The 56792-nt window shown below is 72.2% G+C and carries 51 protein-coding genes (1 of these 51 running past the window's edge); 20 read left to right on the forward strand and 31 right to left on the reverse strand.

Features of this window, described 5'->3' with window-relative positions; translation table 11 throughout:
• Window positions 1-122 precede the first annotated feature (122 nt).
• The 3 genes from ABZ939_RS32020 (at window position 123) to pulA (ending at window position 8404) form a co-directional block, all read left to right on the forward strand.
• Window positions 123-1142, forward strand: a complete 1020-nt coding sequence (locus ABZ939_RS32020) for a LacI family DNA-binding transcriptional regulator (RefSeq protein ID WP_361863229.1) — start codon at window positions 123-125, stop codon at window positions 1140-1142.
• A gap of 123 nt (window positions 1143-1265) precedes the next feature.
• The gene (locus ABZ939_RS32025; RefSeq protein ID WP_361863034.1) at window positions 1266-2963 is read left to right on the forward strand and encodes a carbohydrate-binding module family 20 domain-containing protein; all 1698 of its coding nucleotides are present in this window, start codon (window positions 1266-1268) and stop codon (window positions 2961-2963) included.
• Window positions 2964-3034: 71 nt separating this feature from the next.
• Window positions 3035-8404, forward strand: coding sequence for a pullulanase-type alpha-1,6-glucosidase (gene pulA, locus ABZ939_RS32030; protein WP_361863037.1), 5370 nt, complete (start codon window positions 3035-3037; stop codon window positions 8402-8404).
• Here pulA and ABZ939_RS32035 read toward each other — a convergent pair.
• Entirely contained in the window at window positions 8391-8909 is a 519-nt protein-coding gene (locus tag ABZ939_RS32035) for a GNAT family N-acetyltransferase (protein ID WP_361863040.1), read from the reverse strand. The two genes, pulA and ABZ939_RS32035, sit on opposite strands and share 14 nt — an antisense overlap.
• A gap of 52 nt (window positions 8910-8961) precedes the next feature.
• Here ABZ939_RS32035 and ABZ939_RS32040 point away from each other — a divergent pair, with 52 nt between their 5' ends.
• Window positions 8962-9294 carry an isomerase gene (locus ABZ939_RS32040; RefSeq protein WP_361863232.1) on the forward strand — a complete coding sequence of 111 codons (333 nt, stop codon included), beginning with the start codon at window positions 8962-8964 and terminating at the stop codon, window positions 9292-9294.
• Window positions 9295-9301: 7 nt separating this feature from the next.
• Here ABZ939_RS32040 and ABZ939_RS32045 read toward each other — a convergent pair whose 3' ends face one another.
• Window positions 9302-10015 (reverse strand): TetR/AcrR family transcriptional regulator, encoded by a 714-nt coding sequence (locus ABZ939_RS32045; RefSeq protein ID WP_361863043.1) that lies wholly within the window; start codon window positions 10013-10015, stop codon window positions 9302-9304.
• A gap of 38 nt (window positions 10016-10053) precedes the next feature.
• Between ABZ939_RS32045 and ABZ939_RS32050 the strand changes: the two genes are divergently transcribed.
• On the forward strand, window positions 10054-10320 hold the full coding sequence (locus tag ABZ939_RS32050) for a hypothetical protein (protein WP_137989687.1): 267 nt from the start codon (window positions 10054-10056) through the stop codon (window positions 10318-10320).
• 57 nt (window positions 10321-10377) lie between these two features.
• On the opposite strand, the gene ABZ939_RS32055 is transcribed toward ABZ939_RS32050, so the two are convergent.
• The 4 genes from ABZ939_RS32055 to ABZ939_RS32070 all read right to left on the reverse strand — a co-directional run bounded on the left by ABZ939_RS32055 (window position 10378) and on the right by ABZ939_RS32070 (window position 15372).
• Window positions 10378-11445, reverse strand: a complete 1068-nt coding sequence (locus tag ABZ939_RS32055) for a PDR/VanB family oxidoreductase (RefSeq protein ID WP_361863235.1) — start codon at window positions 11443-11445, stop codon at window positions 10378-10380.
• The gene (locus ABZ939_RS32060; protein WP_361863046.1) at window positions 11442-12326 is read right to left on the reverse strand and encodes a metal-dependent hydrolase; all 885 of its coding nucleotides are present in this window, start codon (window positions 12324-12326) and stop codon (window positions 11442-11444) included. Before ABZ939_RS32060 ends, ABZ939_RS32055 begins: the two co-directional genes overlap by 4 nt.
• 121 nt (window positions 12327-12447) lie before the next feature.
• The gene (locus tag ABZ939_RS32065) at window positions 12448-14436 is read right to left on the reverse strand and encodes a hypothetical protein (protein ID WP_361863237.1); all 1989 of its coding nucleotides are present in this window, start codon (window positions 14434-14436) and stop codon (window positions 12448-12450) included.
• A 135-nt stretch (window positions 14437-14571) separates the two neighbouring features.
• Window positions 14572-15372 carry a tyrosine-protein phosphatase gene (locus ABZ939_RS32070; protein WP_361863049.1) on the reverse strand — a complete coding sequence of 267 codons (801 nt, stop codon included), beginning with the start codon at window positions 15370-15372 and terminating at the stop codon, window positions 14572-14574.
• A 121-nt stretch (window positions 15373-15493) separates the two neighbouring features.
• Between ABZ939_RS32070 and ABZ939_RS32075 the strand changes: the two genes are divergently transcribed.
• Complete coding sequence (locus tag ABZ939_RS32075) at window positions 15494-15868, forward strand: hypothetical protein (RefSeq protein ID WP_361863240.1); 375 nt, start codon at window positions 15494-15496, stop codon at window positions 15866-15868.
• 31 nt (window positions 15869-15899) lie between these two features.
• Here the strand turns inward: ABZ939_RS32075 and ABZ939_RS32080 are convergent, their stop codons facing one another.
• Both ABZ939_RS32080 and ABZ939_RS32085 read right to left on the reverse strand, forming a co-directional pair.
• Window positions 15900-17273, reverse strand: coding sequence for a DUF1996 domain-containing protein (locus ABZ939_RS32080; protein ID WP_361863052.1), 1374 nt, complete (start codon window positions 17271-17273; stop codon window positions 15900-15902).
• Window positions 17274-17326: 53 nt separating this feature from the next.
• Window positions 17327-18322, reverse strand: a complete 996-nt coding sequence (locus ABZ939_RS32085; protein WP_361863055.1) for an NAD-dependent epimerase/dehydratase family protein — start codon at window positions 18320-18322, stop codon at window positions 17327-17329.
• Window positions 18323-18539: 217 nt separating this feature from the next.
• Between ABZ939_RS32085 and ABZ939_RS32090 the strand changes: the two genes are divergently transcribed.
• Window positions 18540-19091, forward strand: coding sequence for a hypothetical protein (locus ABZ939_RS32090; RefSeq protein WP_361863059.1), 552 nt, complete (start codon window positions 18540-18542; stop codon window positions 19089-19091).
• 45 nt (window positions 19092-19136) lie between these two features.
• Window positions 19137-20561 (forward strand): PepSY domain-containing protein, encoded by a 1425-nt coding sequence (locus ABZ939_RS32095; protein WP_361863062.1) that lies wholly within the window; start codon window positions 19137-19139, stop codon window positions 20559-20561.
• On the opposite strand, the gene ABZ939_RS32100 is transcribed toward ABZ939_RS32095, so the two are convergent.
• The 5 genes from ABZ939_RS32100 to ABZ939_RS32120 form a co-directional block, all read right to left on the reverse strand.
• Window positions 20562-21101, reverse strand: a complete 540-nt coding sequence (locus ABZ939_RS32100) for a winged helix-turn-helix domain-containing protein (protein WP_361863065.1) — start codon at window positions 21099-21101, stop codon at window positions 20562-20564.
• 314 nt (window positions 21102-21415) lie between these two features.
• Entirely contained in the window at window positions 21416-22582 is a 1167-nt protein-coding gene (locus ABZ939_RS32105) for a transposase (RefSeq protein ID WP_361863068.1), read from the reverse strand.
• A 154-nt stretch (window positions 22583-22736) separates the two neighbouring features.
• Entirely contained in the window at window positions 22737-23768 is a 1032-nt protein-coding gene (glnII, locus tag ABZ939_RS32110) for a glutamine synthetase (protein ID WP_361863071.1), read from the reverse strand.
• 134 nt (window positions 23769-23902) lie between these two features.
• Entirely contained in the window at window positions 23903-25054 is a 1152-nt protein-coding gene (locus ABZ939_RS32115; protein ID WP_361863074.1) for a hypothetical protein, read from the reverse strand.
• Window positions 25051-26466, reverse strand: coding sequence for a hypothetical protein (locus ABZ939_RS32120; protein WP_361863077.1), 1416 nt, complete (start codon window positions 26464-26466; stop codon window positions 25051-25053). The genes ABZ939_RS32115 and ABZ939_RS32120 overlap by 4 nt, the downstream gene beginning before the upstream one ends.
• A gap of 202 nt (window positions 26467-26668) precedes the next feature.
• Here ABZ939_RS32120 and ABZ939_RS32125 point away from each other — a divergent pair, with 202 nt between their 5' ends.
• Together ABZ939_RS32125 and ABZ939_RS32130 are read left to right on the forward strand one after the other, a co-directional pair.
• Window positions 26669-27586 carry a Gfo/Idh/MocA family oxidoreductase gene (locus ABZ939_RS32125; protein WP_361863080.1) on the forward strand — a complete coding sequence of 306 codons (918 nt, stop codon included), beginning with the start codon at window positions 26669-26671 and terminating at the stop codon, window positions 27584-27586.
• 10 nt (window positions 27587-27596) lie between these two features.
• Window positions 27597-27830 (forward strand): DUF2283 domain-containing protein, encoded by a 234-nt coding sequence (locus ABZ939_RS32130; RefSeq protein WP_361863083.1) that lies wholly within the window; start codon window positions 27597-27599, stop codon window positions 27828-27830.
• Window positions 27831-27862: 32 nt separating this feature from the next.
• Here the strand turns inward: ABZ939_RS32130 and ABZ939_RS32135 are convergent, their stop codons facing one another.
• From ABZ939_RS32135 to ABZ939_RS32150, 4 genes are all read right to left on the reverse strand, one after another.
• Complete coding sequence (locus tag ABZ939_RS32135; RefSeq protein WP_361863086.1) at window positions 27863-28606, reverse strand: hypothetical protein; 744 nt, start codon at window positions 28604-28606, stop codon at window positions 27863-27865.
• A gap of 77 nt (window positions 28607-28683) precedes the next feature.
• Window positions 28684-30087, reverse strand: a complete 1404-nt coding sequence (locus tag ABZ939_RS32140) for a PLP-dependent aminotransferase family protein (protein WP_361863089.1) — start codon at window positions 30085-30087, stop codon at window positions 28684-28686.
• Window positions 30084-31451 (reverse strand): Mucin-2, encoded by a 1368-nt coding sequence (locus tag ABZ939_RS32145; protein WP_361863092.1) that lies wholly within the window; start codon window positions 31449-31451, stop codon window positions 30084-30086. The genes ABZ939_RS32140 and ABZ939_RS32145 overlap by 4 nt, the downstream gene beginning before the upstream one ends.
• 32 nt (window positions 31452-31483) lie before the next feature.
• Window positions 31484-31948 (reverse strand): MarR family transcriptional regulator, encoded by a 465-nt coding sequence (locus ABZ939_RS32150; RefSeq protein ID WP_361863095.1) that lies wholly within the window; start codon window positions 31946-31948, stop codon window positions 31484-31486.
• 65 nt (window positions 31949-32013) lie between these two features.
• Here ABZ939_RS32150 and ABZ939_RS32155 point away from each other — a divergent pair, with 65 nt between their 5' ends.
• Window positions 32014-32892, forward strand: coding sequence for an alpha/beta fold hydrolase (locus ABZ939_RS32155; protein ID WP_361863098.1), 879 nt, complete (start codon window positions 32014-32016; stop codon window positions 32890-32892).
• Here the strand turns inward: ABZ939_RS32155 and ABZ939_RS32160 are convergent.
• A complete protein-coding gene (locus tag ABZ939_RS32160) occupies window positions 32884-33243 on the reverse strand; it encodes an arsenate reductase family protein (protein WP_361863101.1) in 360 nt (119 codons plus the stop codon). The genes ABZ939_RS32155 and ABZ939_RS32160 overlap by 9 nt on opposite strands.
• A gap of 148 nt (window positions 33244-33391) precedes the next feature.
• Between ABZ939_RS32160 and ABZ939_RS32165 the strand changes: the two genes are divergently transcribed.
• From ABZ939_RS32165 to ABZ939_RS32175, 3 genes are all read left to right on the forward strand, one after another.
• Complete coding sequence (locus ABZ939_RS32165; protein ID WP_361863104.1) at window positions 33392-33667, forward strand: hypothetical protein; 276 nt, start codon at window positions 33392-33394, stop codon at window positions 33665-33667.
• Window positions 33668-33879: 212 nt separating this feature from the next.
• Window positions 33880-34191: a trypco2 family protein gene (locus tag ABZ939_RS32170; protein WP_361863107.1), complete on the forward strand. Its 312-nt coding sequence runs from the start codon at window positions 33880-33882 to the stop codon at window positions 34189-34191.
• A 7-nt stretch (window positions 34192-34198) separates the two neighbouring features.
• Window positions 34199-37198: a trypsin-like peptidase domain-containing protein gene (locus ABZ939_RS32175; protein WP_361863110.1), complete on the forward strand. Its 3000-nt coding sequence runs from the start codon at window positions 34199-34201 to the stop codon at window positions 37196-37198.
• Between the two features lie 171 nt (window positions 37199-37369).
• Here the strand turns inward: ABZ939_RS32175 and ABZ939_RS32180 are convergent, their stop codons facing one another.
• Both ABZ939_RS32180 and glnA read right to left on the reverse strand, forming a co-directional pair.
• Window positions 37370-38026, reverse strand: a complete 657-nt coding sequence (locus ABZ939_RS32180) for a hypothetical protein (RefSeq protein WP_361863113.1) — start codon at window positions 38024-38026, stop codon at window positions 37370-37372.
• Window positions 38027-38246: 220 nt separating this feature from the next.
• Entirely contained in the window at window positions 38247-39656 is a 1410-nt protein-coding gene (gene glnA, locus ABZ939_RS32185) for a type I glutamate--ammonia ligase (protein WP_361863116.1), read from the reverse strand.
• Window positions 39657-39888: 232 nt separating this feature from the next.
• Between glnA and ABZ939_RS32190 the strand changes: the two genes are divergently transcribed.
• Entirely contained in the window at window positions 39889-40356 is a 468-nt protein-coding gene (locus tag ABZ939_RS32190) for an RDD family protein (protein WP_361863119.1), read from the forward strand.
• Window positions 40357-40432: 76 nt separating this feature from the next.
• Here ABZ939_RS32190 and ABZ939_RS32195 read toward each other — a convergent pair whose 3' ends face one another.
• The 4 genes from ABZ939_RS32195 to lipB all read right to left on the reverse strand — a co-directional run bounded on the left by ABZ939_RS32195 (window position 40433) and on the right by lipB (window position 43508).
• The gene (locus tag ABZ939_RS32195; protein ID WP_361863122.1) at window positions 40433-41137 is read right to left on the reverse strand and encodes a DUF4191 domain-containing protein; all 705 of its coding nucleotides are present in this window, start codon (window positions 41135-41137) and stop codon (window positions 40433-40435) included.
• A gap of 10 nt (window positions 41138-41147) precedes the next feature.
• The gene (locus tag ABZ939_RS32200) at window positions 41148-41360 is read right to left on the reverse strand and encodes a hypothetical protein (protein WP_361863124.1); all 213 of its coding nucleotides are present in this window, start codon (window positions 41358-41360) and stop codon (window positions 41148-41150) included.
• 267 nt (window positions 41361-41627) lie between these two features.
• On the reverse strand, window positions 41628-42596 hold the full coding sequence (gene lipA, locus ABZ939_RS32205; RefSeq protein ID WP_361863127.1) for a lipoyl synthase: 969 nt from the start codon (window positions 42594-42596) through the stop codon (window positions 41628-41630).
• Window positions 42597-42698: 102 nt separating this feature from the next.
• Window positions 42699-43508 carry a lipoyl(octanoyl) transferase LipB gene (lipB, locus tag ABZ939_RS32210; RefSeq protein WP_361863129.1) on the reverse strand — a complete coding sequence of 270 codons (810 nt, stop codon included), beginning with the start codon at window positions 43506-43508 and terminating at the stop codon, window positions 42699-42701.
• A 301-nt stretch (window positions 43509-43809) separates the two neighbouring features.
• On the opposite strand from lipB, the gene ABZ939_RS32215 reads away from it, so the two are divergent.
• Window positions 43810-45447: a regulator gene (locus ABZ939_RS32215; RefSeq protein WP_361863132.1), complete on the forward strand. Its 1638-nt coding sequence runs from the start codon at window positions 43810-43812 to the stop codon at window positions 45445-45447.
• Between the two features lie 107 nt (window positions 45448-45554).
• Here the strand turns inward: ABZ939_RS32215 and ABZ939_RS32220 are convergent, their stop codons facing one another.
• Both ABZ939_RS32220 and ABZ939_RS32225 read right to left on the reverse strand, forming a co-directional pair.
• Complete coding sequence (locus ABZ939_RS32220; protein ID WP_361863135.1) at window positions 45555-46994, reverse strand: NAD(P)/FAD-dependent oxidoreductase; 1440 nt, start codon at window positions 46992-46994, stop codon at window positions 45555-45557.
• Window positions 46995-47169: 175 nt separating this feature from the next.
• Window positions 47170-48066 carry a TIGR01777 family oxidoreductase gene (locus ABZ939_RS32225; RefSeq protein WP_361863137.1) on the reverse strand — a complete coding sequence of 299 codons (897 nt, stop codon included), beginning with the start codon at window positions 48064-48066 and terminating at the stop codon, window positions 47170-47172.
• A gap of 46 nt (window positions 48067-48112) precedes the next feature.
• Between ABZ939_RS32225 and ABZ939_RS32230 the strand changes: the two genes are divergently transcribed.
• Window positions 48113-48613: a GNAT family N-acetyltransferase gene (locus ABZ939_RS32230; RefSeq protein WP_361863139.1), complete on the forward strand. Its 501-nt coding sequence runs from the start codon at window positions 48113-48115 to the stop codon at window positions 48611-48613.
• Here ABZ939_RS32230 and ABZ939_RS32235 read toward each other — a convergent pair.
• The gene (locus tag ABZ939_RS32235; RefSeq protein ID WP_361863141.1) at window positions 48603-49238 is read right to left on the reverse strand and encodes a TetR family transcriptional regulator; all 636 of its coding nucleotides are present in this window, start codon (window positions 49236-49238) and stop codon (window positions 48603-48605) included. The genes ABZ939_RS32230 and ABZ939_RS32235 overlap by 11 nt on opposite strands.
• A 138-nt stretch (window positions 49239-49376) precedes the next feature.
• On the opposite strand from ABZ939_RS32235, the gene ABZ939_RS32240 reads away from it, so the two are divergent.
• Window positions 49377-50162: an SDR family oxidoreductase gene (locus ABZ939_RS32240; RefSeq protein ID WP_361863144.1), complete on the forward strand. Its 786-nt coding sequence runs from the start codon at window positions 49377-49379 to the stop codon at window positions 50160-50162.
• 91 nt (window positions 50163-50253) lie between these two features.
• Here ABZ939_RS32240 and ABZ939_RS32245 read toward each other — a convergent pair whose 3' ends face one another.
• The gene (locus tag ABZ939_RS32245; protein WP_361863243.1) at window positions 50254-50772 is read right to left on the reverse strand and encodes a DUF4240 domain-containing protein; all 519 of its coding nucleotides are present in this window, start codon (window positions 50770-50772) and stop codon (window positions 50254-50256) included.
• A gap of 99 nt (window positions 50773-50871) precedes the next feature.
• Here ABZ939_RS32245 and ABZ939_RS32250 point away from each other — a divergent pair, with 99 nt between their 5' ends.
• Window positions 50872-51792, forward strand: coding sequence for an SDR family oxidoreductase (locus tag ABZ939_RS32250; protein ID WP_361863147.1), 921 nt, complete (start codon window positions 50872-50874; stop codon window positions 51790-51792).
• Window positions 51793-51835: 43 nt separating this feature from the next.
• On the opposite strand, the gene ABZ939_RS32255 is transcribed toward ABZ939_RS32250, so the two are convergent.
• Window positions 51836-52810 carry a DJ-1/PfpI family protein gene (locus ABZ939_RS32255; protein ID WP_361863150.1) on the reverse strand — a complete coding sequence of 325 codons (975 nt, stop codon included), beginning with the start codon at window positions 52808-52810 and terminating at the stop codon, window positions 51836-51838.
• 141 nt (window positions 52811-52951) lie between these two features.
• On the opposite strand from ABZ939_RS32255, the gene ABZ939_RS32260 reads away from it, so the two are divergent.
• Window positions 52952-53503, forward strand: a complete 552-nt coding sequence (locus ABZ939_RS32260; RefSeq protein WP_361863153.1) for a hypothetical protein — start codon at window positions 52952-52954, stop codon at window positions 53501-53503.
• A 20-nt stretch (window positions 53504-53523) separates the two neighbouring features.
• Here the strand turns inward: ABZ939_RS32260 and ABZ939_RS32265 are convergent, their stop codons facing one another.
• On the reverse strand, window positions 53524-54486 hold the full coding sequence (locus tag ABZ939_RS32265) for a WYL domain-containing protein (RefSeq protein ID WP_361863156.1): 963 nt from the start codon (window positions 54484-54486) through the stop codon (window positions 53524-53526).
• Window positions 54487-54517: 31 nt separating this feature from the next.
• Window positions 54518-56792, reverse strand: partial view of a pyruvate dehydrogenase (acetyl-transferring), homodimeric type gene (aceE, locus tag ABZ939_RS32270; protein WP_361863159.1) — the 3' portion only. It continues 422 nt past the right edge of the window; the window shows 2275 of its 2697 coding nt (coding positions 423-2697); the start codon falls outside the window, past its right edge — the gene reads right to left on this strand; the stop codon is at window positions 54518-54520.

Here is a 56792-nt window from a genome sequence, read left to right on the forward strand (position 1 = left end):
ACCCCACTGTCGACTCCCCTTACAACAACGGGAGTTGAGTCCGGAGAGCGCCGGGGGGGGGGGGGGGGGGCCCCCCCCCCCCCGGGGGGGGGGGGGCCCCCCCCCCCCCGCGGCTCGCGGACATCGCGGCCCAGTCGGGGGTCAGCGAGGCCACCGTCAGCCGCGTCCTCAACGGCAAGGCGGGCGTGGCCGGCGCGACCCGGCACCGGGTCCTCGCCGCGCTCGACGTGCTCGGCTACGAGCGTCCCGTACGGCTCAAACGCCGTAGCGCGGGCCTGGTGGGCCTGGTCGTGCCCGAGCTGACCAACCCGATCTTCCCGGCCTTCGCCCAGGTCATCGAGCAGGTCCTGGCCGGGTACGGCTACACCCCGGTGCTCTGCACCCAGATGCCCGGCGGCGCCACCGAGGACGAGCTGGTCGAGCAGCTGGAGGAGCGCGGGGTCACCGGCATCATCTTCCTCTCCGGGCTGCACGCGGACGCCGCAGCCGACCCGGAGCGGTACGTCCGGCTGGCCGCGCGAGGCGTCCCGTTCGTCCTCATCAACGGTTTCAACGAGCGCATCGACGCCAACTTCGTCTCGCCCGACGACCGGGCGGCGGCGCGGATGGCCGTACGGCACCTCGTCGAGCTGGGCCACGAGCGGATCGGCCTGGCGATCGGTCCGACGCGCTACGTGCCCTCGCGCCGCAAGGCGGAGGGCTTCGCGGCCGAACTGCACCACCTGCTCGGGATCGAGCGGGCGGAGGCCGAACGGTACGTCCGCCCCACGCTGTTCGGCGTCGAGGGCGGGCACGCGGCGGCCGACATCCTGCTCGACCAGGGCTGCACCGGGATCGTCTGCGGCTCCGACCTGATGGCGCTCGGCGCGATCCGCGCGGTGCGGGCCCGGGGCCTCGACGTGCCCCGCGACGTGTCGGTCGTCGGCTTCGACGACTCGCCGCTGATCGCCTTCACGGACCCGCCGCTCACCACCGTGCGCCAGCCCGTGCAGGCGATGGCGACGGCGGCGGTGGGTGCGCTCCTGGAGGAGGTCGAGGGAAACCCCGTGCAGCGCACGGAGTTCGTCTTCCAGCCGGAGCTGGTGGTGCGGGGGTCCACGGCGCAGCCGCCGGCCGGCCCCTCGCTGCAACTCCTTGCGTAACTCCCTTCATAGAGGGGTCCCAAGGGTTGACCGGGGCCCGGGGCGCTCGTACGGTCACGGCTGAAAACAGTTGCTGACATTTTCGGCAACATCTTGCGACAGTGAAGTCAGCAGGAGGACAACATGGCCAGAAAGACCGTGGCCGCTGCACTCGCCTTCGTGGCGGGAGCCGCTGTGGCCGTCACGGCGCCCGCCCCCGCGCAGGCCGCCCCACCCGGTGAGAAGGACGTCACCGCGGTGATGTTCGAGTGGAAGTTCGCCTCCGTGGCGAAGGCCTGCACCGAGCAGCTCGGCCCCGCCGGCTACGGCTACGTCCAGGTCTCGCCGCCCCAGGAACGCATCCAGGGCTCGACCTGGTGGACCGCGTACCAGCCGGTCAGCTACAAGATCGCCGGCCCGCTCGGCGACCGCACCGCCTTCAAGAGCATGGTCGACACCTGTCACGCGGCGGGCGTGAAGGTCGTCGCCGACACCGTCATCAACCACATGGCCAACGCGTCGGGCACGGGAACGGGCGGGACCTCGTTCTCCAAGTACGACTACCCGGGCCTGTACTCGGGCGGCGACATGGACGACTGCCGCGCCACCATCTCGAACTACCAGGACCGGGCCAACGTCCAGAACTGCGAACTGGTCGGACTGCCGGACCTCGACACCGGCGAGGACTGGGTCCGTGGCCGGATCGCCGCCTACATGAACGACCTGCTCACGCTCGGCGTCGACGGCTTCCGGGTCGACGCCGCCAAGCACATGCCGGCCGCCGACCTCGCGAACATCAAGTCGCGGCTGAGCAACCCCGGCGTGTACTGGAAGCAGGAGGCGATATACGGCGCCGGCGAGGCGGTCTCGCCCAGCGAGTACCTGGGCAACGGAGACGTCCAGGAGTTCCGCTACGCACGGGACCTCAAGCGGATCTTCGGCTCGGAGAAGCTCGCGTACCTGAGCAACTTCGGCGAGTCCTGGGGCTACATGTCCTCCGGGAAGTCCGGCGTCTTCGTCGACAACCACGACACCGAGCGCGGCGGCGACACCCTCAACTACAAGAACGGCTCCACCTACACGCTCGCCTCCGTCTTCACATTGGCCTGGCCCTACGGCTCCCCGGACGTCCACTCCGGCTACGAGTGGTCCGACAAGGACGCCGGCGCCCCCAACGGCGGCCAGGTCAACGCCTGTTACAGCGACGGCTGGAAGTGCCAGCACGCCTGGCGCGAGATCGCCTCGATGGTCGGCTTCCGCAACGCGGCCCGCGGAACGGCGGTCGGCAACTGGTGGGACAACGGCAACAACGCGATCGCGTTCGGCCGGGGCGACAAGGCGTACGTGGCGATCAACCACGAAGGCTCCTCGCTGACCCGCACGTTCCAGACGGGGCTGGCCGCCGGCACGTACTGCGACGTGCAGAACAACACGGCCGTGACGGTGAACGCCTCCGGCCAGTTCACGGCGACGCTCGGCGCCCACACGGCGGTCGCCCTGCACGTCGGCGCCAAGGACTGCGGAAGCGGCACCACCCCGCCGCCCGCCAGCAGCGGCGCGTCCTTCAACGTCAACGCGACGACGTCCGTCGGCCAGAACATCTACGTGACCGGCAACCGCGCCGAGCTGGGCAACTGGTCCACGTCGGCGGCCCTGAAGCTGGACCCGGCGTCCTACCCGGTCTGGAAGCTGACGGTCTCCCTGCCCGCGGGCACGTCCTTCGAGTACAAGTACATCCGCAAGGACGCGGCGGGCAACGTCACCTGGGAATCGGGCGCCAACCGCGTCGCCACGGTCCCCTCCTCGGGCCAGCTCGTCCTGAACGACACCTTCCGCAGCTGACCTCCCCTCCCACCAGGGCCGCCCCACGCAGGGGCGGCCCTCCTTCCCGTACCTTCAGGGAGAGAACCCCCGTGATACCCAAGAGAACGGCGGCCGCCGTGGCCGTCGCGCTGTGTGCCGCCCTGGTGCCGGCCCTGCCGGCCTCCGCCGCGCCCCCGCCCCCACCGCCGCCCTCCGACCGGGCGCTCGCCGCGCAGCCCGCGCGGCACGACCTCACCCGCGAGCAGTTCTACTTCGTCCTGCCCGACCGGTTCGCCAACGGCGACACCGCCAACGACCGCGGCGGGCTCACCGGCAGCCGGCTCGAGACCGGGTTCGACCCCGCGGACAAGGGCTTCTACCAGGGTGGCGACCTCAAGGGGCTCACGAAGAAGCTCGACTACATCAAGGGCCTCGGCACCACCGCCATCTGGCTCGCGCCGATCTTCAAGAACCAGCCCGTGCAGGGCACCGGCAAGGACGCCTCCGCCGGCTACCACGGGTACTGGATCACCGACTTCACCCAGGTCGACCCGCACTTCGGCACCAACGCCGACCTGGAGAAACTGATCGACCAGGCCCACGCCAAGGGCATGAAGGTCTTCTTCGACGTCATCACCAACCACACCGCCGACGTCGTGGACTACAAGGAACAGTCCTACGGCTACCTCTCCAAGGGCGCCTTCCCGTACCTCACCAAGGACGGCGTCCCCTTCGACGACAGCACCGCCGAGCCGTTCCCGGCCGTCGACAAGGACTCCTTCCCCCGCACCCCGGTCGTCGCCGCCGACAAGAAGAACCTCAAGGTCCCCTCCTGGCTCAACGACCCGACGATGTACCACAACCGGGGCGACTCGACCTTCGCCGGAGAGTCCTCCCAGTACGGCGACTTCGTCGGCCTGGACGACCTGTGGACCGAGCGTCCCGAGGTCGTCGAGGGCATGGAGAAGATCTACCAGCGCTGGGTGCGCGACTTCGACATCGACGGCTTCCGCATCGACACCGTCAAGCACGTCGACACCGCGTTCTGGACCCAGTGGGCCACCGCCCTCGACGAGTACGCCGCCCGCCGCGGCCGCGACGACTTCTTCATGTTCGGCGAGGTCTACTCCGCCGACCCGGCGATCACCGCCCCGTACGTCACCGAGGGCCGCCTGGACGCCACCCTCGACTTCCCCTTCCAGGACGCCGCCCGCACCTTCGCCTCCCAGGGCGGCTCCGCGGACAAGCTGGCGAACCTCTTCGGGCAGGACTACCGCTACACCACGGACAAGGCCAACGCCTACGAGTCCGTGCCCTTCCTCGGCAACCACGACATGGGCCGCTTCGGCACCTTCCTCAAGCAGGACAACCCGAACGCCGGCGACGCCGAACTCCTCCAGCGCTACCGGCTCGCCAACGAGCTGATGTTCCTCACCCGCGGCAACCCCGTCGTCTACTACGGCGACGAGCAGGGCTTCACGGGCCCCGGCGGCGACAAGGACGCCCGCCAGACCCTCTTCGCCTCGAAGACCGCCGACTACCTGGACGACGACCAGCTCGGCACCGACCGCACCCACGCCGCGGACGCGTACGACCCCACGCACCCCCTGTACCGGCAGATCGCCGCCCTCTCCGAGCTCACGCGGAAGCACCCCGCGCTGCGCGACGGCGTCCAGGAGCAGCGGCACGCCGAGGGCTCCGTCTACGCCTTCTCCCGCACCGACGCTCGCGCCAAGAACGGACCCGCCGAGTACGTCGTCGCGGTCAACAGCGCCACCGAGGCGAAGACCGTCGAGATCCCGACCGGCTCCGCGGGCATGGACTTCACCGCGATCCACGGCGGCGACCTCCGTGTCACCAGCGCCGGCGACACGAAGATCAAGGTGACCGTCCCGGCGCTCGGCTCCCTCGTGCTCAAGGCGGACCGGCCGCTCGGCGCCCCCGCCGCTGCGCCGGCGATCACCCTCAAGACCCCCGAGGCCGGAGCCACCGGCACCGTCGAGCTCTCCGCCGACGTCACGGGCGGGCAGCTCAACCGCGTCGTCTTCGCCGCCCAGACCGGCAACGGCACGTGGCAGGTCCTCGGCTCCGCCGACCACGCCCCGTACAAGGTCACCCAGAAGGTCACCGCGCCCGCCGGCACCGCCCTGCGCTACAAGGCCGTCGTCGTCGACAGCGCGGGCCGCACCGCGAGCGCCACCGGCGCGACCACCAGCGGCGCCCCCGCCGTCGAGCAGCCGCCGACCGCCACCCAGCGCGACTACGCCATCGTCCACTACAAGCGCACCGACGGGGACTACGCCGACTGGGGCCTGTACACCTGGGGCGACATCGCCGACGGCGAAGGCACCACCTGGCCCGCCGGAAAGCCCTTCACCGGCCGCGACGCGTACGGCGCCTTCGCCTACGTCAAGCTCAAGCCCGGAGCCTCCTCGGTCGGCTTCATCGCCGTGAACAAGGACGGCGTCAAGGACACCGACGCCGACCGCGCCATCGACCTCTCCAAGACCGGCGAGGTCTGGATCGAGCAGGGCAAGCCGACCGTCCTGAACGCCGCGCCCGAGGGCGCCTACCCGCCCCAGGACACCACCAAGGCCGTCCTGCACTACAAGCGGGCCGACGGCCAGTACACCGGCTGGGGTCTGCACACCTGGACCGGCGCCGCGAACCCCACCGACTGGAGCAAGCCGCTGGAGCCGGTGCGCACCGACGCCTACGGAGCGGTCTACGAGGTCCCGCTCGCGGCGGGCGCCACCTCCCTCTCGTACATCCTGCACAAGGGCGACGAGAAGGACCTGCCCAGCGACCAGTCCCTCGACCTCAAGGCCAACGGCCACGAGGTCTGGCTGCTCGGCGGCCAGGAGAAGTACCTGCTCCCGCAGCCCAAGGGCAGCGGCGCGGCCCTGGACCTCACCAAGTCCCAGGCCGTCTGGATCGACGGGACGACCGTCGCCTGGAACGGCAGCGACGCCGCCGCCTCCAGCGTCCTCCTCTCCTCCCGCGACGGATCGATCGCGATCAAGGACGGGGCGCTGACCGGCAACCGCCAGGCGCTGCGCCTCAACCCGACGCAGCTGACCGACGCGCAGAAGGCCGCGTTCCCGCACCTGAAGTCGTACGGAGCCTTCACGGTCGACCCGCGCGACCGCGACCGCGTCCGCGAGGCGCTCAAGGGACAGCTCGTCGCCGCCCAGTACGCCGCGAACGGCGCCGTCCTGACCGCCACGGGCGTCCAGCTCGCCGGAGTCCTCGACGACCTCTACGCGACGAAGGCCACCGGGGCCGCGCTCGGCCCGGTCTTCCGGAACGGCCGCCCCACGCTGTCCCTCTGGGCGCCCACCGCCCAGTCCGTCGCCCTCGAACTCGACGGCAAGGCCGTGCCCATGCGCCGCGACGACGCCTCCGGCGTCTGGTCGGTCACCGGCACGCGCGCGTGGACGGGCAAGCCGTACCGGTACGTGGTGAAGGTCTGGGCGCCCGCCGCCAAGGAGGTCGTCACCAACAAGGTCACCGACCCCTACTCCACCGCCCTGACCACCGACTCGGCCCGCAGCCTGGTCGTCGACCTCGCCGACCCGAAGCTCGCCCCCAAGGGGTGGAAGAGCCTGGCCAAGCCCGCGGCGGTACCGCTGCGTGACGCCCAGATCCAGGAGCTCCACATCCGTGACTTCTCGATCGCGGACTCCACGGCCGTCCCGGCCCACAAGGGCACCTACCTCGCCTTCACCGACACCGGCAGCAAGGGCTCCCAGCACCTGAAGGCGCTCGCCGCCTCCGGCACCTCCTACGTCCACCTCCTGCCCGCCTTCGACATCGGCACCATCCCCGAGAAGAAGTCCGAGCAGACCGAGCCGGCCTGCGACCTGAAGGTCTACGCCCCCGACTCCGAGGAGCAGCAGGCCTGCGTGGCCGCCGCCGCGGCCAAGGACGCCTACAACTGGGGCTACGACCCGCTGCACTACACCGTCCCCGAGGGCTCCTACGCCACCGACCCCGAAGGCACCCGCCGCACGGTCGAGTTCCGGCAGATGGTCCAGTCCCTCAACGGCGCCGGACTGCGCACCGTGATGGACGTCGTCTACAACCACACCGTCGCGAGCGGCCAGGCCGACAAGTCCGTCCTCGACAAGATCGTGCCCGGCTACTACCAGCGCCTCCAGGCCGACGGCTCGGTGGCCACCTCCACCTGCTGCGCCAACACCGCGCCCGAGAACGCCATGATGGGCAAGCTCGTCGTCGACTCGGTCGTCACCTGGGCCAAGGAGTACAAGGTCGACGGCTTCCGCTTCGACCTCATGGGTCACCACCCGAAGGAGAACATCCTCGCCGTCCGCAAGGCACTGGACGCGCTGACCGTCGAGAAGGACGGCGTCGACGGAAAGGCGATCGTCCTCTACGGCGAGGGCTGGAACTTCGGCGAGATCGCCGACGACTCCCGCTTCGTCCAGGCCACCCAGAAGAACATGGCAGGCACGGGCGTCGCGACCTTCTCCGACCGGGCCCGCGACGCCGTCCGCGGCGGCGGCCCCTTCGACGAGGACCCGGGCGTCCAGGGCTTCGCCTCCGGCCTCTTCACCGACCCCAACTCCTCGACCGCCAACGGCACTCCGGAGCAGCAGAAGGCCCGCCTGCTCCACTACCAGGACCTGATCAAGGTCGGCCTCTCCGGCAACCTCGCCGACTACACCTTCACCGACACCTCCGGCCGTACGGTCAAGGGCAGCCAGGTCGACTACAACGGCGCCCCGGCCGGCTACGCCGCCGTCCCCGGCGACGCGCTCGCATACGCCGACGCCCACGACAACGAGACCCTGTACGACGCGCTCGCCTTCAAGCTGCCCGCCACGACCTCGGCCGCCGACCGGGCGCGCATGCAGGTCCTGGCCATGGCGACGGCGGCGCTCTCCCAGGGCCCCGCGCTCTCCCAGGCCGGCTCGGACCTGCTGCGTTCCAAGTCGCTCGACCGCAACTCGTACGACAGCGGCGACTGGTTCAACGCGATCCACTGGGACTGCCGGGAGGGCAACGGCTTCGGCCGCGGGCTGCCGCCGGCCGCCGACAACAAGGCCAAGTGGGGGTACGGAAAGCCGCTGCTGACCGCACCGTCCCTGACGGTCGGCTGCGCGCAGATCGACGGCGCCTCCGCCGCCTACCGGGACCTGCAGAGGATCCGTACGACCGAGCCCGCCTTCTCCCTCGCCACCGCCGGGCAGGTCCAGGACACGCTGTCCTTCCCGCTCTCCGGCACCGGCGAGACCCCGGGCGTGATCACCATGCGCCTCGGCGAGCTGGTCGTGGTCTTCAACGCGACCCCGGAACGGCAGGCCCAGCGGGTCGGCGCCCTGGCCGGGAAGGGCTACGCCCTGCACCCGGTCCAGGCATCGGGTTCGGACACCGCAGTGAAGTCCGCCTCCTACGAGGCCGGTTCGGGAACCTTCACCGTCCCGGCCCGTACGGTCGCGGTGTTCAAGGCCGGGTGAGCGCCTTCTCGAGGAGCGTGACCCCGTAACGCGTGCCGTCGGCGGCGAGCTTCCCCGGCTCCTCGCCGACGACCCCGTAGCCCGCGGCTTCGTAGTACGTACGGAGCCGCGGGTTGCTCGTCACACAGTCCAGCCGGGACACCGCCCTCCCACCGGCCGCGATCCGCTCCTCGGCATGCGCGAGGAGCGCGCGGCCGGCGCCGGCGGGGGCGGCCTCCCGGTCGGTCATCAACCGGTGGACGTAGCCCGCGACCGGCGGCTGCGGGCCCCACGCCTGCTCGTCCTCCCACCACAGCTCGTACGCCCCGACGGCCCGGCCCCCGTGGGAGGCCAGCCACACCTCGCCCGCCGAGATCCGCGCCCGGAAGTGCTCCGCGCTCTTGTCGCCCGGCTTCCACTGGTCTATCCCGTTACGTACCATCCAGCGCGCCGCCCCGTCGAACAACCCCACCAGAAGGTCGAGATCACGGTCGTCCGCCTGCCGGAAGGTCACTTGTGCGCTCATGACGATCACCGTAATGGTGTGGCCAGACATCCTCACCACCAGGAGTGACCTCATGCCGCAGATCACCGTCGACTACTCCGCGCCCCTCGACCGGCGCGGCTTCGCGCTCGCGCTGCACCCGCTCGTGGTGGAGACGGTCGACACGCGGCTCGACGCCTGCAAGACCCGCTTCCGCGAGGTCGAGGAGATGGTCGTCGCCGACGGCGCCACGCACGACTCCGTCGTCCACGTCGAGATCGCCCTCCTCGCCGGCCGCACCGACGAGGTGAAGGCGCGGCTCGCCGAGGCCGTGCTCGAGCTGCTTCCGCACCACCTCAAGGAGACGGAGGGCGTCCGGCTCTCCGCCGAGGTGCGCGACCTCGACCCCTCCTACCGCAAGGTCTGAGGCCCGACTACGGCAGTCGCTGCGCGGGCACGGGCGGCGCCAGGTTCATGAGCCGGCCCACCAGGTCGCCGAACGGCCCGTCGACCGGCTCGTCGGCGAGCATCCGGATCAGGATGTCCGCCATCTCCTCGTCGTACGCCGCGCTCACCGCCGCCAGCGCCGCGAAGTCGTGCACCAGCTGCAACTCCAGCTCGGCGCGCGGCACGCGGCGCCCGTCCAGCCAGATCAGCGCCGTCGACTCGGCCAGCGACACCCAGGAGCGGACGACCAGTTCGAGCCGGGCGGAGGGGTTCTCGACCTCCAGATGGGCCAGGATCTGCTCGTAGGCGGCCTGTCGCACCTCGTCGATCATCGCGTTGGTGGTGGAGGAACCCACTGCCGGTCCGCCGCGCATCAGCGCCGCGAAACCCGGTCCGTGATCGTCCACGAAGTCGAAGAACCGGCCCATCACCCGCAGCAGCCGCGCGCCCAGCGGACCCTGCCGCGGCTCCACGAACCGGGCGGCCAACTCGTCGGCCGCCCGCCGCAGCGCCGCCTCGTACAGGCTCTGCTTGCCGGGGAAGTAGTGGTACACCAACGGCCGCGAGATTCCCGCGGCCGCGGCGATCTCGTCGATGGAGACCTCGTCGGGAGAGCGGTGGCTGAACAGCTCGAGTGCCACCCCGATCAGCTGCTGCTTGCGCTCCTCGACGCCCATCCTGCGGCGAACCCCGGTCGTCATGCGAACAGCCTAACCGCCGTCCGTTACGCTCCCACGACATGAGCACCTCCGGTTTGAGCCCGAAACAGGCCCGCCAACTGCGGATAGCGGCCGCGTCCGTGCTGCTGGTCGCCATGGCGGCGGTCCTGGTGATCCGGCTGGCGAGCCGTACGTCCGTCCTGGTCGTCGGCGTGTACGGGCTGGCCATGATCCTCTGCGGCGTGGTGATCGAGCTGTCCCGCAACGGCCGTACCCGTCTGGGCACCTGGCTCCTGGTGGGCGGTCTCGCCGCCGCGCTCGCCTTCGACTGGCTGATCCTTCCCTGAGGTTCCCCCGGACGCGAGCGCCCAGGTCGTGCCCGGCGGATCGGGGTCGGTCAGGCCCTAGAGGTCGAGGACCAGCCGTTCCCCGGCGCACCGCGAGACGCAGATCAGCATCGAATCGGTGCGCTCCGCGTCCGTGAGGAGCTCGTCCCGGTGGTCGATCTCGCCCTCCAGGACCCGCTGTTGGCAGGTCCCGCAGAAGCCCTGCTCGCAGGAGTAGGCGACCCCGGGCATCTCGTCCCGGACCGCGGCGAGTACCGACCGGTCGCCCGCCACCGCCACCGTACGCCCGGAGCGGCGCAGTTCGACCTCGAAGGCGCCTCCGCCGGCCGTCGCGGCGGGGGAGAAGCGCTCCAGGTGCGGGGCCCGGCCCGCGGGCATCGCGGCGGCCACCGCGTCCATCAGCCCGTCCGGGCCGCAGCAGTACACCGCCGTCTCCTCGGGCACCTCGGAGAGGAAGCCGAGCTCCGGCAGGCCGGACTCGTCCTCGGCGACGACCGTCACACGGGCACCGCCCAGCTTCTCGATCTCGTCGAGGTACGGCAGGGTGGCGCGGCTGCGCCCGCAGTACAGCAGCCGCCAGTCGGCGCCCGCCGCCTCCGCCGCGCGCAGCATCGGCAGCACGGGGGTGATGCCGATGCCTCCCGCCACGAAGACGTACGCGGGGGAGTCGACGAGCGGGAAGCGGTTGCGCGGCCCGCGGATCTCGATCTCCGTGCCCACGTGGAGCTGCTCGTGCACCTCGCGCGAGCCGCCCCGGCCGCCCTGCGCCGGTTCGATCAGCCGGGTCGCCACCGTGTACGTGTCGGTGTCGGACGGGTCCCCGCACAGCGAATACTGGCGCACCAGACCGGACGGCAGTACCAGGTCGACATGGGCGCCGGGCTGCCAGGCGGGCAGGCCGGTGCCTTCGAGCCGGAGCCGGACCACGCCCTCGGCGGGTTCGGTGCGCTCGGTGACCAGGACCTTCCGGGTGACGGTCGCGAGGCGGCCGCGGCCCGATGTCGGCTCGTCGAGGGCGGGCATGGGCCACAGCGGGGCGGCGTTGATCCGGCGGCGCATGGCGCGCTTGGCGAGGACCGCGGCCCCGGCGACCAGGACGACGGTACGCAGACGGGGCATGGTCAGCGGCCTCCGTTGGCGCCGGGGGAGTTGGCCAGATACGCGACGGCCTGGGCGGTGTTCCCCTCCTGGGAGGGGTGGTAGGCGCGGCTGAGGTAGCGGGGGACGGCACGCAGCAGGTCGGGCGTGGACGGCAGCACGCCCTCGCGGCCCTTGCGGACGAGCTGGCCCACCGACGCCCTGCCGTCGATGAGGGTGGGGTCGTTCGCCATGAAGAAGCGCGTGCCGCGCTGCCAGAGGAAGACCAGCGCGGTGAAGGCCGTGGCCCAGGTGCGGGCGCGCCGCCGGTAGCCGCCGTCGAGGTGCATGAACAGCTCGAAGGCGACGGAGCGGTGCTCGACCTCCTCGGCGCCGTGCCAGCGCAGCAGGTCCAGCATCGTCGGGTCGGCGCCCCTGCTGTCGAGCTCCTCGGCGTTGAGGACCCAGTTGCCCAGGAAGGCGGTGTAGTGCTCGATGGCGGCGATGAGCGCGACCCGCTCCATCAGCCACCAGCGGCGCGCCCGGCCCGGCGGCAGGGTCCGGTCGCCGAGCAGCTTCTCGAAGAACCAGTCGACCTGGGCGGTGTAGGGCGTGGGGTCCAGGCCGAGCTTCTTGAGGTGCGGGAGCACGTCGTCGTGGGCCTGGGAGTGGACGGCCTCCTGGCCGATGAAGCCGATGACGTCCGCACGCAGCCGGTCGTCGGTGATGAACGGGAGCACCTGCTTGTAGACGTGCACGAACCAGCGTTCGCCGGCCGGGAGCAGCAGGTGCAGCACGTTGATGGTGTGGGTGGTGAACGGGTCGCCGGGAACCCAGTGGAGCGGGGTCTCCTCCCAGTCGAAGGAGACCTTGCGGGCCTTGAGTTCGATGTGCTCCGACGCCACCGGTGCAGGCTGCGTATTAGACATGCCGTCAATGTACTGAGGAGTAAGCAGTTGGCAACAGACTCGTGCACGCGGAATCTTCGGGCGGGGACGGCGACTTGCCGCGCCACACCCGTCGTGTGAGCAGCGCGTCCACCGCCGTCGCCTACCGCAGCGCGCCCACCCGCGTGCCGTCCTTCAGCGTGCCGTGGAGGTCCGCCCGGGCGCCGGCCCGCGCCTTCACCGCGAGCAGCCGGCCCTCCGCCTCGCCCTTCACCCCGCCCGTGGTGCGCAGGGACACGAAGTCCTCGCTGCCGGCGGCCAGGACGTACCACTGCCCGCTCTTCGCCTGCCAGAGCACCCCCGCGAGCACCCGGGGCTCGCGCACCCCGCACGCCGGGGACTCCTCGGCCTTCGCCACGACAGCCGCGGAGGCCGCCGGGGCCGAGGCCGCCGCGTCCGAGGCCGGGGTCGCGGTCGCGCCGGGCGCCGGGACCTGGAACTGGGCGAGCACCCTGCTGCCCGTGCCCCGCCAGGTCTCCGCCCGGGTGCACAGCCAGGCCGCCCTGCCCCCGCCCTCCGGCAGGCGCTGCGTGGCGAACTGCCAGGCGTTGACCGACCGCACCCCGTGCGAGCGGACCGTCGCCAACTGGCAGGCCGTCCGCGCCCATGCCGCCCCGGCGGCCGCCCCCGTCCCGTCCACCGGCGCGGCCGCCGGCGGCCCCGAGGTCAGCCGGGCCGGCGCCAGCTCGCCCAGATCGGTCAGCAGCCGCACCCCCGTCGCGTCCCGCACCTGGAGCGTGTTCCACACCGCGCACTCCCGCGCCTGCGCCGGGCTGGGCATCGGAAGGGTCACCCCGTGCGGGTCCCGCTCCAGCCGCCAGGGCTCCTTCGCGGGCGCCAGCAGGTTCCGTACCGCCGTCTCCCGCACCCAAGGGGCCGTCAGATAGCGGACGTTGGCCGTGTTGCGCGAGACGACGAGGGCCGCGGAGCCGACCGCGTCCGCCCCGTCCGTTCGCGCGAAGTCCAGCGCCGCCCCGCCCGTGCCCCCGGCCGGCTCCGCGTACCGCACCGCCCGCAGCCCGTCGTGGAACAGCACCACGCGCGACCCGTCGACCTCGCCCGCGTACAGCAGCTGCGACGGTCCCATCGGCGGCCCCACCGGCGTCCCGGGCGTCGCCGACGACCGCACCGAACCGCCGGGCCGCGCCCACACCGCGAGCGCCCGCCGCAGCAGCGCCCGGTCGCCCGTCAGGCCGCCCCGCGCAGGCCACACCGAGAAGTCCGTACGTGCCGAGCTCTGCCAGAACCCCGCGGGGACCCGCTTCAGCGTCCCCGGGTCGAGCGCCGCCTCGGCCGCCGGATTGCGCGCGTACGAAGGCGCCGCGGCGCCGTTCCGCCCCCAGCCGTCCCCCGGCAGGCCGAGCAGCGTCCCGCACACCACCACGGCCGCCGCGGCGGCGAGCGCGGCCTTGCCGTGCTGACGGCGGCGCATCAGATCCGTCGGCCTGGCCTGCAGCGAGCACGGATCGAACTCGGGGGATTCGAGCAGCGCGGCCGTGCCCACCCCCGCCGCCGCCTCGACCCCGTCCGCCTCCTCCAGGGCCGCCCGCGCCTCCGCCTCCGGCACCCCGGCCGCCGCGAGCACCCGCAGCACCTCCGGGTCGCCCTGCCGCTCCAGGCCCCGCAGCACGTACACCGCCCGCGCCGGCCCGGACAGGGCGGAGAGCCGCTGGTCCAGGGCCAGTTCGTCGGCGCCGCCGGCCCGCGGGAACAGCCGCAGCCCCCACACATGCGGCAGCAGCGGCGGGAACTGCGCCCGGCGCGGCAGCGCCCGGCGCTTCAGCGGCAGCCCCGCGATCAGCGCCTGCCGCAGCACCTCGCCCCGTACGTACGCGTACCCGGGGTCGACGGCGTCCTCGGAACGGCGCGCTCCGGGGACCCCGGCCCCCGACGTCCTGCGGCGCGGCAGCGACCGCTGGACCAGCGCGTGGGCCGTCAGCACCCGGCGGTTGCGCCCCAGCGAGGGCGGCAGCACGAGGTACGCGATCCGGACCAGCCGCGGATAGTGCTCGACGAGCGCGGCCTCGGCCTGTTCGACATCGACCGGGCCGAGGGGGGAGGGGGCGAGTTCCTGGGTGCTCACATTCAGCAGAACGAGCGAATCATCCGATGGTCACCCCGGCCGACGAGCCCCTCGGAGCTCCCTCGGAGTCCTCCCCAAGTCCCCTCCGAGCGCCCTCGGAGTCCCCTCCGAGCCCTCCCCGAGCCCTCCGGAGGCCCTCGCGCCTCAGGCCTCGTACACCGTCAGCCGCTCCCGGATCACGGCCGTCACCTCGTCCGGGACGCCCAGCCCCTCCCGTACGTACTTCTCCATCGAGCCGTGCCGGACCGCCACCTCGTCGAGCCCCGCCTCCAGGTACGCCGGTACGACGCCGATCAGCGCCAGCGCCAGCTCGGGGTCGCCGCCCTGCGCCGTGAACCCCTCGATCATCGGCGCGAAGGCCTGCCGGACGCCCGGGTTGACCGACAGGAACTCCGCCATGACCGTCTTCTCGTCCGCACCCAGCAGCGACAGCACGATCGTCGCCGCCCAGCCGGTGCGGTCCTTGCCGGCCGTGCAGTGGAAGAGCAGCGGGCCGGCGTGCGGATCGCCCAGCTCCTCGAGGAAGGCCCGGTAGGAGGCGCGCGCGGAGTCGGTGCTCACGAAGGCCCGGTAGGTCCGGCGGAAGGCGTCCTGCGCCCGGCCCCCGCCGAGGTACTCCTCGGCCAGCGCCGGATCGGTCAGCAGCTTCTTCAGCATGGCAGCGGGCGGAAGGCCGCTGGTGGCCAGATGGTCGGCGAGCACGTCCGCGATGAGCAGCCGCCCGCCCGGCGGGAGGCGGTCGGGCCGGTCGACGCGTTCGTGCTCGGTGCGGAAATCGACGACCGTGCGGATGCCGAGCGCCGCCACCACGGGCTCGGCGGGGTCGAACCGGTCGAGCTGGGCGGAGCGGAACACCCGGCCCGCGCGGACGCTGCGCCCCTCGCCGAGGGGGAGGGTGCCGAGGTCACGGAGGTTGGCCACGCTCGTGGCGGGGATGGCGGGCATGGCATCGACTCCTCCATATCGGTACCTGTCGGACCAAACCGTAACCGATCGGATTCCGCTCCTCCCGGCGCGACCGGGCGGGCAGGATGGGCGGATGCTGATGCGTACGCGACGAACGGCGATGGTGGCGGTGGCGGTGCTGGTGATGCTGACGGGGTGCGAGTCGGCGCCCGAGGAGGCGACCGGCACCCTTGAGCAGCTCGCCGAGAAGGCGGAGTGCGCTCCGGACGTCCAGACGGACGCGGCCGAGCTGCGCCAGGCGAAGTGCGCGACGGACGACGGGGCGTACGTCCTGACGACCTTCGCGACCGACCGGGGCCAGCGCGAGTGGCTCAACCAGGCCAAGGACTACGGCGGTTCGTATCTGGTCGGCCGCAAGTGGACGGTGTCGGGCGACTCGGGGACCGTGGAGAAGGTACGCGAACGGCTCGGTGGTCAGGTCGAGACCACCGAGCCGCACGCGCCGCACGCGTCACATTCCGCCGGACACCACTAGGGCCTGCCCGGGAGGCTGCCCGCCGCTGCTCCTAGGAGCAGCGGCGCCCCTCGTTGATGCAGCTCACCACCCTCCGCATCAGCCGCGCGTCGAAGACGTTGATGAAGTCGCCGTGGTCCGTCACCGGTTTGTGCAGCTGCTCGGGGAACGAGTCGACGGCGAAGCCGGGGCCGGGCGGAACGTCGTAGACGATCCGCTGCACGAGCTGCGGGATGGCCCGGAAGCCGTTGCCGCAGCGCCCGCTCGCCGGGTCGGCGAAGGCCACATGGGTGCGATGGTTGGCGCTGTCGGTGTTCCGCCCGTCCCAGCAGCTCTGGAACCGGAACGTCCGCACCACCTTGCTGCCCTGAGGACAGATCGGGTACTTGTCCTTCAGCTGCCGGTCCTCGAAGCCGGTGCAGGACCACGAGGCGTTGGCATTGGCGTCGCCGTTGGTGAACGCCTTGGCGTCGCCCGTGATGATCCGCAGGAACCGCGGCATCGCGGTGACCTTGGAGACCGGACTGCCGACGAAGTTCAGCGTGACCTGCGCCGGCGTCTGGATCTCGCCGACGTTCTTGTCCTTGCCGCCGCCGTCGGCCTGGGCGTCGTTTTCCGCCTGCCCGTTCTGGAGCCGCAGGACGGGCCAGTAGTAGGTGGACCGGTCGCCCTGGTTGCGGCAGGTGGTCCGCCCACGGGCCAGGTCGTTGTCGCTCGCGAAGGCGTCGTTGGCCTGGTTGCCCACGTAGTCGTGCATATGGTGGGCGCCGTTGCTCACACCCGGCGCGACGATGACGTTGTCCGGGTTGAACTTGCCGTTCTGGTTGCGTCCGCAGTCGGTGGCGAACGTGCCGCGCGAGGCGCCCGAGCGCTGCCGGGGCTGCTTCACATTCGGCTGTACGGAGCGGATGTCGACGAAGTCGGAGGCCTCCGGCCCGTTCCCGGACTGCCCCTCCGGCTCCTCCTCCTGCCCCTCCCCGCCACCGTCGTCGTCCGCGCGCAGGGTGCAGGGCGCGAGATCGTCGAGCTGGCGGCCGGTCAACTGCCCTATCCGCTGCAGGATGTTCAGCCGCTCGTTCTTGAGCGGCGTCAGGATCTGCTGCTCGGCGAACTGGGGATCGCTCTCCACCCGTTCCTTGTTGTCGGCGAAGCGCTGGTACGCGACGGTGATCTGGCTGTCCAGCGTGGCGAGTTCCCGGTCCACCGCACCCCGTACGGACTCGGGGACGTCCGTCAGCTCCTCGGAGACATCGGGACAGTCGATCGTGGAGACCGCGTTTGTCCGGTCGGGCGGCGGATCACCCCAGCCCTCACCGGCCGAGGCATAGACATTGGCGGCGATCAGGCCGCCCCCGCCCAGAATCAGGGCGACGGAGGCGGCCACCGCTCGTTTCGCGCGTGTCGAACGTTTTCGTGTGCGTCGCATGGGCCTTCATACGTACGACAGGCCCCATGCGTTCAGCCGAATCGACACGGACATCAGTCCGAGAGGAGCGCGGCCTCCCGTTCCGGGGAGAGACCCACCTGCGGCCGGTCCGCGCGCTGCGGCGCCGACCCTCCGATCGACTCCAGCCAGGCCCAGGTGTCCGCGACCGTCTCGTCCACCGGGCGGCAGCGCAGCCCCGCCGCCACCGCCTTGGAGACATCGGCGGCGTGGATCGCGTCGTACAGCTCGCCCGGCGGAATCCACACCGGCAGGTCGGACCAGGGCTCGACACCGGCCGCGAGCAGCTTCTCCGGGTCGGTCCAGCGCAGTTCGGCGTCCGATCCGGTCTCCCGCACACAGGCGTCGAGCAGCTCGCCCATGGTCGCGTGCCCGGACGGCGAGATCAGGTTGTACGGCCCCGAGATCCCGGCCCCGGCCGCGTCGAGCGTCCACTCGGCCAGATCGCGGACGTCGATGTACTGCAGCGGCAGCGCGCGCGGGCCCGGCGCCAGGACAGGGCCGCCCCGGGCGATCCGCCCCAACCACCAGGGCAGCCGGCCCACGTTCTCGTACCGGCCGATGATCAGCCCCGCGCGGACGAGGAGGGTGCGGTCGGCGCCGAACGCCTCGAGGGCCGCCAGTTCGCCGCCCCGCTTGGCCTCGCCGTACGGCACGTCACCGGCGTCCGGCGAGCCCTCGACCAGCGGACCGTCCTCGGCCAGACCCGCCGCCGGCGGCCAGGCGTACACCGAACGGCTCGACACATAGACGAAGCGGTCCACCCGGTCCGCGAGCAGCCGGGCCGCGTCGCGGACCGCCGACGGCGCCGCCGACCAGGTGTCCACGACCACGTCCCAGGCCGGCTTCTCGCCGGACGTGAGGGCGGCGAGCCCGTCCGGGGCCAGACGGTCGCCGAGCAGCGAACGGGCCCCGGCCGGCGGCTCGTACCGGCCCCGGTGGAAGACCGTCACCTCCCAGCCCCGGGCGAGCGCCGCCTCGGCCACGGCACGCCCCACGAATTCGGTCCCGCCCAAGATCAGAAGTCTCATGCCTCGACTGTGCACGGTGCGAGGCATTGACGCCCAGTCGTTCCTCTACGGGAGAAACACGGGAACGGAAGGGAAATACGGAGTCGGTCTCCCGCCGAGGACAGCGGGATGTCACCATGGCCGAATCATGACGGAAGCCCGGTCGCCGATACGCGCCCTGCGAGCCGCACTTTTCGCGGCGGTGTGCGTGACATTGGCAGCCGTGGGCCATTCGTCCATGTCTGCGCATGACATCCCCACCGGGTCGCTGTACCTGGCCTTCGCCGTCACGGCCGGCCTGGCATGGCTGGCCGGTGGCCGCCGACGGGGCGCGTACGCGATCGCCGCAGGCGTGACCGCCGTACAGACGGCCCTGCACCTGATCTTCTCGGCGGGCCAGGCGCACGGCGCCGCGGACCACGCGGCCATGGGGCACATGGCCATGGAACCGGCGATGGACCCAGCGATGGTTCCGGCCATGGAGACGGCCACCGGCCACTCCTCCCTCGGCATGATCGCCGCCCACCTCCTCGCCGCCCTGATCTGCGGCCTCTGGCTGGCCAGAGGCGAGGCCGCGCTCTTCGCGCTCGCCAGGACCGTCGGGACGCTCGCCTTCACACCGCTCCGCCTGCTGCTCACCGTCGTCCGCGTACCCGAACTCCCGCACCCCGTACCCCCGCGCCCGCACACCCGCCGGCTGCACGGCGTCGTCCTCGCGCACACCCTGTCCCGGCGCGGCCCGCCCCGGCTGTCCGAACCCCGCGCCACAGCCCTCGGAGCACACGTCTGACCCGGGGGCCGATTCCCCCTGTCGACACCGACTCCTAGGACAGTCATGACCATTGACGATCCCGCGCGCCCGGACACCGCGGAAGCGCCCACCACCCCCGAGAGCGCCGCCGCGAACGGGAAGGGGACCTGGAGCGCCCTGCGCCCCCTCGTCCTGCGCCTGCACTTCTACGCGGGCGTCCTCATCGCCCCCTTCCTGCTCGTCGCCGCCACCAGCGGCCTGCTCTACGCGCTCTCCTTCCAGGCCGAGAAGGTCCTCTACGCGCACGAGCTGGAAGTCCCCGTCGGCGACAAGGTCCTGCCGCTCTCGCAGCAGGTCCACGCCGCCACCAAGGTCAACCCCAACGGCACCGTCACCGCCGTCTGGCCCTCCGCCGAGGACGGCGCCACCACCCGCGTCCTCATGGCCGACCCCGACGTCGAGGAGGGCAAGTCCCTCGCCGTCTTCGTCGACCCGTACACCGCGGAGATACGCGGACAGCTGCCCAGCTTCGGCAGCTCGGGCGCGCTGCCGCTGCGCACCTGGCTCGACGAACTCCACGCCGATCTGCACCTCGGTGAGCTCGGCCGCAACTACAGCGAACTCGCCGCCAGCTGGCTGTGGGTGATAGCCCTCGGCGGCCTGCTGCTCTGGATCGGCCGCAAGCGGAAGAACCGCCGCGCCCTGATCGTCCCCGAGCGCGGCCCGAAGTCCCGCCGCCGCACGCGCTCCTGGCACGGCTCGGTCGGCCTGTGGGCCGTGACCGGTCTTGTCCTGCTGTCCGCCACCGGTCTGACCTGGTCGCGGTACGCGGGCGAGAACATCGACATGGTCCGTGAACAGCTCGGCGGCGCCACCCCGTCCGTCTCCGCGACGCTCGAAGGCGCGACGGCCGGCGGCTCGGGCCACGAGGGCCACGGCAGCGGCCACGGCGGCGGGCACCAGACCCCGGCCGCCAAGGGCCCGGACGTCGGCATCGACCAGGTCGTCGAGGCGGCCCGCGCGAAGGGCATCGAGGGCAAGATGTCCGTCGTCCTGCCCTCCGAGGGCAAGGGCTATGTCGTCAAGGAGACCGACACCCAGTTCCCCGTCCACCTGGACTCGGTGGCCGTGAACCCGGCCGACGGCACGGTCATGGACGAGCTCCGGTTCGCCGACTACCCGGTGCTCGCCCAGCTGACCCGCTTCGGCATCGACGCCCACACGGGCGTCTTCCTGGGCCTGTTCAACCAGCTGGCGCTCGCCGCCCTGGCGCTCTCCCTCATCCTGCTCATCCTCTGGGGCTACCGGATGTGGTGGCTGCGCCGCCCCGGCCGGCCGGTCGCCCGCGGAGCCTGGCGGAAGGTCCCGCCGACGATGCTGCTGCCGCTGCTCGCGGTAACGGCCCTCGTCGGCTGGTTCGTCCCGATGCTGGGCCTCAGCCTGCTGGCGTTCCTGGTGGTCGACCTCGCCCTCGGCCTGCTGGCCCGGGCGAGGTCCAAGGCGGCCTGATCAGGGCGTGTACTTGTAGCCGACCCGCCGCACGGTCTGGATCGTGCGGCGGTGCTCGGCACCCAGCTTGCGGCGCAGCCGGGCGACATGGACGTCGACGGTCCGCCCGTCGCCCACATGCCCGTACCCCCAGACCGTCGTGACCAACTGGTCGCGGGTGTGCACCCGGTGGGGGTGGGCGACGAGGTGCGCGAGCAGCTCGAACTCGAGGTACGTGAGGTCCATCGGCTGCCCGTCCACCACGGCGATCCGCTGAACGCTGTCGATGGACACCGGCCCCTGCTCCTCGGCCACGGGGCCGGGTGCCGGCACGTGCGGCTGCTGGTCGGCGGGCAGCAGAACCAGATACCCGACCATCGGCGGCCGCCCGGGCAGCGTGGGCAGGGCGTTGGGAGGCGCGGGCAGCAGCGTGGCGCCCGGCGGCAGGAAGTCCGCGACGCGGGCGAGGTCGACGACCTCGTCGGGGTCGACGGCACGGAGTCGGGGCCGGTGGGGACGAACAGCGGTCAGGGACGCGGTGCCGGACTGGGTGTGGGCCATGGAAGCTCAGCTCTTTCGCGCGGAGAAACGGACGGACGGGTGTCGTACGTCATGCGCGTCGGCCGAAGGCCACGGAACCGGACGGTGGCCGGTCGGGCGTTAGGGGGTCGACGCGTTCCTCACGCGCCGACAGCACCGGTCGAAGTCATGGTGCTGCCGGGAAGGCCAGAACGGCTCGAGGTCGAGGCGACCTGTCGCGGTGTCGTTCTGGATGCTGGCCATATCCCTAGTCTACTACTCGGGAATAGAAAACAGACCCGGGTTTGCCGCTCGGATCGTCGATGGCTTCGAAGAGGTCCGGCTGCGTCCAGCCCTCACGTGGTGAGTGTGAGGGCAGGGGCCTGTGACTCGCCCCCGCGGACCCACATCCACCAGCCGCGGGCGGCGATGTTGTGGGACGAGTTCAGGTCCGCGTGCTCGACGAAGCCGCAGGACCTGCATGCGAACACGGCCTGCGAGGGCCTGTTGCGCCGGTCGATGTGGTGGCACTGAGAGCATTCCTGGCTGGTGTACGCCGGATCCACGTACACCACGCGCACTCCGGCGCGCTTCGCCTTGTAGGCGATGAACGTGCCGAGCTGGTCGAAGGACCAGGTGTGCAGGGTGGCGCGTTGGGGCTTCCTGAGCCGTACCCGCTCGCGGATGCCCGTCAGTTCTTCCAGGGCGATCCCGCGACCGGTGCGTTGAGCCTCCGCCACGATGCGCTTACTGATCTTGTGGTTGATGTCACGGGCACGGCGTGCTTCCTTGCCCGCATGTCTCTTTGCCCGCCTCCTGGCGGATTTGCTGTTCTTCCTCTGCAGCTTCGTGCGTAGGCGCCGGTCGGCCTCGCGACGGCGGTTCAGACGCCGTCCACTGTGCCGCGCGCCGGTGGAGGTCGTGGCGATGTTGACGATCCCCAGGTCCACGCCCACGAATCCGATCGGCTGGCTGGTCTCCGCTTCGGGGACCTCGCAGGTTGCGAGCAAGTACCACTGTCCGGCCTGACACAGAAGATCCGACTCACCCCTGCGGCGAGAGGCAAGCAGGGCCAGCTGCCCGGCCTGCCCTGTGAAGGCGATGCCCTTCATCCGCCCGGATGTCGTCCAGATCGACACCGTTCTCGCCTCCGGTTGCCAGGACAGGCACCGGTCATCGAACGGTTGGGCCGCATCAGGACGGAAGACGACCGCCTCCCCGGTGGCCTTGGCATACCGCTTGGATCCCGGCTTGCCGAGGTTTCCGACTCTCAGGTTCGCCTTCAGCGCGGCATACGCATCGGCGACCTTGCGCAGCACATGCAGTGAGGGCTGTGCCGACAACCCCCTGGCTTTCAACTCCATGTATGCCAGTGCCTGCAGAGCCGCCCGAGAGGTTCGCCCGTGTTGGAACGCCTGGAAGGACAGCCAGTTCGCCGCCTCATTGCAGGCGTGCAAGGTCGCCCTGAGCGCGGCTGCCTGCTCAGGCGTCGGAAGGAGCTTGACCCGCACGACCAGCTTCACGCCTTGGACGCTACCCGGCACCCCGTGACGCGGGGCCGGCTTCGCCCGATGCCAATGGAACGTGCGACATGTCGTACGGGCGTTCGTTTGTGGTGACAGCGAAGGGGCGCCCACCGTGACGGTGGGCGCCCCTTCGGAGTGCGGTGGGGGTGGATCAGACCTGGCCGGCCTTCTCCAGGGCCTCGCAGCAGGTGTCGACCAGCAGACGCGTCACCACGTAGGGGTCCACGTTCGCGTTCGGGCGACGGTCCTCGATGTAGCCCTTCTGGTCCTGCTCGACCTGCCACGGGATACGGACCGAGGCACCGCGGTCCGAGACGCCGTAGGAGTACTGATCCCACGGGGCGGTCTCGTGCAGACCCGTCAGGCGGTCGTCGATGCCCGCGCCGTAGTTCTTGACGTGGTCGAGCGGCTTGGAGCCCTCGCCCAGGGACTCGCACGCGGTGATGATCGCGTCGTAGCCCTCGCGCATCGCCTTCGTGGAGAAGTTGGTGTGCGCGCCCGCGCCGTTCCAGTCGCCCTTCACCGGCTTCGGGTCCAGGGTCGCGGAGACGTTGAAGTCCTCGGCCGTGCGGTAGAGCAGCCAGCGGGCCACCCACAGCTGGTCGGCGACCTCCAGCGGCGCCAGCGGGCCGACCTGGAACTCCCACTGACCGGGCATGACCTCGGCGTTGATGCCGGAGATGCCCAGACCCGCCTGCAGGCAGTTCTCCAGGTGCGCCTCGACGACGTCACGGCCGAAGATCTCGTCGGCGCCGACACCGCAGTAGTAGCCGCCCTGCGGGGCCGGGAAGCCGCCGACCGGGAAGCCGAGCGGGCGCTCGCCGTCGAAGAAGGTGTACTCCTGCTCGATGCCGAAGATCGGCTCCTGGGCGGCGTACTTCGCGTAGACCTCGGCCAGCGCGGCACGGGTGTTGGACTCGTGCGGCGTCATGTCCGTGTTGAGGACCTCGCACATCACCAGGATGTCGGCACCGCCACGGATCGGGTCCGGGCAGACGAAGACCGGCTTGAGGACACGGTCCGAGGCGTGGCCCTTGGCCTGGTTCGTGCTGGATCCGTCGAAGCCCCAGATCGGGAGCTCCTCGAGGGTGGCGCCCGTGCCCGGCAGTATCTTCGTCTTCGAGCGAAGCTTCGCGGTCGGCTCGGTGCCGTCGATCCAGATGTACTCAGCCTTGAAGGTCACGGGCCTCATCCTTTGGCGTGCTGCTGCGGGGTTTGCTGCGGCTCGCGACGCTGCGAGAGCTGCGTTGTGTGTCTGCGCGCAGCTTCGCAACACGGGATTTCCCGGTCGTTGCCCGTTTGTGAACCCCGTGTTACTCAGGCTTCCTCTGTTTCGCGGATTCGCTGTGCGACCACGTGCGCGTTGAGGAGCGAGCCGAGCCCGGCGCCCTCGACACGCCGTACGAGCTCGGCGTACGTCGTGCCGAGCGCCTCCGCCGTACGCCCCACATGCCAGTCGCAGTCCGCGAGACGGCGCAGCAGATGGCCCTTTCTGATCTGGTTCTCGGAGAGCCGGAAGGTCTTCAGGTACAGCGTCCGCCCCTTGTGGTCGGCGATCAGTTCGCCGATGTGCTGTTCCTCACCCCCTCGCCGGAACGGCGGGAGGAAACGGTACAGATCGTAGGAATCCATCCGATACACCCGCTCGAAGGCGTACGAGGTCTCCAGCAGGTCCCGAGCCATCAGGCCGTCGTGCGCCTCCGCCCAGGAGCGCACCTGGGCCCGGGCCGCCGCGCGCAGATCCGCGAGGGTGCGGACGGAGCCGCCCTCGTCCCGGATGCGTGCGGTGAACTCCGGGACCGGGGCGCCGTAGAAGGCGTACTGGTGCACCAGCTCTCCGTACAGGTCCTCGACCAGCGTCGGGTGCAGGACGCGGTAGTCCTCCGGGTGCGGGACGACGAAGGCGGCCGCCAGGGAGTCGGCGACGTACAGCATGAGCCCGCACTGCCCCGGGTGGATCTCGAAGATCCGCAGCGCTTCCGCGAGACCCGGCACACTCCACCCCGCGTACGCCGCCTCGGCACGCGGCGACAGACCCTGGCGTACCGCCTGCTGGGACCATTCGTCCCAGACGACGGACGGCCCGCCGAAGTGGAGCGCCAGATACCCCTCCAGGGCGAGGTGGAGGGGGAGGAAACGGAGCCTCTTCTCGCCGTGCCGCCGCTTGGCGAGACGGTGATGGCGGCGTACGGGAACGGCGCGCGGCTCGTGGGTCCCGAGCCGGGTGCCGTACGCCGCCGACTCACGCTCGTCCCCGGACGTCCCCGACCAGTTCGCGACGAGGCCGTGCGGGATGTACGAGGTGTAGGTCGTACGGTCCCCGAGGTCGACCGCGCCGCCGTCCCCGTACACCTCACGGTGGAGCCGCAGCCCCTCCACCGGCTCGGGACGGACGAGCGGCACCAGCCGGACGCCACCCCAGATCTGGGCGGGCCGGGCCTCCAGACCGGTCAGATCGATCCGGGTCATCGAGACGCCCCCTTCAGGAACAGCTCCACCCGCCGGTCGAGGTACGCCCGGAGCTCCGCGAGCCCGGTCCGTCCCTCGGCGAACTGGGCGATCTCCACCAGCGCGGCCAGGTCCTCCGCGTCCCTGATCCCGGCGGTCGGCACGCTCGGCGCGAGCCGGCGCACATCGAATCCGGCCGCGTCGTATACGGGGTTCACATGGACCGCGCTCGTCCGCCGCTCCGGGTCGAGCCGGGTCCGCCAGACGCGCAGCACCTCGCCCGCGAGTCCCGGCGGCGCGTTGTCCCAGCCGTCCGAGACGATCACCAGCCGCTCGGGGGCGACCGGGCCCTCCAGCGCGTCGAGGATCCTCGTCCCCAGCGGAGTCGGCCCCCAGGGCCGCACGAGCAGCGGATCGGTGGCGCCGGAGGTCCAGTGCGCGGAGTACGCCCCCGGTGCCGCGAGGGCTTCGAGGAGGAAGTGGCAGCCCAGGGCGACCGCCAGCGGGCGGCGCCGCTTCACGGCCGAACCGGAGGCCGAGTAGCTGTCGTCGAGGACCGCCACGACCCTGCCCCAGGTGCCGGCGTACGGCCCCGCCACCCGGCCGGCGGCCGCCCGCAGCGCGGCCGTCAGCTCGGCGCGGCGGGCGACCCGCTCCCCGAAGGGGAGGGAGAGGACGTAGAGCGCGAGCCGGGTCAGCGGCATGACGGTCAGATCGCTCGCCCGCTCCGTGCGCAGTCGCTCCAGGCGCGTCATCCGGGGCGCGATCCGCTCCAGGAAGACCTCGCGCGGGACGCCGTGCTTCGCGGCGAACCCCTCGGCGACGGTGAACGGCAGCTCGTACAGCGCGCCCTGTTCGTAGTGCGCGCGGCGATGGGCGTCCAGGAAGGCGTGCTCGTAGCGGACCCGGCGGCCGGGTGCGAAGAGGAAGTCCCCGCACTCGGCTTCGGGGAGGGGGAGGTGGGTGTGCCGGGCGACGGTCTTCAGGTCGGCGCGGTACTTGACGGCGTCGTGCCCGAGGTCGGCGCGACCGGCGAGCCACTCGCGGACGATCGCGCGGGTGCGGCGGTTGTTGACCTTGGCGGTGCGCAGGGCGCGGAAGAGGCGGTAGACCCGCTGCGGGGGCAGCAGCGCGAGCCGTGCGGCGATCAGCCGCCCCTCGGCCCGCTTCTCGGCCGGGCCGCCGGCCTCGTCGGAGGTGCGCAGCAGCTGCTCGACGATGGTGGCGGCGTTGTGGTCGTTGATGTCGAGCGCGAGCGCTGCGGCGTACACGGGGCGGTAGTTGACCCGGACGTACTCGTGAAGGAAGGCGAGGGACAACCTCTGCTCACCGGCGGAGGAGCGGAACTCCCGCTGTCCGGTGGCGGTGACGGCCGCGTTGACGAAGAGCAGGACGTCCTCGGCGGCGATGAGGTCGGAGAGCGTCTCCTTCATGGGGTCCCCTCGCAGTGGGCATGGGTGCCGGCCGGGGAATGGGGGCGCGAACAGCGAAAACGTTGCTTCAAAGGCAGGTCCCGGAAGTCGCACCGGAGTCCCGCGGCCGGCGCACGAAAAGTAACACCGGGGGAGGGTACGGCGGCTACCGGTTTACCCGGGGGGCCGTCCCCTCGTCCCGTCGGGGCGGCAGAATGGGGGTATGACCAGGCTTCCGGGCGTGACGCCCCGTATCGGACTGCTCGGCACCGGCCCCTGGGCCGCCCGTACCCACGCCCCCGCGCTCGCCGCGCACGACGGCGTCGAGTTCGTCGGGGTGTGGGGGCGGCGGGCCGAGGCCGCGGCCGAGCTCGCGGCCGCGTACGGCACGACCGCGTACGACGACGTGGACGCGCTCCTCGACGCATGCGACGCCGTCGCCTTCGCCCTTCCCCCGGACGTACAGGCCCCGCTCGCCGTCCGGGCCGCGGCCGCCGGCTGTCATCTGCTGCTGGACAAGCCGGTCGCCACGACGCCGGCCGCGGCCCGCGAGGTCGCCGAGGCGGCCGAGAAGGCCGGCGTCGCCTCGGTGGTCTTCTGCACGCTCCGGTTCGCGGAGCCGACGGCAGGGTGGATCGACGAACAGGCGGCGGCTGGTGGCTGGTTCCTGGGCGAGGCGCACTGGCTGGGCTCGCTGTACGGCCCCGGATCCACGAGCGCGTACGCGGACTCGCCCTGGCGGCGCGAGAAGGGCGGCCTCTGGGACGTCGGCCCGCACGTCCTCTCCGTGTACCTGCCGGTGCTCGGCGACGTCACCGAGGTGACGGCCGTACGGGGCCCGGCCGACACCCGGCACCTGGTCCTGCGGCACGCCTCGGGCGCGAGCAGCACGGCGACGCTCACCCTCTCCGCCCCGCCGGAGGCGGCGGAGGCCGCGCTCACCCTGCACGGCGCGCGCGGCCGGGCCGCGATGCCCGCGTGGGACGGGGCGTTGGGCGCGTTCCGCGGGGCGGTGGACGCGCTCGTCGAGGCGGCGCGGACCGGGGTGCCGCACGGGTGCGACGCCAGGTTCGGGGTGCGGCTCACGGAGATCCTGACCCTGGCGGAGGAGGCGGTGGGTCCCTCGGGACCCACCGCCTGAGGGGCCGGGCATGCGAGTCGAATACGACGCCGAGGCGGACATGGCGTACATCTACCTCGTCGACACGATCGCCCCCGGCGAAGCCGCCCAGCAGGTGATCGCCGGGGACGACATGACGGCGGTGCTCGATCTCGACTCCCAGGGCCGACTCCTGGGCATCGAACTGTTCACCGGACGCCGGTTGCACCCCCGCCTCATGGAGATCGCCGAGCCCCCTGGGGGAGCCGGCCCGGACCCGGCTTAGGGCCTGCCCGGCGGATCAGGGTCGGACAGGCCCTAGCCCACCCGCTCGATCCGGGCCTTGCGGATCAGGAACTTCCCGGGCTCGCGAACCTGCTCGAAGGCCTCGTTGTTGAGCAGCACGCAGCTGCCGGAGACGGACGTGACCTCGACGGTGGTCGACTTGGAGTTGTCGAGGTTGGTCACCTTGAGGCGGGTGCCGAGCGGGAACTGGTTGCTCGACGCGGCCGGGGTACCGCCCTCGCCGGAGAGCGTGACGGTGGAACCGGCGCAGACGACGTCCCCGGCACCGCCGCCCGCGCCGCCCCCACCCGCGGGCGGCGCGGGCTGCGTCGTGGCCGGGGCCGAGGTGGCCTCCCCCGCACCGCCCCCGTTCGCGTTCCCGGCCCCGTTGCCGTTCCCGCCGCCGTTGGCGTTCCCGTTTCCGCCGCCGTTCGCGTTCCCGTTGCCACCCCCATTCGCGTTGCCGTTGCCGCCCCCGTTCGCGTTCCCGTTTTCGCTCCCGCCCCCGACCTCACACCCCGACGCCGCCTGCTTTCGCCGGATCTCGGCGATCACGGCCTCCCGGTTGGCGATCCGTGCCTGCGACAGCGCGTCCGGGTTGGCGCGCTGGTCCGCGATGAACCGCTCGTTGTTCGCGAGCGCCGTGGCCAGCCCGTCGCAGGCCACGGACGCCTGACTCGTACCGGTCAGCACCACGGCCGTCCCCCCGGCGAGCACGAGGGCACTTGCCACCAGCGCGATCTTCTTCTTCCGGCTGAGCGTTTTTCTGCGTGACACGTGAGGCTCCGTTCGTTTCCTGTCGGTTCCTGTGGCGTCAGATACGCGGAGCGCGCCGGTTCTGCTCAATGCGGATGTCAACTCAGGGCGGAACCAAGGGCGTTGCACAGTGCGTCGAGGGCCCCGCCGTACAACCGCTCGGGCGGCGTCGCGTACCCCACGACCAGCCCGTCTTTCTCCGTGCCCCCGACGTCCTCCGGATGCCGGTACCCGCTCAGCCCCTCCACTGCGACCCCGTGCCGCTCCGCCGCCGTGAGTGCCGCGCGCTCCGTCCCCGCCGGGAGCTCCACCACGGCGTGCAGCCCGGCGGCGATCCCCGTCACCCGTACCTGCGGCACACGTTCGCCGAGTACCGTCACCAGCCGGTCGCGGCGCTCACGATGGCGCCGGCGCATCCGCCGTACATGCCGGTCGTACCCGCCCGAGGCGAGGAAGTCGGCGAGGGTGAGCTGCTCGGTGGCGGAGGAGTACGGTTCGCGCTCGCCCTTCGCCGCCAGCACGCCGTCCACCAGCCCGCCCGGCAGCACCATCCAGCCGATCCGGAGGGTGGGGGAGAGGCTCTTGCTGACGGATCCGACGAAGGCCACCCGATCGGGGTCGAGGCCCTGGAGCGCGCCGACGGGCCGGCGGTCGTAGCGGAACTCCCCGTCGTAGTCGTCCTCCAGGACGAACCCGCCGGTCGCCCGCGCCCAGTCGACGGCGGCCGCGCGCCGCTCGTGATGCAGCGGCCCGCCCGTCGGAAACTGATGCGCGGGCGTGAGCAGCACGGCGCTCGGCCCGTGGCGGAGCTCGCCGACGCGCGCCCCCTCCTCGTCGACGGCCACCGGCACGGTACGGACCCCGGCCTCGGCGAGCAGCCCCCGGTGGAAGGGGAGCCCGTACCCCTCCACCGCCCACGTACCGGGCAGGATGCGGGCGAGGAGCCGCAGCGCGTGGGCCGCGCCCGAGCAGACCACGATCCGGTCCGGCACGGTCCGCACTCCGCGCACCCGCGCCAGATACGCGGCGAGCTCCCGGCGCAGCTCCAGCCGTCCCCGTGGATCGCCGATGCCGAAGGCGTCGTGCGGCGCGGCCGTCAGCGCCCGTCGCGCCGAGGCCAGCCAGGCCGTACGGGGGAACGCCGCCGGGTCCGGCTTGCCCTGGACGAGGTCGTACGGGAGTGCTCGTACCGTGTCGCGGGGCGCGCCCTCGGCCGCCGGGGCCGCGACCCGCTCGGCGACCCGGGTCCCGGAACCCTGACGGGAGGTCAGCCAGCCCTCGGCGACCAGCTCCGCGTACGCGTCGGCGACGGTGTTGCGGGCGACCCCCAGGTCCGCGGCGAGCGACCGGTAGGGCGGCAGCCGCGTCCCGGCGGCCAGCCGCCCGCTCCGTACCGCCTCACGCAGGGCCCGGATCAGCACGGCCCGCCGGCTGCCCGCCCCGGTCAGCTCCAGATGCAGATCGACCCCGAGGACCTCGGCGACCCCACTCCCTTGACTCACCCGGGCACCCCGGCCCGGTCCAGGACCGCGGCCATCTCGTCCTCGGGCAGGGCGGGGTTGGCTGCGGCGGCGTAGGCCACGTCGGCGTGGCCGAGGGCTTCGCGGAGCCGGGCGAGCGGGAGTCGCGGGTCGCCGGTCGCCTCCTGGCGCACCTTGACCTCGGGGTCGCGGCTGAGCCGCTCGATCAGCTCCGGGGTGGCCGCCGGGTCGCGGACGGCCAGCAGGCGGTAGATCCCCTCGGGATGGTCCGCGTAACGGGCGGCGAGGCCCTCGCGGGGGAAGCGGGGGTGTGTGGTGGTCATCCAGGCGGAGAAGGTCCCCCCGAGCCAGGTGTACACGTTCATCAGGACCTCCACCGGCGTGTCGGGGTGGTGCAGGGCCAGATGCGTGTGGACGAGACGGTCGTCGTCCTCGGCCAGGAGCCGCAAGAGGTCGGGCGGCAGATGGGGGCTCTTGGCGGCGGCGCGCCGGAGCAGGGGATGGGCCGAGGTCGCGGCACGGCGCAGGACGTCCGGGTCGGCGAGCCCGTCCCGTACCCACTCCGCGTCCTCACCGGCGCCCTGCCCCACCGGGAAGTCGATCGCCATGCGCCGCGCCTCGGTCAGTTCCGGCCTGAGCGAGACCGCGAGCCGCACGCCCTCGTCGGGATCGACGGCGAGCCGGTCGACGAGGTCGGCGGGCAGGGACGGGTTCTCGGCGAGTGCGAGCAGATGCGTGCGCTCGGCGACGAAGCGCTCGGCGTCGGCCCGTCCGAGGAGCCCGCGGCGCAGCGCCTCGGGGAGGGATTCCGGGTCGCGGAGGAGTTCGGCGGTGAGGCGCGCGTCGCGAGGGCACTCCCGGAGCGCGGCGGCGCGGCGCACCTCCGGGGCGGGGTCGGCCGACAGCGCCGCCCGTCGATCCGGCGGCAGGGAGTCCCATGTGCGCACGGCACGACAACGCGCGGCCGGATCGTGATGGGTGGCCAGCGAGGCAGCGAAGGAGGCGGTCAGATGCGGCGAGTTCAGCAGGGCTGCCCGTACGGAGGGTTCGGGGTCGTCGAGCAGCCGGGCGCACACGGAGTCGGGCAGCGGGGCGACCTTCGTACGGGGATGGCGCCCGGGCCCGTACGCGAGGGCGGCCCGGACCTCGGCCGACGGGTCGTCCGCGAGCCGCGCCCGCTGCTCCGGCGCCGCCGGCGCGCTGACCGCGAAGTCGATCCGGGCGTACGGGTTCGGGTGGGCCAGAATCACCGCGACGGCCGACTCGGGCAGCGCGGCCCGGTGGACGGCCGACCGGGGCGGGCCGTCCCCGCCGTTCTCGTCGTGGGCGAGCAGACGCAGCAGCAGCCGGGTCGGGAGCGCCGGGTTGGAGGCGACTCCGCTCAAGGCCGATGAGTACACGAAGACCATGATGTGCCTTACCTCTGCGCTGTCCCGGGCCCGTCCGCGGCCATGATCACCCGTACTCCCGTCAGGAACCGCCGCACGGCGGCGACCTCGCCCTCGTCGAACTCCCGCAGCAGCGCCACCGTTCCGTCGATCAGCGGCCCGAAGGACGCCCGGCCCAGCTCCTTGGCGCTCTCCTCGACACGCAGCAGCACGCGGCGCCGGTCGCGGTCGTCCCGGACGCGGGCGAGGTGGCCGAGGCGTTCGAGGCGGTCGATGACGGCGGTCGTCCCGGCGGAGTTGAGGCCGAGCTGCGCGCCGAGCCATCCGGCGGTCGCGTCCGTCCCCGCGCGCTCGGCGTCGAGCAGGCAGATCAGGGCGCGGACGTCCGTGGTGTGCATCCCGTTGTGGGCGGCGAACTCGCCCTGCCGCAGCCCGTATTCGACCGTGACCGCGCGCAGCAGATGAAAGATCTGCAGCTCCGGTGGCTCTGTCACTCCGCCGCTCTCCCCTCTATTATCTCGCTCAGCGAGATTATTGCCGAGCGAGAGGTAATCCTGCCATGCCCGTCGCCAGGTCCGCGGCCAAGTCCGCCGCCATCTCCCCGGCCTTCGCCGCCGCCTACGACGCGGTCCTCGCCCGTTGGCCCGCCGGCACGACCACCTCCCGGCTGGTGACGGCGCACGGCATGACCCATCTGATCAGCCACGGCCCCGAGGGCGCCCCGCCCGTCCTCCTCCTGCCGGGCGGCGGAGCCACCGCGACCGGCTGGTACGCCATGGCCGCCGCGCTGGGCCGGACCCATCGCGTCCATGCCGTCGACCTGGTCGGAGAGCCCGGCCGCAGCGTCCCGGAGGACGGCCGACCCATCCGTACGGCCGACGACCTCGCGACCTGGCTCACCAGCCTCCTCGACGCCCTGGAACTCGGCTCCGCGAGCCTGGTGGGCCACTCCTACGGCGCCTGGATCGCGCTGCGGTACGCGCTGAAGGCACCGGCCCGGGTCGACCGGCTCGTCCTCCTCGACCCCACGAACTGCTTCACCGGCTTCAGCCCGCGTTATGTGCTCCGGGCCCTGCCGATGCTGCTGCGCCCCACCCCGGCCCGGAACGCCGCGTTCCTGCGGTGGGAGACGGGCGGCGCGGAACTCGACCCCGAGTGGCGGCACCTGGACGCGCTGGCCGCGGACTTCCCCACCGTCCGCTCGGTCACCGGCCCGCGCCCGACGGCCGCGGAGCTGAGCACCCTGAAGCCGCCGACGCTCCTCCTCCTCGCCGAGCGCAGCCGTGCCCACGACATCAGCACGTTGGCGGCCCGGGCGCGGGCGGCCGTCCCCGGCGTGGAGACGGTGACGCTGCCCGGGGCCACGCACCACACCCTGCCGGTGGGGTCCCCGCCGGAGACGTACGACCGTGTCGCGGGCTTCCTGGCGTCAGCGTGACAGCGCGTCCCGTACGGCCTCGTCCGTCCGCGCCACCACGGCCGTACCGTCGTCCGCGGTGATGATCGGCCGCTGGATCAGCTTCGGATGGGCGACGAGCGCCTCCACCCACCGGTCCCGGTTCGCCTCGTCCCGAGGCCAGTCCTTCAGCCCCAGCTCCTTGGCGGCGGCCTCCTGGGTCCGTGTGATGTCCCAGGGCTCGAGACCGAGCCGCTCCAGGACGGCCCTGATCTCGTCCGCGCTCGGCACGTCCTCCAGATAGCGGCGGACGGTGTAATCGGCACCCTCCTCGTCGAGCAGGTGCAGGGCGCTGCGGCACTTGGAACAGGCCGGATTGATCCAGATCTCCATGGGCCACACGGTACCCCCTCCAGCCAGCTCCACCACCCCCCAAACCCCCTCTGGCCAGGGGCGATTGTCAGTGGGGGCGCCTAAAATAGGGGGTGAAGGTGAGGGTCCCGGGGAGGGCCCGCACCCACCGTTCGTCAGGAGGTCGCCCATGGCCGTCGCCATGATCCGGACACCGTCCATCGAACCCTGGAAGCCCCTCCGGAAGCAGCCGCTCCCCGCGGGCCGCCCGCGCGAGTGGTACATCACGCACAACCGCCGCCTGAAGGCCATGCGCCTCGCGATCGCCCTGCTCGACGCGGGCGTCCACGACCCGGCGAAGGCCGGCAACGCGAAGATACGCATCACGGCCGAACTCCTCGGCATCCACCCGCCCTCCGACACCACCTGCCGGATGGTCCGCGCCCTGATCCGCTACGGCCGCTGACCTCGACCTCACCACCCTGTCCGAACGGGCCGTCGCCCCGACCCCGGGGCGGCGGCCCGTTCGCAACTGGACCGCCGCGCAACCCACTTGGGAGCGCGCGAGCCACCTTGCCGACGGCCCGCCACCGATATGATCTCCGGGAGGACGTAAGGCCGTTCGGGCTCCGGAGGGGCAACCACCCGGAGTCGACGGGGGACGAGGGGGCATCACCGGTGGAGAACGCGGTCGAGCTGGCGGACATCATCGCGCAGCTGCGCCAGGACCTGAGCCGCGCCATGGCGGAAGGCGAGGGCGCCGACCTGCGCTTCCAGGCGGAGCAGATCGAGCTGGAGCTGACCGTCGGCGTGGAGCGCAGCCGGGAACCCGGGGTGAGGGTGAAGTTCTGGGTGTTCGACGCCGGAGCCTCAGCGCGGCAGGCGACCACCGCCACCCAGCGGCTCACGCTGACCCTGCAGCCGGTACGCCCCGACGCACCCGACCGGCCGGTGTTCATCTCCGGTGACGAACTGCACGGTGAGGACTGACCGCACCATGCCCACGACCACCACCGGCCGACCCGACGGCGGACTCGACCCGCACCGCATCGCCGAGGTCATCGTCACCACCTCGGCCGGCCGCCGGCGCGGCTCGGGCTACCGGATCACCGACACGACGGTGCTCACCGCCGCCCACGTGGTGACCGACACCGCCGGGACACGGGTCCGCTTCGACGTGGACCGGCCCGGTCAGTGGGAGGCGTCGGCCGTCGTGGCCTGGTGCGACGCCGGCAGCGACGTGGCCGTCCTGACCTTCGTACCGCCACCGACCGCACCGGCCGTCGAGCCCGCGCGGTTCGGGCGCATCACCGCGGACCACCACGCCGTCGTCGCCGTACACGCCGCCGGCTTCCCGCTGTGGAAGCAGCGCCGCCGACCGGACGGCGGACAGTTCCGGGAACTCCACCAGACCGACGGGACCGTCGCGGCGCTGTCCAACCTGAGGACGGGCACGCTGGAGATCACCGTCGCGCCGGCCGGAGCCGACCCCAACCCGCAGGTGTCGCCGTGGTCGGGGATGTCGGGTGCCGCGGTCTGGGCCGGTGACCTCATCGTCGGCGTGGTCGCCGAGCACCATCGCTGGGAGGGATCGGGACGGCTTACCGCGGCCCGGATCGACCACGCGCTGCTGCCGGTCGGCGCACCGCCCCCGGCCGAGCCGGCCGCGCTGCTGGGCATCGACGACCCCCGGGCGCTGCCCGAAGCGGGGGGCCCGCAAGGACCGCACCCCGGGCAGGAACCCGCCGCGAGCCACGGAGCCGTCGACGCGCCCGTCCGGTCCAAGGTGATCGGACTGCCGGTCGCCCACGGCATCGAGCTGTTCAAGAACCGCACCCGCGAACTCGACCTGATCGGCCGCCACCTCGGCGACCCCGCCATCCGCATGGTGACGGTCACAGGACGCCGGGGCATGGGCAAGAGCGCGCTCGCCGCCAAGGTCATGGACCTCCTCGACCAGGGCGAGTGGCCGGGCCACGTCCAGGCGCCGCTCCCGTCGGGACTCGTCAACCTCAGCACGCGTACGTCGGGCATCTCCCTGGAGCGCCTCTACTTCGACTGCGCCCAGCTGCTCGGCAGCGAGCACCGGACCCGCCTGCGCGAGGTCTGGGCCGACCAGCTGCCCGTCCAGGACAAGCTCGACGAGCTGTTCGCCGCGATGGGCGACCGGCTCTTCGTCATCCTGATGGACAACTTCGAGGACCTCCTCCACGACGACGGCCGGATCCGGGACGAGGAGGTCGCGCTCTTCCTCGACTGCCTCTTCCGGGCCAGATCCACCCCGCGCCTGCTGGTGACGACACAGGTCCCGGTACGTCTCGCGCCCGAGCTGCGCCGCTTCGTCGCCCAGGTCGACCTCTCCGAGGGGCTGCGGCCCTCCGAGTCCGTCGCGCTCCTGCGGGAACTGGACCGCGACGGCAGCCTCGGCATCGCGCATCTGCCGGACGAGGAGCTGCTCCAGGCGGCCGTCCGGGTGCACGGTGTCCCGCGCGCCCTGGAGCTCCTGGTCGGTGCCATGGCCGACGACGACCTGGCACTCCCCACCCTGCAGGACATCCTGGCCGACTACGCCCAGCGCCGTGACGTGGTGGCGGGCCTCGTCCAGGACCGCCACCGCCAGCTGGACGCCGGGAGCCGTACGGTCGTCGGCGTCCTCGCGGCCCTGCGCACCCCCGTGACACAGCCGGTGATCCAGACGATCGTCGGCGGTCTCGATCCCTCGCTCGACGTCGTACGGATCCTCTCCCACCTGGTACGGATCCACCTGCTGTCGGTGGACCGAAGGCACCGCACCTTCGCCCTGCACCCGATGGACGCCGACCTGGCCTACGGCGAGCTGCCCGAGGACGGCGCGACGGGCCGCACGGCCGTCGAGCGGCGGATCGCCGACTGGTACGCGAACATCGCCCCGCCCCGCGCGGCCTGGCAGACCGCGGACGACGTCCGTCCGCAGCGCCGACAGTTCGAGCACCTGGTGCGCGCCGGCGACTTCGACGCCGCCGCGATGGTGCTCGGCGAGATGGGGGAGTGGCTGGTCTGGCAGGGCTCGGTGCTCGGGGTGATCTCGATGCACCTGGCCATCGACGGCCGACTCACGGACGAGCGGGCCCGGCTGGCTCACGTCGGTGCCTTCGGGCACGCCCGGCTGAGCGCCGGACCGATGGAGCACGCGGTCGAACTGTTCACCGAGGCCGTCGACCTGGCGGAGCGGCTCGACGACCACCGCGCGTTGCAGAACGCCGTCTTCGGCCTCGGCGACGCGTACCGGCAGCTCGGCCGTCTCGACGCCGCGGTCGGTCCCCTGGCCAGGGCCGGCGATCTGGCCCACGAGAACGGCGACATGGAAGGCGAAGTGCACGCCATCCTGTCCCTCAGCCTCGCGCACAGCTCCCTGGGCGACGGGGAGACCGCGCTCGCCAGCGCCGACCGGCTGACGGAGCTGGCCCGCACGTCCGGGGACCACCTCACCGAGGCCCGTGCCGCCAACGCCCGCACGATCGCGCTCCTGACCCTCGAGCGCTGGGAGGAGACGATCGTCTCCGGCGAGCTGGCCGCACGCGCCTACCGGGCGGCGGACAGCCACGAGGCGATCACGTACGCCCTGAACGCCCAAGGCATCGCCCTGCTGGCGCTGGGCCGGGTGACCGAGGCCGTGTCGGCGCTCCGGGAGGCGCTGAACGAGGCGTCGCTGATGGAGAACCCTCGCGCCGAGGGCGTCTGCCTCTGCAACCTGGCGTGGGCGTACTGGTGCGACGGCAGGTACGGGGAGGCGGCCGAGACGGCCGAGCGGGCCGCGGTCTCGCTGGGGATCGCCGGTGCGGCGGAAGCGGCGGCGGCCCAGGAGCTCGCCGAGGCCGCCCGCGCCCGCGCCGTACCCCGCCCGCGCGCTGCCGCCGAGGCCCTGGTCCGCGCGGCCGGCGCGCTGGGAGGCAACGTCGAGGTGGTCGGCCCGTCCTGGCTCGTCGCACAGGCCGAGCTACTGCGCGCGGAGGGCTGAAGCACCCCCCGCCGACCGCAACGGCGAGGGCCGCCACCCCGGACTCCGGGGTGGCGGCCCTCTGCGTCAACCGCGCGTGTGCGCCCCGCCTCCGCCCCGGCCCGGCGGCCGCGCACGCCTCGCGGGCGGACGGCGGCCCGGCCGGGGCCGGAGCCTTGGAGGCTCAGCCGATCACGCGTCGGGGTTCCCGCCCTCGGCGGTCTTCTTGAGCCGGTCGATCTGGAGCTTCGCGAAGTCGTTGTAGTTCGGCTTCTCCACGAACTTGCCGTCGCCGTTCACCACGGCGACGACGCTGCCGATCCGCATCATGACCATGGTCTCGCCGTCGGCGTCCTCGAAGGCCTCGGTCTCCTCGGCGCCGGCGTCGATCTCCACCGGCTTCGCCTTCTTTCCGTCCTTCTCGGCCTTGCCGCGCTCCTCGGTGACCAGAGCCTTGTACGTGGCCCTGGCATCGTCCGGGCTCTGGAAGGCCAGGATGCCGAAGACGACCTCACCGTCGTAGTCGGAGCTGTCGCCCCGGCCGCTGTCATCCGTGTCGAAGTCGGTGGCGCCCATACTGAGCAGCCCGCCGCAGTTGGACTCGGTCGATCCGGTGCACTCCTCGACGGCCTCGTCGCCGACCTCGACCTCGATGTCGTCGCTCTCGAAGCCCTTGGGGGCGCTCGCCTTGCTGGGGAGGGCGGTGCGGACCATGTCCGGCGTCAGCGTGACCGGGGGCTTGTCGCCGTCCCCGCGGAAAGCGTCCAGGCCGTCGTCCGAACCACCACACGCCGTCAGTACGGCCATCAGCACCACTGCGGCCGCGATCCCCCGTGCTGCCTTACTCAACGTCAACCCCTCGCACTCATTACCGACTTGACGTGGACACTCAAGCGCATGAGGGCTGACCACACCAAATGCGTCTCGCCCGCCGCCTGCCGTCGTACCCCGTCCATCTGCTCCGCCCGCAGAAACGGCCGTCGGCCGTGCCTTCCGGTGAGGGAAGAGCACGGCCGACGGCCCACAGACGGCCCAGGCGAGCGGAAACCCGCTCTGACCTGCGGCGATCTTAGATGTCGAAGTAGAGCTCGAACTCGTGCGGGTGCGGGCGCAGCTGGATCGGGGCGATCTCGTTCGTGCGCTTGTAGTCGATCCAGGTCTCGATCAGGTCGGAGGTGAAGACACCGCCGGCCTGCAGGTACTCGTTGTCCGCCTCGAGGGCGTCCAGGACGGCCGGGAGGGACGTCGGGACCTGCTGGACGTTCGCGTGCTCCTCGGGAGCCAGCTCGTACAGGTCCTTGTCGATCGGCTCGGCCGGCTCGATCTTGTTCTTGATGCCGTCGAGGCCCGCGAGGAGCAGCGCCGAGAAGGCGAGGTACGGGTTCGAGGACGGGTCCGGCGCGCGGAACTCGACGCGCTTGGCCTTCGGGTTCGAGCCCGTGATCGGGATACGCATGGCCGCGGAGCGGTTGCGCTGCGAGTAGACCATGTTGACCGGGGCCTCGAAGCCGGGGACCAGGCGGTGGTAGGAGTTCACCGTCGGGTTGGTGAAGGCCAGCAGCGACGGGGCGTGCTTCAGGATGCCGCCGATGTAGTAGCGGGCGGTGTCCGACAGGCCCGCGTAGCCCTGCTCGTCGTAGAACAGCGGGTCGCCGTTCGACCACAGCGACTGGTGGACGTGCATGCCCGAGCCGTTGTCACCGAAGATCGGCTTCGGCATGAAGGTCGCGGTCTTGCCGTTGCGCCAGGCGACGTTCTTCACGATGTACTTGAAGAGCATCAGGTCGTCGGCCGCGGCGAGCAGCGTGTTGAACTTGTAGTTGATCTCGGCCTGGCCGGCGGTGCCGACCTCGTGGTGCTGGCGCTCGACCTGGAGGCCGACGTTCTCCAGCTCCAGGGAGATCTCCGCGCGCAGGTCGGCGAAGTGGTCGACCGGCGGGGCCGGGAAGTAGCCGCCCTTGTAGCGGACCTTGTAACCACGGTTGTCCTCGAGCGCGCCGGTGTTCCAGGCGCCGGCCTCGGAGTCGATGTGGTAGAAGCCCTGGTTCGCGGAGGTCTCGAAGCGCACCGAGTCGAAGACGTAGAACTCGGCCTCGGGGCCGAAGTACGCGGTGTCGGCGATGCCGGTGGAGGCGAGGTACGCCTCGGCCTTCTTCGCGATGTTGCGCGGGTCACGGCTGTACTGCTCGCCCGTGATCGGGTCGTGGATGAAGAAGTTGATGTTCAGCGTCTTGTCGCGGCGGAACGGGTCCAGGCGGGCCGTCGACAGGTCGGCGCGCAGCGCCATGTCGGACTCGTGGATGGCCTGGAAACCGCGGATCGACGAGCCGTCGAAGGCGAGCTCCTCGGACGGGTCGAACGCCGTCGCCGGGATCGTGAAGTGCTGCATCACTCCCGGAAGGTCACAGAAACGGACGTCCACCATCTTGACGTCGTTGTCCTTGATGAACTTCTTGGCCTCGTCGGCGTTCTGGAACATCCAACTCCTCCTACTCCCGGCCCGGGGAGGGGCGGGGTTGCAGCTCGGTCGTGCGGCCAGTGCGGTGGCACACGCTGGACCCGACCATAGGCAGACGGGATTTCTCAAGCATGACCCATTTGTTTCGCCCAAGTTAACCGGGGCGGGTGTGGCCGGCATCGCGAAGCGCCGGTCCCCGCCCGACCGAGACCCGGGCCGAAGTGATCAAAAACGGGCACAGTAACGTGGACGCGTGGACAACAGGCAAGCAATGGGATCGTGGCTCTCGGGACCCCGCGCGGCGGCCGAGGACGCAGGCGTCGACTTCGGTTACCGGGGGCAACAGCTCGGACTTCCAGAAGAGGGTCCCGGCTCGATCGCCCGCCCCGGCCGCAGGATCGGCGCCCTCGCCGTCGACTGGGCGCTGTGCATGCTGATCGCATACGGCCTGGTCACCGATGGCTACAGCCAGGCGACCGGCAACTGGGCGCTCGTCATCCTGCTCGTGCTGAGCGTGCTGACGGTCGGCACCATCGGCTTCACTCCCGGTAAGCGGCTCTTCGGCCTGCGGGTCGCCTCGGTGAACGGCGGCCGGCTCGGCATCCTTCGCGTCGTGCTCCGCAGTGTCCTGGTCTGCCTCGCCGTCCCGGCCCTCATCTGGGACCGCGACGGCCGCGGCCTCCACGACCGCTTCTCCGGCGCTGTACAGGTCCGCATCTGACACGAAGAACGAAAGCCGAAGAACGAAGGCGCCCCGGAACCGATCGGTTCCGGGGCGCCTTCGTCGTGTCGAGGCCTCAGCGCATCTTTCCGCCGCGCGGCATCCGCATGCCCTTCGGCATGGGGCCCTTCGGCAGGGGCATGTTGCTCATCAGGTCGCCCATCGCGCGCAGCCGGTCGTTGGCCGCCGTCACCTGCGGGCCGGAGAGCACCCGCGGCAGCTTCAGCATCTTCGTCCGGACCTGCTTCAGCGGCACCTGACCCTCGCCGTTGCCGACGATGATGTCGGTCACCGGGACGTCCACGACGATCCGGGCCATCTTCTTCTTCTCGGCCGCGAGCAGCGGCTTCAGCCGGTTCGGGTTGCCCTCGGCCACCAGCACGATGCCGGCCTTGCCGACCGCGCGGTGCACGACGTCCTGGCTCTTGTTCATCGCGATCGCCGGGGTCGTCGTCCAGCCGCGCCCGATGTTCTGCAGGACCGCGGCCGCCGCGCCGGGCTGCCCCTCCATCTGGCCGAAGGCCGCGCGCTCGGCACGCCGTCCGAAGACGATCGCCATCGCGAGCAGCGCCAGGATGAAGCCCAGGATGCCCAGATAGACCGGGTGCCCGATCAGGAAGCCGATCGCGAGGAGGACACCGAGTACGACGATGCCCACGCCCGCGACGACAAGCCCGACCTTCGGATCGGCCTTTCGGGTCATCTTGTACGTGAGGGCGATCTGCTTCAGTCGCCCCTGGTTCGCAGCGTCTCCGCTGCCCGTGTTTGCCTTCCTCGCCATGTCCTGAAGTTTACGTGGCCCGCGAAGTGCGGCCAGCCACCGCCTCCATCACATGCTGGGCCTCGACCCGGTCCTTGGCGCGGCGGCGGTCCTCCAGGACGGAGGTCCAGGCGTTGCGGCGGGCGGTCCGCTGCCCGCCGGCGAGCAGCAGGGCCTCGACGGCCCGCAGGGCGTCGGTGACGGACGGGATCGCGGTGGCGCGGACGTGGGTCGCGGCCTGCATGACGGGGTCCTCCCTCAAGCATGGATGAGATGAGGTGGGGGGCTGAGCGAGACGCGTCGCTCGGGATGTGGCGGTGTGTGAAGCCAGGCTCACAGATTGGTGTTACCAGCGCATGACCCGGTGGTCAAACACTGATGAAACGTTGATGCGGCCATTCGTACGACTCCGGAAACGCCGCCGCGGCCCGTACGACCACCCTGACCTGGGGATGCGTACGAGCCGCGGGGGATTCGGCCATTACCGGCCGGTAACTGCTTGTGCGTGAATTCACACAGCCTGCGTGGCGTTGTCGACCGCGCCGCGCTTCTCGATCGCCTGCTGGAACAGCCGGCCCGCGCGGTACGAGGAACGGACCAGCGGGCCCGACATCACACCGGAGAAGCCGATCTCGTCGGCCTCCTCCTTCAGCTCCACGAACTCCTGCGGCTTCACCCAGCGCTCCACGGGGTGGTGGCGCACCGACGGGCGCAGGTACTGCGTGATCGTGATCAGCTCGCAGCCGGCGGCGTGCAGCTGCTGCAGCGCCTCGCTGATCTCCTCGCGGGTCTCGCCCATGCCGAGGATCAGGTTCGACTTCGTGACCAGACCGTAGTCACGGGCCTTCGTGATCACGTCCAGCGAACGCTCGTAGCGGAAGCCGGGGCGGATGCGCTTGAAGATCCGCGGCACCGTCTCGACGTTGTGCGCGAAGACCTCGGGGCGGGAGGCGAAGACCTCTTCGAGGAGCTCCGGCACCGCGTTGAAGTCGGGGGCGAGCAGCTCCACCTTCGTACGGCCGTCGGCGCGGTTCGCGGTCTGCTCGTGGATCTGGCGCACGGTCTCCGCGTACAGCCAGGCGCCGCCGTCCTCCAGGTCGTCGCGCGCGACGCCGGTGATCGTGGCGTAGTTCAGGTCCATCGTGACGACCGACTCGCCCACGCGGCGCGGCTCGTCACGGTCCAGCGCCTCCGGCTTGCCCGTGTCGATCTGGCAGAAGTCGCAGCGCCGCGTGCACTGGTCACCGCCGATGAGGAAGGTCGCCTCGCGGTCCTCCCAGCACTCGAAGATGTTGGGACAGCCCGCCTCCTGGCAGACCGTGTGCAGGCCCTCGCTCTTCACGAGGCTCTGCATCTTCGTGTACTCGGGACCCATCTTCGCCCGGGTCTTGATCCACTCGGGCTTGCGCTCGATGGGGGTCTGGGCGTTACGGACCTCAAGGCGCAGCATCTTGCGTCCGTCGGGTGCGACTGCGGACACGACCGGCTCCCTGTAGCTTCGATTCTTCGGCGCACACCAGGGTACGCCCGTTGTTCCTGCGGTCTGACGTCTGGCCAACCTCTGGCCAGAGCTCGGCATTCCCTAGGGGGTCACCGGCTCCGCCGGTCGCTCCACCTCGCGCGGCTTCAGCTCCGCGTTCTCCAGGACCTCCCGCAGGTGCTTCTCGATCACCGGCAGGACCTCCTCGATCGTGATGTCCCGGCCCAGCTCGCTCGCCAGCGAGGCCACCCCGGCGTCCCGGATCCCGCACGGGATGATCCGGTCGAACCAGGCGTTGTCCGGGTTCACGTTCAGGGCGAAGCCGTGCATCGTGACGCCCTTGGCGACGCGGATGCCGATCGCGGCCAGCTTGCGGTCCTCGCGGCGCTGGCCGGCGTTGGACGGGGCGTACTCCGGGCCGTTGAGCCGCGGGTCGAACTCCGGGTCGCTGAGTCGCGGGTCGAAGTCCAGCGACAGCCCGCCGAGCGACGGACGCTGCTCCACCGGATCGCCGAGGACCCAGACACCGCTGCGGCCCTCGATCCGGGTGGTCTCCACGCCGAACTCGGCGGCCGTACGGATCAGCGCCTCCTCGAGACGGCGGACGTGCGCGACGACGTCGACCGGGCGGGGCAGCTTCATGATCGGGTAGCCGACGAGCTGACCGGGGCCGTGCCAGGTGATCTTTCCGCCGCGGTCCACGTCCACGACCGGCGTCCCGTCCAGGGGGCGCTCGCTGTCCTCCGTGCGCCGGCCCGCCGTGTACACGGGCGGGTGCTCCAGGAGTAGACAGGTGTCGGAGACCTCATCGGCGAACCGGGCGGTGTGCACCTCGCGCTGCTTGTCCCAGGCCACCTGGTACTCGACGGCGTCCTCACCGAAGCCCAGACGGACGAATCGCAGCTCACTCACGGCAGTGCCTCCTCCTGGGTGCCCTGCCGCGTTCCGGGGATCGTCCCGGGGCCGGCTCGGCACCATGCGTCATTCGCGCCCATGCCACTGTACGGCGGCGCCGCGGACACCCGTTCGGCAGGTGCGGCGGGGATCGGGGGTGAGGGCGCCTACGTCAGCGGCGGCCTCAATCCTCACACGATCGGATGAATGTGGGGCGAAGGAGGCGGTATGGGCGCTGGGGGCCGCTAAATTCACGCCGTTCCATGAGGGTCCATACGGGCTTGCACCCGGGCCCGGAAGGCAGGAGACCGCACAGCTGATGACGGAACGACCCCCGCAGCGCATCCCGAACCGCCAGCTCGCCGCGCTCATCGCCGAAGCCGGGTTCTCCAACGCGGGCCTGGCGAGAAGGGTGGACCAGCTCGGCCTGGAGCACGGACTCGACCTGCGGTACGACAAGACCTCCGTGACCCGCTGGCTGCGCGGTCAGCAGCCGCGGGGCACCACGCCCGCCCTGATCGCCGAGGTCTTCACCCGGCGTCTGGGCCGCCGCCTCTCCGCGCAGGACCTCGGTCTCGACGCCTGTGCCCCCGTCTACGCGGGTCTGGAGTTCGCGGCGACGCCCGAGGAGGCGGTCGACATCGTCAGCGGGCTGTGGCGGAAGGACTCCGGCAGCCATGTCGAGCTCCGCAAGATCGCCTTCACCCCGGCCGGGCTCGTGGTGCCGAGCCGGGACTGGCTGATCGGCCGGGCGGACGAGCGGGTGGCCCGCGGGGAGATGGCGGCGCCGAACGGCCGCCTCGGCCAGGACGGCCGGCTCGGTCCGGACGTTCGGCTCGGTCCGGACGGTCGGCTCGCGACCGACGCCCGCATCGAGACCCGCACCGACAGCCGCCCGGGCACCGACCCCCGCCCGGGCGCCGAGGCGCGTCCGGCCCCGGACGGCGGACGGCTCGCCACGGACGCGCGCCGCCCCCTCCAGGACCCCCGGGTCCCGGCGCAGCAGGGCCGGCTCTCCGTCCCCCGCCAGCGCGGCACCGACCGGGGCCCCGGGCAGCGGGTCTCCAGCGGCGACATCGCCGCCCTCCGCTCGGTCGGCGAGCTGTTCCGCACCCTCGACCACGCCTACGGCGGCGGCCACGCCCGGCAGGCCCTCGTCCGCTACCTGGAGCACGAGGCCGAGCCGATGCTGCGCGGCACGTACGGGGAGTCCGTCGGCCGCCGGCTGTTCGCCGCCGCCGCCGACCTGACGAGGCTGGCCGGCTGGACCTCGTTCGACATCGCCGCCCACGGCCTGGCCCAGCGGTACTTCGTCCAGGCGCTGCGCCTGGCGCAGGCGGCGGGGGACCGGGCGTACGGCTCGTACGTCCTGATCACCATGAGCCGGCAGGCGGTGTACCTCGGTCATGGGCGCGAGGCGGTGCAGCTGGCGCGGGTCGCGCAGCAGGGCGTGGGCTCCGCCGCGCCGCCGGTCGTCCAGGCGCTGCTGCACGCGGTGGAGGCGCGCGGACACGGCGTGCTCGGCGAGGCGCGGGCGTGCAGCGCCTCGCTCGCCCGGGCCGAGCGGGCGCTGGAGGCGGCCCGGCCGGGCGACGACGTGCCGTACTGGGCGCGGCCCTTCGACGAGGCGCAGCTGGCCGACGAGTTCGGCCACTGCCACCGGGACCTCCAGCAGTACCGGCCGGCGGCGCAGCACGCCGAACGCTCCCTCCAGCTGCGGGCGCCCGGCTTCGCCCGCAGCCGCCTCTTCTGCCGCGTGGTCCTCGCCTCGGCCCGCCTCGGCCTCGGCGAGCTGGACCAGGCGTGCGCGCTGGGCGCGGAAGCGGCGCAGCAAGCCTCCGAGATGCGCTCGGCGCGCGCGGTGGAGTACGTACGCGACTTCGAGCGCCGCCTGGAGCCGTACCGCGACGCGGCGGCCGTCCGCACCTACCGCGACCGCGTGGCGGCGATCGGCTGACACGGGCGGGCGCGCCCATGCGCCCGCCACCCCGGCCCCTGAGGCCCCCGTTGTGGGCATGCGTTCCGCCCCGGCGGGACGATTGCCCACACGGGGGCGGGGTGGCGTCAGGCCGCCTCCGTTGTCGATTCCTCACGGGCGCGGACGCCCAGGTCTCCCAGGACCGCCTGGGCCGCGCGGCGGCCCGAGGACAGGGCGCCCTGCGGTGTGGACGTGTCGCGGTGGTCGCCGCAGACGTACAGGCCGGCGAGGAGACGGACCGGGCGGCGTGGGTCGTGGGGCGGGGGCATCGCGGGAACGGCGTCCGGCGTGTGGTGGAGGGCGAGGAGCTCCCACTCGTCCGTCGACGTGCCGTGCAGGGTCGCGAGGTGCTTGCGGACCCGGCGGTCGGGGTCGTCCGGCGGGGTGCCCAGGACCGTCGAGGTGACCAGCACCCGGCCCTCGGGGGCGCGCGTGGGGTCGACGGCGCTCATGACCGCCGTGTGCGCGACCGGGCCTCCCGGGTCGGACTCCAGGAGCAGGACCGGGTCGGCGGCGGGGGCGGCCGGAGCGGTGTGGTGCAGCACGGTGACCGGATGGAAGGCCGGGGTACGCAGCCCGGGCAGCAGCTCGGCGGCCGTGCGGGCGCCCGTCGCCAGGAGGACCGAGCGGCAGCGGAACACCCCGTGCTCGGCCGTCACGACCTTGTCGACCGAGATCTCGGTCGCCCTCACGCCCGTACGGACCGTGCCGGGCGGCAGCGTCGCGGCCAGCAGGTCGGGCAGCGTGGCCGACCCGCCCTCCGGTACGCACAGCCGTCCCCGGGCGAACGCGCGCAGCGCCAGATCGACCCAGCGGCTGGAGGTGGCCAGGTCGGGGTCGCCGAGCAGCGCGGCGACCAGCGGCCGCAGCACCCCCTGCACGGTACGGGCCGGCAGCCGGGCCGCCAGGGCCTCGCGCGCGGGCCGCTCCGGACGGGTCAGCAACCGCTGCGCCGGCGTGGCCGCGAGCCGCGCCAGCGAGGCACCGAGACGCGCCTGGTCGAGCGAGGCGGCCGGATGTCGAGGGGCGCTCGCGAGGGCGCGCGCCACCGTGAAAGCGCCCCCTACGCCCCAGGGGGCGTGGGGGGACCCCCTCCCTACGCCCCAGGGGGCGGCACCCCGGGCAGATCCCGCGCTCCGGGCGGATCCCGCGGCCCGGGCGGATCCCGTCCCCCGGGCGGGCCCCGTGCGCCAGGGGGCGTGCGGGAACGGTTCGCCGATCCTGACGTACCGTCCGTCGCTGTGCACCAGCGCTCCCGGTGCGAAGGGCCGCAGTGCCACCCCGCCCAGGCCGGGTGTGCGGGACAGTTCCGCGTACGAGGCGGTCAACAGCGGCCCGACCCGGTCGAGTCGGAAGCCGTCGATGTCGTCGGTGGCCATCCGGCCGCCGACCCGTGGTCCGGCCTCCAGGACCGTGACACCTATTCCGGCGCTGGTCAGCCGGTGGGCGGCCGCGAGCCCCGCGATGCCGGCTCCCACGACGACGACGTCCGTGACGGCGTCCGAATGACGTGCGGTACTGAGCACGTGCCCCTCCCCAGGTCGGCGCGGCTGGTGGGAGGCCTATGCCCCCAACCGTCCCCAGGAATGCCCGAGTTCGCATTCAGGGCCTGCCAGCCTAGGCAGCGCGCCCACGGGCGCCAGCCGCGCGCGGCGGGGTGCACGAAGCACGGGGTCGCACGCGCCGTGCCCCCGCCGGACGTCAGGCGGCCGCGCGGATCGACTCGTCGATCGTGGGGAACGCGAACCGGAAGCCGGACTCCAACAACCGGCCCGGCACCACCCGCTGACTGCCCAGCACATCCTGCGCGAAGTCCCCGAGCACGAGCCTGAGCGCCGGCGCGGGGACCGCGCAGACCGTCGGGCGGCGCAGCACGCGGCCCATCGCCGCCGTCACCTCGCGGTTGGTGACCGGGTCGGGGGCCGTCAGATTCACCGGGCCCGAGAGGGTGTCGGTGTCGATCAGATGCCGCAGGGCGGCCACCTCGTCGTGCAGCGAGATGAAGCTCCAGTACTGGCGCCCGTCACCCATCCGGCCGCCCACCCCGGCGCGGAAGATCGGGAAGAGCCGGCCCCACGCCCCGCCCTCGCGGGCCACCACCAGGCCCGTGCGGGCGTACGCGACCCGGATGCCGGCCTCCTCGGCGGGGGCCGCCGCGGCCTCCCACTCCACGCACACCGAGGGCAGGAACCCCTCGCCCGCGGGCGCGCTCTCGTCCACCGCGCGCGAGCCCGTGTCGCCGTAGTAGCCGAGCGCCGTGCCGCACACCAGGACCTTCGGCGGGTCGGCCAGCGAGGCGAGGGCCTGGGAGATCGCCGTCGTGCCGAGCACGCGGCTGTCGCGGATCTCCTTCTTGTACGCCTCGCTCCAGCGGCGCTCACCGACCCCGGCGCCCGCCAGATGCACGACCGCCTCCACGCCGACGAGCCCCGCCGCGTCCACGTACAGCCGCGCGGGGTCCCACTCGACCTCGTCGGCGGTCCGGGCGGGCCGCCGCACCAGACGGGAGACCTGGTGGCCGTCGGCGCGCAGGGAGCGCACCAGGGCGGAGCCGATGAGTCCGGAGGCGCCGGTGACCGCGATTCGGGAGGGTTGCATGGGGCCATCCTGCCCTCCCCGGCCCGGACGTGGCACAGTGGCCGACATGACCGCGCCGGAGACGCACATACGACGGGCCCTTCCCTCCGACGAGGCCGCCCTCGGGGAGCTGGATCGCGCCACCTGGTCGCCGCTGCACGCCGTGCAGCCCGCGCCGGAGCCCCCGTACGCCCCGTTCTTCGACGAGCGGCACCGCCCCGAGGACTATCTGGTCGCGGAGATCGGGGACACCGTCGTGGGCTATCTGCGGCTCGGGACCCCCACCCCGCTCGCCTGCAACGCACACGTCCGCCAGATCCAGGGACTCGCCGTCGCCGAGAGCGCCCGCGGCCAGGGCGTGGCCCGCGGACTGCTGCGGGCCGCCATGGCGGAGACCCGGCGGCAGGGCGGCACCCGGATCACGCTGCGCGTCCTCGGCCACAACAAGCCCGCCCGCGCCCTCTACGAGTCCGAGGGCTTCGTGGTCGAGGGTGTCCTGCCCGGCGAGTTCTTCCTGGACGGGGCGTACGTCGACGACGTCCTGATGGGCCGTTCGGTCACTTCCTAGGCGTCAACGGGGCCATCCCGCCCATCAGTTCGCGCAGACAGCGCACCGCGAGTTCGGCCGGTGCGCCCTTGCCCCGTACCGGCGCGTCCGTCTCCGCCCACGCCTCCAGAGCCACCCGGATCGCGTCGGTGGCCGCCGCCGCCGCGAGCCGTACCTCCAGCGGGTCGGCGTCCGGGCCGGCCAGCTGGGCCACCACGGCCAGCAGCTTCTCCTCCGACTCCTGGTTGACCCGGTACCAGACCGCCCGCAGCGCCGGGTCCTCGGCGGCCGCCCGCAACAGCCCGCGCGTCCACCGCAGCCCCTCGGCGGCCTCCTCGTCCGCCGCCGCGAGCGCCTCCCTGATCGAACGTTCCAGCGCGGCCGGGACCGTCGATCCCGGCTCGGCCGCCGCGAGCGACTCCCGCCAGCGGTCCGCACCGCCCGCCAGGAGCGGTGCGACGGCGTCCTGCTTGGAGCGGAAGTAGCGGTAGAAGGTCCGCAGGGCGACCCCGGCGCGCAGGGCGATGTCCTCGGCCGTGGTGCCGTCCGGACCGCGCTCGGTGAAGAGCTCGGCGGCGGCCCGGGCGATGTCGAGCTGGGTGGCGGCCTTACGGCGCTCCGTCAGGGAGGGGGGCTTGGTGCTCACCGTACGAAGGGTACGCCCCGCCTCTGCCGACCACGCATTTCATGCAACTATGGCAAAACGTGCCACTCAGGCGTACGGTGTCCCAAGCATCGAGAGACTCGCCCCCGAGAGACTCGTCGTCGAAAGGTCGGACAGGACATGAACCGCTACGAAGGACGCCGCGCACTGGTCACCGGTGGCGGCTCGGGCATCGGCCAGGCCACCGTGCTGCGCATGCTCGCCGAGGGCGGCCGCGTCGTCGCCGCGGACATCAGTGAGGACGGGCTGAAGGACACCGTCGCCAAGGCGGACGCCGCCGCGGACCGGCTGACGACCGTGGTCGTGAACGTGGCCGACGAAGCCTCCGTCCGCGCGGGCGTCGCCGCCGCCGTCGAGGCGCTGGGAGGTCTGGACGTGCTGGTCAACGCCGCCGGCATCCTGCGCTCCTCGCACACCCACGAGACGAGCCTCGACGGCTTCGAGCAGGTGATCCGGATCAACCTCACCGGCACCTTCCTGGTGATCCGCGAGGCGATCCCCGCGCTCCTGGAGGGCAACGGCTCCGCGGTGGTCAACTTCTCCTCCACCTCGGCGATGTTCGCCCACCCGTACATGGCCGCCTACGCGGCCAGCAAGGGCGGCATCCAGTCCATGACCCACGCGCTCGCCGCCGAGTACGCCAAGCAGGGCATTCGCTTCACCGCCGTCCAGCCCGGCTCCATCTCCTCCGGCATGACCGACGGCACCGGCGCCAGCCGGCAGTCCGTCGGCCCCGGCCTGCCCGAGGACACCGACTGGTCCCTGTTCGCGAAGCTCGCCCCCGCCCTCGGCCAGGGCTTCGCCGGTCCCGAGACCGTGGCCGGCGTCGTCGCCATGCTCGCCAGCGAGGACGGGAAGTTCATCACCGGCACGGAGGTCCGCGTCGACGGCGGGACCCACTTCTGATCCTCGGCCAGGTGAACCCCGAGCTGCGGTTCATCGAGAGACCGGTGCGGACCCGGGGCGGGACGACGTCCCCCGGGTCCGCACCACCGGCTCACGAGCCGAAGCGCTCCCACAGGCGTGGATAGCGCACCGCGAGCACCGCGTCGTCCTCCAGGTCGAACGCCACGCCCTCCGGCTCCGCCGGCTGCGGCGGAATCCCGAGGTCCGGCGCCTCGATACCGGTCAGCTGCTCGTACGCCTCGTCGGCGGCGAAACCGAGCTCCTCGCCGTCCCCGTCGATCTCCTCGTCGAAGTCGACGAGCAGCTCGGCCAGCGCGTCGGGATCGTGCACCGCGCCCTCGAAGACCTCCCGGCCCTGCCCGATCAGCCAGCAGCGGAAGTAGTCGAAGCCGTCGTCGCTCGCCCCGTCGAGCAGCACCGCCGCCGCGCCCCACAGATCCCAGCGGTACGCGCGGTTGTAGCGGGCCTCGAAATGGCGGGCGAAGTCGAGCACGGAGTCGGGGTCGAGCTGCAGCAGCCGCTCGACGAGCAGGTCGGCGTGATCCTCGGGGTCGCCCTCGGCGGCCTCGCGGGTGGTGTCGACGATCTCCCAGAACTCCGTCTCGTCCATCACGGGTCAAGCATCGGGCTTGGGGGAGGGCGACGCACCCGGAAACGGCCAAAATGAAACCGGACAGGAGATGTCGTACTTTCCTGTCACTGTCGTTCCATGACGACGGAAACGAAGCCGCTGAGCGGCAGGATCGCACTGGTCGCGGGCGCCACGCGGGGCGCGGGTCGGGCCATCGCCGTACAGCTGGGCGTGGCGGGAGCCACGGTGTACGTGACAGGGCGCACCACCCGGGAGAAGGTCAGCGAGGTCGGCCGAGCGACCGAGACGATCGAGGAGACCGCCGAGCTGGTGACGGTGGCGGGTGGCGAGGGCATCGCCGTGCCCACCGACCATCTGGAGCCCGAGCAGGTCCGGGCACTCGTCGAGCGGATCGACCGCGAGCGGGGCCGGCTGGACATCCTGGTCAACGACGTCTGGGGCGGGGAGCATCTGATCGAGTTCGACAAGAAGGTCTGGGAGACCGACCTGACGGGTGGGCTGCGGATGCTGGAGCTCGGTGTGAAGACGCACGCGATCACCTCCCGCCTCGCGCTGCCCCTGCTCATCAGGCACCCCGGCGGCCTGGTCGTCGAGATGACCGACGGCACGACCGAGTACAACACCCGCTTCCGGAACAACTTCTTCTACGACCTCGCGAAGAACGCGCCCCTTCGGATGGCGTTCGCACTCGCCCACGACCTCAAGGACGTGGGGAGCACCGCCGTCGCGCTCACCCCGGGCTGGCTGCGCTCCGAGCAGATGCTGGCGGCGTTCGGCGTGACGGAGGAGAACTGGCGCGACGCGACCGAGAAGATCCCGGACTTCGCGGTCGCCGAGTCCCCGGTCTACGTCGGCCGCGCCGTCGCCGCACTCGCCGCGGATCCGGACCGGGCGCGCTGGAACGGGCAGTCGCTCTCCAGCGGCCAGCTCGCCAAGGAGTACGGCTTCACGGACGCCGACGGTTCGCAGCCGGACGCCTGGGGCTTCATCATCGCCAAGGAGACGGACGAGAACGTCTCGGTGGACGACTACCGGTAGGAAGCACCGGCCCCGGTGGCGCGCGCCCGCCACGTGTCGCGCGTCACCGGGGCGCCCGGCGGGTCTGGGTCGCCCGGAAGTGGGCGGGGGAGACCCCGTACCGGCCGACGAAGGCCTGCCGCAGCGACTCGGCGGTGCCGAACCCGCAGCGGGCGGCCACCCCTGTCATGGGCAGCTCGGTCGACGCGAGGAGCTGCGCGGCCGCCTCGGTGCGGGCCCGCCGGACGAACCGGCCCGGCGGCTCCCCGAGGTGCTCAACGAACAACCGGGTGAGGTGACGCGGGGTCACGCCCGCGCGCGCGGCCAGGGCCGCCGGGCCCAGATCGTGGTCCGGGTGGGCGGTGATGTGCTCGACGAGCTCGCGGACCAGGTCGTTGCGGGGTGGCGGGGCGGCCGTGAAGAGGCTCATCTGCGCCTGTGTTCCAGGCCGTTGCAGATAGACGACCAGGTTGCGGGCCACCTGGCGGGCCAACTCGGGGCCGTGGTCCTCCTCGATGAAGGCCAGGGTGAGGTCCATCGCGCTGGTGATGCCCGCCGAGGTGTACACGTTTCCGTCACGGATGTAGATCGGGGCCGCGTCCACCTCGACCCGCGGATGGCGGGCGGCGAGCCGGGGCGCGAACTGCCAGTGCGTCGTGGCGCGACGGCCGTCGAGGAGCCCGGCGGCGGCCAGCACACCCGCCCCGGTGCACACCGAGGCCACCCGCCGGCTCTCCTTGGCCAGCCGCCGGACGTGCCCCACGAGTCGTCGGTCGTCGGCGGCCCGCTCGATTCCGACACCGCCCGACACGATCAGGGTGTCGATCGGGCCGACGAGCCGTTCGAGGGACTGCTGACTCTGCAGGGAGAGCCCCGAGCCGCAGACGATCGGTGCGCCGCCCGGACCGACCACGCTCACCCGGTACGGCACCGCGGGATCACCGATCCCGTTGGCCATCGCCAGGCTCGTGGTGACCCCCGCGATGTCCAGCAACTCGGCCGATTCGTAGCCGACCACCACCATGAGCCGCTCCGCCATGCGGCGACCCTATGCCGGAAGGACGGGTACCCCAAGGCCACGGACATCGGTCCGCCCTCCGCGCGCGGACGGGGCCGGCAGGGCCGCAGAGTGACGAGGGAACCGCCCCGCCCCCTCCTCACGACACCTCCGGGAGACGCCATGACGATCGACTCCACGCGCGACGGCGACGCCCGCGTCGGCTGCGATGGCCGGGACGAAGGTGACGCCCGCGACGGCCGTGACGCCCGGGACGGCTGGGCGGCCAGGGGCGACGGGACGCTCGCGGCGCCTCCCGGATCCGCCGTGGCCCGCCTCCCGCGCGCCCTCGCACACCGATGGCCCACCCTCCTCGCGCTCGCCCTGGCGGTCGTCACCTTCGTCGACGGCCTCCCGGGCCGGGAGCTGCTGGCCGGGCTCCTCGTCCTCATGCCGCTGTGCTACCTGGCCTTCGGCGCGTTGCGCGGGGAACTGCGCCCGGCGGGCGCCCTCGTCCGCCAACTCGCGGGGCTTCTCGGCTTCGCGGCCGTGGCCCTGATCGCCCTGGCCGTCGACGAGACCCTGGGGCTCCGCCTGCTGGCCGCAGGCTGGCTGGCGCATGCGGTCTGGGACCTCGTCCACCACCGGACCGGAAAGGTCGTTCCCCGGGCCTGGTCGGAATGGTGCTGCGTCGTCGACGCCTCGGGCGCCCTGGCGATGGCCGTCCTGGCCTGAGGGGAGCCGTCCAGGCCCGCTCACCCGTAGAGCGCCGCGAGCCCCCGGGCCGCCTCCGCGAAACGGGCCCGCAGGGACTCCGGGGCGAGGACCTCCGCCTCCGGACCGAGCGCGAGCAGCTGGCCGAAGGCGACCTCCTCGTTCTCCACGAGGAGCGTCGCCGTCACCCGCCCCTCGGCGTCCTTCGCGGCGCCCGCCAGCGCCTCCTCCGCCGCCGCGCGATCCGTCGCGTACGGCAGCCGGCGCGCGCCCGCCTCCGAGAGCCGCAGCACGACCTCCGCCCGCAGCAGCGAGCGGGCGAACTCGGCCGCGCGGTCCGCCCAGAAGGCCGGCAGGTCGAAGTCCTCTTCCCGGTCGAAGCGCTCCTCGCCCAGGGCGACCGCCGTGAAGCGGTCCACCCGGTAGGTACGGATCGCGGCGCCCGATCGCGCGCAGAGGTACCAGACGCCCGCCTTCAGCACGAGCCCGTACGGCGCCAGTTCGCGCTCCACCTCGGTGTCCCCGCGACGGTAGCGGGCCGAGATCATCCGGTCGTCCCAGACGGCCTCCGCGATCGGGGCGAGCAGCTCGGGCGTCTCCGGCTCCTGGTACCAGCCGGGTGCGTCCAGATGGAAGCGCTGCGCCACCGACTCGGGGGCGTCCCGCAGGGAGGGCAGCAGCGCGGCCGACACCTTCAGACGGGCCGCAGAGGCCGCGTCGGCGAGCCCCATGTCCCGCAGCGCGCCCGGCAGTCCGGACAGGAAGAGCGCCTCGGCCTCACCGCGCGCCAGGCCCGTCAGACGGGTGCGGTAACCGCCGATCAGCCGGTACCCGCCGGCCCTGCCCCGGTCCGCATACACCGGTACCCCCGCCTCCGAGAGGGCGAGGGCATCGCGGGTGATGGTGCGTTCGGACACCTCCAGCTCCGAGGCGAGCTCGGCCGCCGTCATCGACGGACGGGACTGGAGCAGAAGCACCATCTTGATCAGCCGGGCAGCGCGCATGACACGCATTCTGCCCGGCTGATCAGCTGCCTTACAGGCCGTAGCGCTCGCGCGCCTCCTTCACGGCCGAGGCCGGGACCTCGCCGCGCCGCGCCAGCTGGGCGAGGGCCGCGACGACGATCGACTGCGCGTCGACACCGAAGTGGCGGCGGGCCGCCTCGCGGGTGTCGGAGAGACCGAAGCCGTCCGCACCGAGCGAGGACCAGTCCTGCTCGACCCACTGGGCGATCTGGTCGGGGACCTGACGCATGTAGTCCGACACCGCGAGGACCGGGGACTCGACGCCCTCCAGCGCCTGGCGGACGTACGGGGTCCGCTCCTCGCCGCGCAGCAGCGCCGCGTCGGCCTCCAGCGCGTCGCGCCGCAGCTCCGTCCACGAGGTCGCGGACCACACGTCGGCGCCCACGCCCCACTCGGCGGCGAGCAGCTTCTGCGCCTCCAGGGCCCAGTGGATGGCCGTGCCGGAGGAGAGCAGCTGGATGCGCGCCGGGTTGGCGGGCAGGTCGAGACCGGCCGACTCCGCCGTGTTGAAGCGGTAGAGGCCCTTGATGATGCCCTCGTCGACACCGGCCGGCTTGGCCGGCTGCGGCATCGGCTCGTTGTAGACGGTGAGGTAGTAGAAGACGTTCTGGTCCTCGCCCTCGGCGGCCTCGCCGTACATCCGGCGCAGACCCTCCTTGACGATGGCCGCGACCTCGTAGGCGAACGCCGGGTCGTACGTCAGCGCCGCCGGGTTGGTGGCCGCGATCATCGGGGAGTGGCCGTCCGCGTGCTGCAGACCCTCACCGGTCAGCGTCGTACGGCCCGCGGTGGCGCCGACGAGGAAGCCGCGGCCGAGCTGGTCGCCGAGCTGCCACATCTGGTCGGCGGTGCGCTGCCAGCCGAACATCGAGTAGAAGATGTAGAAGGGGATCATCGCCTCGCCGTGCGTCGCGTACGACGACGAAGCGGCGATGAAGTCCGCCATCGAGCCGGCCTCGGTGATCCCCTCGTTGAGGATCTGGCCGTTGACGGCCTCCTTGTAGTACATCAGCTGGTCGCGGTCGACCGGCTCGTACGTCTGGCCCTTCGGCGAGTAGATGCCGAGCGACGGGAACAGCGACTCCATACCGAAGGTACGGGCCTCGTCCGGGACGATCGGGACCCAGCGCTTGCCGGTCTCCTTGTCGCGGACCAGGTCCTTGACCAGGCGTACGAAGGCCATGGTGGTCGCCACGGACTGCGAGCCGGAGCCCTTGTCGAAGGCGGCGAACGCCTTCTCCGCAGGCGCCGGCAGCGGGGCGAGCGCCTGCGTGCGGCGGGCCGGGGCCGGGCCGCCGAGGGCCGCGCGGCGCTCCTGGAGGTACCGGACCTCGGGGGAGTCGGCGCCGGGGTGGCCGTAGGGGACCACGCCGTCGACGAACTGCGCGTCCGAGATCGGCAGGTCGAGCAGGTCGCGCATGGCCTTGAACTCGTCCACCGACAGCTTCTTCATCTGGTGGTTCGCGTTCTTGGAGGCGAAGCCCTCGCCGAGGGTGAAGCCCTTCACGGTCTGCGCGAGGACGACCGTCGGCGCGCCCTTGAACTCCAGCGCGGCCTTGTACGCGGCGTACACCTTGCGCGGCTCGTGGCCACCGCGCGAGAGGTGGAAGCACTCGAGGATCTTGTCGTCGCTGAGCAGCTGCGCCATCGCGACGAGCGCCGGGTCGGAGCCGAAGAAGTCCTGGCGGATGTAGGCGGCGTCACGGGTCTGGTACGTCTGGACCTGCGCGTCCGGGACCTCGCGGAGGCGGCGGACGAGGGCGCCGGTGGTGTCGAGCGCGAACAGCTCGTCCCAGGCGCCGCCCCACAGCGACTTCACGACGTTCCAGCCGGCGCCGCGGAACTGGGCCTCCAGCTCCTGCACGATCTTGAAGTTGGCGCGGACCGGGCCGTCGAGGCGCTGCAGGTTGCAGTTGATGACGAAGGTCAGGTTGTCCAGACCCTCGCGGGCGGCGAGTGCGAGTGCCGCGGTCGACTCGGGCTCGTCCATCTCGCCGTCACCGAGGAACGCCCACACGTGGGACGCGGAGACGTCCTTGATGCCGCGGTTGGTGAGGTAGCGGTTGAAGCGCGCCTGGTAGATGGCGGAGAGCGGGCCCAGACCCATGGAGACGGTCGGGAACTCCCACAGCCAGGGAAGGCGGCGCGGGTGCGGGTAGGAGGGGAGGCCGTTGCCGCCCGACTCCTGCCGGAAGTTGTCGAGGTGGGCCTCGGTGAGGCGGCCGTCGAGGAACGCGCGGGCGTAGATGCCGGGGGAGGCGTGGCCCTGGATGTAGAGCTGGTCG

Origin of the sequence: Streptomyces sp. NPDC046712 (assembly GCF_040645695.1) — a bacterium.
Taxonomy (GTDB): Bacteria; Actinomycetota; Actinomycetes; order Streptomycetales; family Streptomycetaceae; genus Streptomyces.

Coding starts and splice junctions, on each gene's coding strand:
- ABZ939_RS32195 (WP_361863122.1), bottom strand. CDS start 41,137: ATGGCGAGGAAGGCAAACACGGGCAGCGGAGACGCTGCGAACCAGGGG.
- ABZ939_RS32245 (WP_361863243.1), bottom strand. CDS start 50,772: ATGGACGAGACGGAGTTCTGGGAGATCGTCGACACCACCCGCGAGGCC.
- ABZ939_RS32250 (WP_361863147.1), top strand. CDS start 50,872: ATGACGACGGAAACGAAGCCGCTGAGCGGCAGGATCGCACTGGTCGCG.
- ABZ939_RS32230 (WP_361863139.1), top strand. CDS start 48,113: ATGACCGCGCCGGAGACGCACATACGACGGGCCCTTCCCTCCGACGAG.
- ABZ939_RS32155 (WP_361863098.1), top strand. CDS start 32,014: ATGCCCGTCGCCAGGTCCGCGGCCAAGTCCGCCGCCATCTCCCCGGCC.
- ABZ939_RS32085 (WP_361863055.1), bottom strand. CDS start 18,322: ATGAGACTTCTGATCTTGGGCGGGACCGAATTCGTGGGGCGTGCCGTG.
- ABZ939_RS32200 (WP_361863124.1), bottom strand. CDS start 41,360: ATGCAGGCCGCGACCCACGTCCGCGCCACCGCGATCCCGTCCGTCACC.
- ABZ939_RS32125 (WP_361863080.1), top strand. CDS start 26,669: ATGACCAGGCTTCCGGGCGTGACGCCCCGTATCGGACTGCTCGGCACC.
- ABZ939_RS32045 (WP_361863043.1), bottom strand. CDS start 10,015: ATGACGACCGGGGTTCGCCGCAGGATGGGCGTCGAGGAGCGCAAGCAG.
- ABZ939_RS32040 (WP_361863232.1), top strand. CDS start 8,962: ATGCCGCAGATCACCGTCGACTACTCCGCGCCCCTCGACCGGCGCGGC.
- ABZ939_RS32025 (WP_361863034.1), top strand. CDS start 1,266: ATGGCCAGAAAGACCGTGGCCGCTGCACTCGCCTTCGTGGCGGGAGCC.
- ABZ939_RS32050 (WP_137989687.1), top strand. CDS start 10,054: ATGAGCACCTCCGGTTTGAGCCCGAAACAGGCCCGCCAACTGCGGATA.
- ABZ939_RS32160 (WP_361863101.1), bottom strand. CDS start 33,243: ATGGAGATCTGGATCAATCCGGCCTGTTCCAAGTGCCGCAGCGCCCTG.
- ABZ939_RS32240 (WP_361863144.1), top strand. CDS start 49,377: ATGAACCGCTACGAAGGACGCCGCGCACTGGTCACCGGTGGCGGCTCG.
- ABZ939_RS32100 (WP_361863065.1), bottom strand. CDS start 21,101: ATGGCCCACACCCAGTCCGGCACCGCGTCCCTGACCGCTGTTCGTCCC.
- ABZ939_RS32120 (WP_361863077.1), bottom strand. CDS start 26,466: ATGAAGGAGACGCTCTCCGACCTCATCGCCGCCGAGGACGTCCTGCTC.
- ABZ939_RS32035 (WP_361863040.1), bottom strand. CDS start 8,909: ATGAGCGCACAAGTGACCTTCCGGCAGGCGGACGACCGTGATCTCGAC.
- ABZ939_RS32075 (WP_361863240.1), top strand. CDS start 15,494: ATGGTGGCGGTGGCGGTGCTGGTGATGCTGACGGGGTGCGAGTCGGCG.
- ABZ939_RS32215 (WP_361863132.1), top strand. CDS start 43,810: ATGACGGAACGACCCCCGCAGCGCATCCCGAACCGCCAGCTCGCCGCG.
- ABZ939_RS32260 (WP_361863153.1), top strand. CDS start 52,952: ATGACGATCGACTCCACGCGCGACGGCGACGCCCGCGTCGGCTGCGAT.
- ABZ939_RS32265 (WP_361863156.1), bottom strand. CDS start 54,486: ATGCGCGCTGCCCGGCTGATCAAGATGGTGCTTCTGCTCCAGTCCCGT.
- ABZ939_RS32070 (WP_361863049.1), bottom strand. CDS start 15,372: ATGCCCGCCATCCCCGCCACGAGCGTGGCCAACCTCCGTGACCTCGGC.
- ABZ939_RS32255 (WP_361863150.1), bottom strand. CDS start 52,810: ATGGCGGAGCGGCTCATGGTGGTGGTCGGCTACGAATCGGCCGAGTTG.
- ABZ939_RS32095 (WP_361863062.1), top strand. CDS start 19,137: ATGACCATTGACGATCCCGCGCGCCCGGACACCGCGGAAGCGCCCACC.
- ABZ939_RS32060 (WP_361863046.1), bottom strand. CDS start 12,326: ATGTCTAATACGCAGCCTGCACCGGTGGCGTCGGAGCACATCGAACTC.
- ABZ939_RS32225 (WP_361863137.1), bottom strand. CDS start 48,066: ATGCAACCCTCCCGAATCGCGGTCACCGGCGCCTCCGGACTCATCGGC.
- ABZ939_RS32165 (WP_361863104.1), top strand. CDS start 33,392: ATGGCCGTCGCCATGATCCGGACACCGTCCATCGAACCCTGGAAGCCC.
- ABZ939_RS32175 (WP_361863110.1), top strand. CDS start 34,199: ATGCCCACGACCACCACCGGCCGACCCGACGGCGGACTCGACCCGCAC.
- ABZ939_RS32090 (WP_361863059.1), top strand. CDS start 18,540: ATGTCTGCGCATGACATCCCCACCGGGTCGCTGTACCTGGCCTTCGCC.
- glnA (WP_361863116.1), bottom strand. CDS start 39,656: ATGTTCCAGAACGCCGACGAGGCCAAGAAGTTCATCAAGGACAACGAC.
- ABZ939_RS32115 (WP_361863074.1), bottom strand. CDS start 25,054: ATGACCCGGATCGATCTGACCGGTCTGGAGGCCCGGCCCGCCCAGATC.
- ABZ939_RS32130 (WP_361863083.1), top strand. CDS start 27,597: ATGCGAGTCGAATACGACGCCGAGGCGGACATGGCGTACATCTACCTC.
- ABZ939_RS32080 (WP_361863052.1), bottom strand. CDS start 17,273: ATGCGACGCACACGAAAACGTTCGACACGCGCGAAACGAGCGGTGGCC.